The sequence below is a fragment of the Aliidiomarina celeris genome, from assembly GCF_003316875.1.
In the GTDB taxonomy this organism is placed as follows: Bacteria; Pseudomonadota; Gammaproteobacteria; order Enterobacterales; family Alteromonadaceae; genus Aliidiomarina; species Aliidiomarina celeris.
Map to the genome: position 1 here is coordinate 115344 of NZ_QMIL01000001.1, position 57671 is coordinate 173014.

The following is a 57671-nucleotide window of genomic DNA, read 5'->3' on the forward strand; positions in this document are numbered from 1 at the left end:
GAGAGACGACTTACTTCACCAGCTCAATACATGGTTGCAACCTGAGCAAATCACAGATTACTGCCCAAATGGCTTGCAAGTGGAAGGTGCATCCGAAGTAACAAAAATTGTAACGGGGGTAACCGCAAGCCAAGCTTTGATTGACCGTGCTATCGAGGAAAATGCCGACACGGTTATTGTTCATCATGGCTATTTTTGGAAGGGCGAGAGCCAAGCCATTGTCGGCATGAAGAAACGAAGAGTTGCGGCTTTATTAAAAGCCGAGATAAATTTGATCGCCTACCACCTGCCGCTCGACATCCATCCTGAGTTCGGCAATAACGCGCAGCTAGCAAAATTATTAGGAGCGATTGATATATCGCCGATTCCTTTTGTGTCACCCGTAGGAGTTTTAGTGCAGGCCACTTTGAGTGAGCGTCCATCTGGGTTTCAACTCGCTGAAAAAATAGAATCCGTGCTAAAGCGTAAGCTAATAGCAAGTGAAGTGAACGAGCAGCCCATTCACCGTATTGCCATTTGCACCGGTGGTGGCCAAGGGTTTATTGAGCAGGCTGCACAAGCAGGCGTTCAAGCGTTTATTACTGGAGAGGTGTCGGAGCAAACTATTCATGTTGCACGGGAATGTGGCATTCAGTTTTTTGCGGCCGGGCACCACGCAACGGAGCGTTACGGTGTGAAAGCACTCGGAGAGAAAATTGCTGCGGAACTGAACTTACCGGTTCAATTTATAGATATAGACAATCCTGCATGAGCGATCGTGTTTTTAGCAGCGACGCTTTACGGTTTGCCAAAAATATTTACGACACGCCGAAAGGGCGTATTCGCCAAGCTGTATTGCAAGCAGACCTTGCTTTTTTACGTAGCCAAAGCCCCGAGGTACTCGACATAGGTGCAGGGCTTGGGCAAATAAACCAATGGCTCGCCCAAGGCGGCGCTCGCGTTACTCACGTAGACGCGTCTGCGGACATGGTTCATGAAGCGCAGCGCCGGCATGCCGAGGCAGGCTTAGCGGCGAGTTACAGCTACCAAGTTGCGCCGCTGCAAAATCTAACCTCGCTAGAGAAACAATACGACGTAGTGCTTTGCCATGCGGCATTGGAATGGTTAGACAATCCCTTTCAAGCCATTGCAATTGCATTCTCACGCCTTAAGCCGGGTGGCTGGCTTTCCCTCATGTTTTATAATCGACACGCAAAAGTAATGGCGAATATGGTTTTTGGTAATCATGACTATGTGGCGGCCGGTTTGCAGGTGAAAAAGAAAGTTCGTTTTAGCCCGGAGCAGCCGCTCGAAATTCAGCAAGTCCAAAGCTGGGTAGCGCAATTCCCGTGTACCCTCTATCGGCATAGTGGTATACGTTGTTTTAATGACTTTTTGAAAGAGCCTGAACGAATGAATGAAGCGCAGCTAGTAGCGTTGGAACTTAAGTTTAGACATACAGAGCCTTATCGTAGTTTGGGCCGATATCAACATTTCCTGATTCGCAAAGAGGGTGAACATGAGTAAGAAGCTAGCATTTATTGGCTTGGGCGTTATGGGGTATCCCATGGCTGGGCATTTGCAAAAGGCAGGATTTTCAGTTCAAGTATTTAACCGCACGGCGAGTGTAGCGGAAAAATGGCAGGCAGAGTTTTCAGGAGCTGCATGTGCCACGCCCGCAGAGGCCGCACGCAATGCTGACGTTGTATTTGTTTGCGTTGGTAACGACGATGATGTTCGTAGCGTTGTTTACGGCGAACAAGGCGTGTTTGCAGGCATGAAAGCTGGAGCGGTATTAGTGGACCATACCACGGCGTCTGCAGAGTTGGCGCGCGAGTTGAGCGCGGCTGCAGCGCAACGCGGGTTTCAGTTTCTCGACGCCCCGGTGTCTGGCGGCCAAGCCGGTGCAGAAAATGGTGCACTAACTGTTATGGTAGGGGGCGAAGAGTCGGTTTTAGAAAAAGTGTTACCTGCACTGAACTGCTTCTCGAAACATGTAGGGTGGCAGGGGCCGGCGGGGTCTGGTCAATTGGCCAAAATGGTGAATCAAATTTGTATTGCCGGTGTGGTGCAAGGGCTTGCGGAAGGCATGCAGTTCATTGCACAGGCGGGACTTGATCCAGAGCGAGTCATTGGTGCGATTTCACAAGGTGCAGCAGGCAGTTGGCAGATGTCGAATCGCTGGCAAACGATGAGCAGAGGTGAATATGAATTTGGTTTCGCCGTAGACTGGATGCGCAAAGACCTCAAATTAGCTTTAGAAGAAGCGCAACGTAACGGCTCGCGGTTACCGCTTACCGCTTTAGTGGACCAGTTCTATGGCGACGTACAAGCGCAGGGCGGCGCGCGCTGGGACACCTCATCGCTGCTTACGCGCTTTATTCCTGTTAAGTAAGCTCTGTTTAAGTAAGCCAGGTTAAGTAAGCCAGGTTAAGTAAGGCTTACGCTCCCACTTAGATAAACGTGCAGACATAAAAAAACCACGCTTTGAAAGCGTGGTTTTTTAATGCGTTCAGTAAATTCTAGCGAATACCTAAACGGCGCAATGCTTGCGTGGTGTAGTCGCTGCGGCTCGCTTCTAAGTCGAAGTTCATGTAGGTTTCTTCTTCATTCGCAAGACCGAGGGCAACGTAACGGCCGTTGTTCAGGTCGTACAAGGCTTCAGCAGCCATCCACGGCACGTCATGGCCATAGAATTGTGCCATGTAAGCTTCACCCACACGCCACAAGTCACCACGACCGTCGTAATGGTCAATTACGGCTGCAGTCCATGTATCTTCGTCGATAAAGAAGTTACGTTTGGCATAAATGTGGCGCTCACCGTCTTTCAGTGTGGCTTCTACTACCCATACACGGTGTAATTCGTAACGCGTGTGTTCAGGGTTAATATGGCCGGCATGCAAAATGTCGCTGTACTGAAGATCAGTACTCATCATCGCGTAGTTGTTATACGGGATGTACATTTCTTTTTTGCCCACTAATTCCCAGTTGTACTTGTCGGGTGAGCCATTGAACATATCAAGGCCGTCAGAGGTACGCAGACCATCTGAAGCGGTACCTGGCCCGTCATACGCAACGTTTGGCGCACGACGTACACGGCGTTGACCCGCGTTGTAAATCCATGCACGACGACCTTCTTTTACTTGGTCAATTGTGTCGTGAACCAACAGCACAGTACCGGTTAAACGCGCCGGCGCAAGTACTTGTTGGAGGAAGTAAAACAGCACGTTGTCGTCTGCTACGGGGTCGCGGCCTTCTTGTAAATATTCCGGCCACACGAGTTGTTCGTTCAAACGCACCATTTCATAGCGGCCGTTGGCTTGAACAGGGAACTGGCCTACGAAACGCTCAACAGCACCACCGCGGTAGCGTGTTAAATGGTTCCAGATTACTTCAAGGCCATTACTTGGAATAGGGAATGGAATCGTGTTCTCGAAGTTATTCAAGCCACTTCCGCCGGCAACCAAGGTTGTGTTCTCAGCGTTACGGCGAACAACTTCATACAATTCGTCGGGGTAAGCGGCAGTACGATGCGTAGGATAAACATTCATGCGCCACGTGTCATAACGCTCAAACATAGCGATTTGACCGGGTGACAACCGCTCACGGTGCTGATCGAGATTCTCACGCGTGATGGTATATAGCGGTTGCTCGTCTGCGAATGGGTTTTGCGGACGGTTAATATCTTCGCCTGGGCGTGACAAACCGCCGTCCCATGCTGGGATACGGCCGTCTGCGCTACCTGCGCGTTCTGCCCCTAAAGGCGTTAGATCTTGACCGAGGCGTGCGGCTTCTTCGGGAGACACGGCAGCATTTACCCCTGCTGAAAGCAGAGACAGCGCCATAATTCCTGCACCAAACATCATTTTTTTCATTGTCGTTGTCCTTAGTTCCTGTGCGTTCTTATAAGTCGAACACCAATACGGTGTTGGTGGACTGTAGTAAGGTTAAGCTACATCAAAACAAATAAAAATAGAAATCAGAAGAAAATTTCGTCGTTTGAGCGTTTTTCTTCAAATAAATTTAGTTTAAGGCTTTTCAAACACCTGTTAGATTATACAATCACGAGTTATAACCTAGGTCGAGGCGTTACTCAATTATTACTTATGACCTACAACAACGTTTGGAGTTCAATAATGAGAAGGAAAGCTATAGCTTCCGCACTCTTCAGTGCATGTTTGTGTAGCGTGGCACTGACTTCGGCTGTTTTTGCCGAATCAACAACGGGAACAGTCAGCTCGGGCTACGACCCCATGACGACTCCTGCACCAATGGTGGCTAACGCCGAGCGCGCAGCCCTGATTGGTTTAGATGAACTGAACGGCAAGCGTGTTGCCGTAGGAAGTTTTGGAACCTTACTCATTCAAAACAACGACGGCGAATGGCAACAGGCTGAAATTCCAACCTCAGTGCTGTTAACCAGCGTTGATCAGGTGAGCGACTCTATTATTTGGGCCGCAGGGCACGAAGGTATTATGTTGCAAAGCACGGATGGCGGGGTAAGCTGGCAGCGTCGTATGGACGGCCATCAACTATTAGCGATGGAATATCCTTATCTAGAACAGCGCGCACAAATGCTCGAAAATGCTATCGATAATGCTGAAGACGAGTATGAAGCTGAAGAATTAAGCTTTGCTTTGGATGAGCTTGGCTTTTTAATGCAAGGCGCTGAGATTCAATTTGAAGTAGGGCCTACTAAACCCTTCCTCGATATTCGTTTTCTAAACGAGAATATTGGCTTTGCGCTAGCGGCATACGGCACTTTGTTACGTACCGAAAATGGCGGTGATGACTGGGAAATTATCAGCCACCGCATCGAGAACCCGATGGGTTATCACCTAAATCGACTGGTGGTGAACGACAACAACGAGGTTGTACTTGTCGGCGAATACGGGCTACTTGCCCGCAGCACTGACCTTGGTGAGAACTGGGAAACCTTGGAATCACCTTACGACGGCTCGTGGTTTGGTGGTTTGGTTGATAATAATGGTCGTCTTTGGGTGTATGGCTTACGCGGTAACGTTTTTGTTTCTAATGACTTTGGTGACAGTTTTGAACACGTGCAAACGCCAACCCGTTATAACTTAAATAACGGTACGGTACTCGAGAATGGACATGTCGCTATTGTCGGCCATTCGGGTGTTATTGTGGTGGTAAACCCAGCAACCTATGAGAGCGTTTTGTACACCCACGAAAGCAGTACGCCACTCACTGCAATACGGCAACTTGGCCAAAATCATTTCTTGCTGACCGGGCGCTCGGGAGTACTGGAGTTTCATGTTCCAGTGGCAGCTAGTGGAACAGAAGGGTAATTGAGCATGAATAATAATCAACTGAACGAAAGTGGAACAGAGTCTTTGATGGAGCGTGCGTTATTTGGTGCCCGCAAAGTATGGGTTGTTGTTTTCGTGGCTCTCACCGCGTTTCTGCTGTATCACGCAGCGCAAGTTCGGCCCGACGCCAGTTTTACCAAGATGATTCCGACCAACCACGAGTTTGTGCAGAATTATTTCAATTACAATGAAGATTTAGCGTCGTTAGGTAATGCAATTCGGGTGTCGGTGGAAACGACCGAAGGCACTATTTTTGACGCGGATTATCAGGAAATTTTGCGCCAGGTTACCGACGAATTGAACTACATTGCGGGTGTAAACCGTTCGGGTATTCGTTCTATTTGGACGCCGAACGTGCGTTGGTCGGAAGTAACCGAAGAAGGTTTTGTTGGCGGCCCGGTTATTCCTGATTCCTATGATGCTTCTGTGGAGTCTATCGAACAACTGCGCCAGAACGTATTACGTTCGGGCGAAGTCGGGAACTTGGTTGCCAATAACTTTCGCTCGGCGCTTATTTATGTGCCACTCAATGAAATTGATCCAGAAACCGGTGAACAGCTTGACTATCATCAATTTAGCCAACGCTTAGAAGCTAATATTCGCGACAAATACGGCTCTGACACGATCAACATTCAAATTGTTGGTTTTGCAAAAGTGGTTGGAGACTTGATCGACGGTGCATTGCAGGTTGGTTTGTTTTTCTTGACCGCCATGGTTATTACCTTCGGTATGCTTTATTTGTACAGCCGCTGTGTTCGCAGTTCTTTTGTGGTGCTACTGTGCTCGGTAATAGCGGTAATTTGGCAACTTGGCATTATTAAGCTCATTGGTAGTGGTATTAACCCTTACTCAATGTTGGTGCCGTTCTTAGTTTTTGCTATTGGTGTAAGCCACGGTGTGCAAATTATCAACGCGGTTATGGCGTACCGAGTTGACGGCCACGATAAATTGAAAGCGTCGCGTCTTGCATTCCGTAGCCTGTATATTGCGGGTCTAACGGCCCTTGCAAGTGACGCCATTGGCTTTACCACGCTCATGGTTATCGACATTCAGGTTATTAAAGAGCTAGCCATTGCAGCCAGTATTGGGGTGGCGGTAATTGTACTCACCAACTTGGGCCTGCTGCCTATTTTAACGTCTTACTTTGGCGTGAGCCGCCGAGGCGTTGAATATTTGCAGGCAAGCCAAAAAGAAGCGCATCCACTACTAAAATTCTTCGAGAATTTCACTAAGCCATTCTGGGCGCGTACTGCAGTAGCGGTAGCCGTTGTTATGGCTGTGTTTGGCTTGTGGCAGGGACAAAAACTGCAAATTGGTGACCTTGACAGTGGCGCGCCAGAGCTTCGCGCAGACTCGCGCTATAACCTCGACAATGCGTTTATGGTGCAAAACTACAGCGCCAGTACCGATATTTTTGTAGTTATGGCGGAAACGCCACCCGGTGAATGTATTGCTTGGGAAAATATGGTGCTGATGGACCGTTTCCAGTGGCATATGGAAAACGTACCTGGCGTGCAAACCACCCGCTCAATTACCTATGTGTCGAAGCTAGGCATGGCGGGAATTAACGAAGGTAATTTGAAATGGTACAACATCAATCGCGATAACTTTGTGTTGAATGCGTCCATTTCACAAGCACCTTCGGGCCTTATGAATCGTGATTGCAGCATGGCTCCGATCATTATCTATTTGAATGATCACAAGGCCGACACGTTGAATCGAGTGGTTGATGAGGTGCGCTCTTTTGCAGCGGAATTCCCGTCGGACAATATTGACTTCTTGTTGGCGGCCGGCAACTCAGGTTTTGAAGCCGCCACCAATAAAGTAATTGAGCACGCGCAGCTAGAAATGCTGATCTGGGTGTACGGCGTGGTTATTGCACTATGTTTGATTACTTTCCGCAGTGTACGCACGGTTATTTGTATTGTGCTGCCACTGATGTTTACCACGGTGATGAGCCAAGCGCTCATGGCGTCGCTCGACATTGGTATTAAAGTAGCAACCTTGCCGGTAATTGCGTTAGGGGTTGGAATTGGTGTCGACTACGGAATCTACATTTACAGCAAAATGCGTGAGGCGCTCGCACAGCAAATGAGCCTTGCAGAAAGCTACGCCTTTGCGTTGTCGAAAACGGGTAAAGCTGTTGGCTTTACGGGTTTAACACTCGCTATTGGCGTGGCCACTTGGATTTGGTCACCCATTAAGTTCCAAGCCGACATGGGCCTATTATTAACGTTCATGTTTATTTGGAATATGTTAGGTGCGTTAATTCTCATTCCAGCTTTAGCGCGCTTGTTAAAAGTTGGACCAAAACAGGCGACAACCAAGTCTCTGAGTTTGTAAGTAGCAGCGCTACTTCACGAAAACAAAAACGGCCACTTTGAGTGGCCGTTTTTTTGCTTTCGTTGTAGGCTTAAAGCGACTGCGCCCATTGGTAAAGGTCTTTTAACAGCCTTGTTTTGTGTGCGTCGTTCTGAACACGTTCTGCCGCTGTATTTAAGGCGAGTAAGAACTCGTCGATAGAAAGCCTGTGCGTGCCGCCGTGCTGCAGTTGTTCGCGACAATGCTGGAGCCACTGTTGTTGTTCGCTGTGGGTAAGGGTGGCAGGGTAGTTGCGCGCACGAAAACGAAACAACAACGCTTTAAACCGATGATCATCAAACTCGAACGGGTAGTCCGCCAGCTGTTCGGGTGGCAAGTTCCGAATAAGCTGGGCGTGCGACTGTGCTTGTGGGCTGAGCAGTCCACCCGAGTAGAGTGCTGTGTCTACATCTTGAGAGCTGGTGTCGTACTCCCGCACTATTGCCATAGCGTCGACAAACCTTTGGCGTAAATCAGGGTGTTGCTGAAGTACGTGCGCATAACTATGGCTCTGGTCTCGGCTGAGGCCAAACTGTTCAGCCCGTTCGTTACTGAGCACTTTTTCGGGCGCCAAAAATGGGCATTGGTTAAGTTGTATTTTAACCAAGCCGGGCCTTAAGTTGGGCTCCGCTGTGCTGTCGTAAAGCAGGCTGTTGAGGGTTGTAGCGTCGTATTGCTGCCATTCGCTTGGATTGCGATCGAGGCGCCAAGCGATAAGCGTATTGCTTTGTTCAGGATGAAAAGCCAGTGGCAGAACCCAGTTGCAGTACCCCGCGTGGGCACCGTAAAACCCACTTACATGTACGAGCGGTTTAGCGTGAACAAGACTGTCGTTCACCAGCGCCAGCAATTTTGCTTTTTTACGGTGCTCGAATGCCCAATCAAAAAGCTTGGGTTGTTTTTCGTAAATAAGCTTGGCAAGGGCGATGGTTGCATAAACATCGGCAAGAGCATCGTGTGCCTTGCCATGATTTAAATGATTCGCTGCGGTTAAGTGTTCGAGTTTGAGGCTGACCCGACCCTCTTGGTTTTGGGGCCACTCAATGCCTTCGGGGCGCAATGCATAACAAGCGCGAACCAACTCGAGTAAATCCCATCGTGAATTGTTGTTCGCCCAACTGTGCGCATAAGGGTCGATAAAATTTCGATAAAACAGGAACCGGGTCATTTCGTCGTCGTAGCTAATATTGTTATAGCCCACGCTAATGGTATTGGCTTGGCTAAGTTCTGCGGCAATTTTTTCGGCAAATTGAACTTCCGGGTAGCCGTCGCGTTGACATTGCTGCGGGGTAATTCCGGTAATTAAACACGCTTCGGGGTGGGGAAGGTAGTCTGGGCTTAACTGACAAAAAATATTGAGCGGCTTGCCGATAACCTCAAATTTATGATTGGTGCGAATACCTGCAAATTGCATCGGTCGGTCGACCCGAGGGTTCACACCCCCAGCTTCATAATCATGCCAGTAAAAAGTGTAGTCAGTCATTTTTAAAATAATAAATACAATGAAAGTGATGAACGAGAGCATAGCATTCGCTAGGGCTTGTATGCGAGGGCTTCACGGGTACATAATCAGTAATTAAGTAATAACCTTATTGCTGTTTACTTTCACAGTCTAATTTTGGAGCCTGATATGAAAAACCTTGCAAAGCTCGGTTCATTGGCATTAAGCCTACCGTTATTGTTCGCCTGCAGTGGAGAGGCGCCACAAAGCGTTAGCAGCGCTCCTATTGCTATCGCTATTCATGGTGGGGCGGGTACCATTACGCCGCAAAATATGACACCAGAGCGCGAAGCAGAGTTTGAAGCGGCACTTACCGAAGCCACAGAAGCCGGTTATGCCGTATTAGCGGCGGGTGGGTCAGCGCTTGACGCGGTTGAAGCGGCAATTCGACTGATGGAAGAAAACCCATTGTTCAATGCGGGTAAAGGCGCGGTTTACACCTATGAGGGGCGCCACGAACTCGACGCTTCTGTGATGCGTGGCGACACCCTAGAAGCCGGCGCTGTTGCGGGAGTGACCAATATTCGCAGTCCATTTATTGCAGCGCGCGAAGTTATGGAACATTCGCGCCATGTGATGCTCAGTGGTGCGGGTGCCGACGAATTTGCGCGCGAGCGCGGATTAGAAATGGTGAGTAATACCTTTTTTAACTCGTCGCACCGTTATGAGCAACTACAACGCGCGCTCGAGCGCTTAAGGGAACAAGCAAACGCAGGCGAGCAAATAGCTCAGCTGTCGGCGAGCACTTTGACCGCCGATCCAGCAGGCTGGGAGCCTGCATTTAATATGGGAACAGTGGGCGCGGTTGCCCTTGATGCCAATGGTGATCTCGCTGCAGGGACTTCTACCGGGGGAATGACTGCGAAGCGTTGGGGTCGCATTGGCGACGCGCCGATTATTGGCGCGGGAACTTGGGCCGACAACGACAGCTGCGCGGTTAGTGCAACTGGGCATGGCGAGTATTTTATTCGTTTTCATGTGGCTGCCGATATCTGTAGCCGCGTGAAATACCAAGGGTTAACGATTGCAGAAGCCGGGAACACTGTCATTCATGATGTGCTACTTCCCGCTGGTGGCACCGGTGGTGTCATTATAGTAGACCGCCAAGGCAACATTAGTATGCCCTTTAACACTCCGGGGATGTACCGCGGAGCAAAGTCAAACCGTAGTGAACTCGAGATTGGTATTTATCAATAGGCATACATAGGCGCATGCCGCGGGTTTTGTTAAACTAGCGGCATGTTTTATTCCTGCGGTAAGCGTTGTTCATGCCGAAACATCTAATCAAGCTCCTGCCTGAGTGCCGAACTCAAGATCGCTTCAAACTCAAGAAAAGTATTGAGCGCTTAGCGCAGGCACAGACTGAAAATAATGAAAAGGCTCTTGCTCAGTTACAAGAACAAGTTGAGCGCTCGCGTGCGTGGGTAAGCAATCGCCGCGCAGCGCTCGCTGAGCCTATTTCCTTTCCAGAATCGCTGCCTGTTGTTGTTGAAAAAAAGCGTATTCAAACCACTATAGCGAATAATCAAGTGGTGGTTATTGCCGGAGAAACGGGGTCGGGTAAAACCACTCAGCTCCCCAAAATGTTACTCGATATGGGGTACGGTGCGGCTGGTTTAATAGGGCACACGCAACCGCGTCGCCTTGCTGCACGCTCGGTGGCTAATCGTATTCAGGATGAACTCGGGGCTATTGGTAAAAGCGCTGTAAATTATAAGGTTAGATTTCAAGACAACACCAGTGACCAAACGTCAGTTAAATTAATGACCGACGGTATATTACTTGCGGAGCTGCAGTCGGACCCGTATTTGTCGCAGTACGAAGTGATTATTATCGACGAAGCACATGAGCGCAGTTTAAACATCGACTTTCTTCTGGGAGTATTGCATAAGCTCTTAAAAAAGCGTGCCGACCTTAAGCTGATTATTACCTCTGCAACCATAGAAACCGAGCGCTTTAGTCAGCACTTTGGCAATGCGCCGGTGCTCGAAGTGTCGGGCCGTACCTTTCCGGTAGAAATGCGTTATCAACCCCTGCTTGAGGACGGTGAGCAAGATCTTCACCAAGGTGTAATTGAAGCTGCCGAAGCGCTTATGCGCGAGGGGCCGGGTGACATTTTAGTATTTTTGAGTGGAGAACGTGAAATTCGTGACCTTGCTGAAAGTTTAACCGACGCATTTCGCCATGAACGCGCTCCAATCGACATTATCCCCTTGTATGCAAGATTGTCGGCGCAGGAACAAAACCGAGTGTTCCAAACGGGCGGGAATCGCCGAATTGTATTGGCCACCAACGTTGCCGAAACGTCGTTAACCGTGCCAGGCATTCGTTATGTGATTGATCCTGGCTTAGCGCGCATGAGTCGTTACAGTTATCGTACCAAGGTGCAGCGGCTTCCCGTAGAGCCTATTTCGCAAGCGAGTGCAAATCAAAGAGCAGGGCGTTGTGGGCGAACAGGCCCAGGCATTTGTGTGCGTTTGTACAGTGAAGAGGATTATCTTTCGCGGCCACTCTATACCGACCCGGAAATACTGAGAACCAACCTTGCCTCGGTTATTTTACAAATGGCGAGCCTTAAACTGGGGGACATTCGCAAGTTTCCCTTTTTGCAGCGCCCCGATGACCGTTTTATCAACGACGGTATTAAGTTGCTCGAAGAGCTTTGTGCCATAGAAACATCGCACGGCAAGCGTAAGCGAGGCAAAGATGGGCAGCTGCCGTTAACCTCGCTCGGTCGGCAACTTGGCCGCCTGCCGGTAGATCCTCGGCTAGGGCGCATGATCCTTGCCGCAGCAGACTATCATTGTGTGCGTGAAGTTTTAGTGATTACCGCGGCGTTAAGTATTCAAGATCCACGAGAACGCCCGCACGACAAACAGCAAAAAGCAGACGAGCTACACAAACGCTTTGAGCATGAAGGGTCAGATTTTCTCAGTTTCTTGCGTTTATGGGAGTACGTGCAGGGTGCACAGAAAGAAGACTCAGGAAATCAGTTTCGAAAGCGCTGCCAGCGCGAATTTATTCATTATTTACGCGTGCGAGAGTGGCAAGACGTTTACACGCAATTACGCTATGCCGTGCGCGAACTTGGCTTGCCGCTGAGTGATGAACCGTCACCGGCAGATAATATTCATCAGGCGTTATTAACTGGGCTGCTGTCTCATGTGGGTAGCCGTGATGAAAAGTACGAATATACAGGTGCGCGGCAATCTCGATTTTTCATTTTCCCAGGCTCCGGCCTTTTTCAGTCGAAGCCCAAATGGGTTATGGCAGCGGAATTAGTAGAAACGGCAAAGCTTTACGCCCGTTGTGTGGCGAAAATTGAGCCCGAGTGGATTGAAAAAGCGGCGAGCCATTTAATTAAGCGTAGTTATAACGAACCGCGTTACTCGAAAAAGCAAGGGGCAGTTGTGGCGAGTGAGCAAGCGACCTTATTCGGCTTGTTGTTATTTGCTGGGCGGCAAGTTCATTACGGTAAAATTGCACCCGAGCTTGCGCGTGAGATTTTCATTCGCGAAGCCATTGTAGAACAACAAATGAAACGCCCGCCTGAATTTGTGCTCAAGAATCAACAGTTGATTGAGTCGCTGCAAGCACTTGAAGAGAAATCTCGGCGCCGAGACATTTTAATTGATCAAGAGGCCTTGTTTGTTGCCTACGATAACGTAGTGCCAGCACATGTTCGTGACGACCGTAGCTTGCAGCAATGGTGGCAGAAGGCAACAGCCGATGAAAAAGCGCGTCTGCTATTCCAACGTTCAGATTTAATGCTGCAAAGCGCCACTCACGTAACCGAAGCAAGCTACCCAGATGATTGGGTGCAAGGGCCTTTACGACTCCCGCTCGAGTACAAGTTTGAGCCTGGTGAAGTAGACGATGGCGCGAATATAGTGCTGCCGGTCGCCGCGCTGACGCAAGTGGTCGATGAGGGGTTTGATTGGCAAATACCGGCTTTTCGGCATGAATTAGTGACCGCCTGGATTAAAAGCTTACCGAAAAAGTGGCGCCGCAATTTTGTGCCCGCACCGGATTATGCAAATGCTGTGCTGGCCGCGCTTACGCCGTTCAAAGAACCGCTACTTGAAGGCATGAGCCGTGAACTTAAACGCATGAGTGGTATTGAAATACCACGCGACGCGTGGCAAAACGAGCAGGTTGCTGAACATTTAAAAATTAACTTTAAGGTGCTTGATGAAAAGGGCAAGGTGCTTGCACAAGGTCGCGATTTAACCTTGCTACAGCAACAGCTGAAAGGAACCGTGAAAGCCAAAGTGAGCGAAACGGCGGGCGAACAGATTGAGCAAGAGGGATTAACCGACTGGAGTTTTGGCGCTTTGCCTGCGGCTGTGGAAACAGCGCAAGGGCGCTTTGCCATTAAGGCTTTCCCCGCGTTAAACGACGAAGGCAATGCGGTGGCGATTCGGGTTTTTGATCATGAAGCCGATGCCACACGCGCTCAGCAGCGCGGGCTGCGAAAGTTAGTGTATTTGCAAGTTCCGTCGCCGGTGAAGTATTTACAAACGCAGTTGTCGGCAAAAAGTAAATTGGCGATGTACTTTAACCCGTGGGGTAAAGTAGAGGCACTGATTCAAGACTGTATTTTCGCGGCTATTGATCAACTTATGGCCCGGCACACTGAGCATGTGATTACGGAGGCTCAATTTAGGGCCTTGGTGGATTATGTACGCGCTGAGCTTAACGACGTAACGTTAGAGATTGTGCAACAGGTGGAGCGTTGTTTGCTGTTAAGCCATTCAGTAAATAAAGCACTGAAAGGTAAAACACCGTTGTCGATGATTCAGTCGTACGGTGATATTAAGCAGCACCTTGCGAGTTTAATTTTCCCGGGCTTTGTAACCGAGTTTGGTGCAGCACGGCTGCCGGATATTGAGCGCTATTTAAAAGCTTTAGTGTATCGCTTAGAGCGACTGCCAGTAGACCCAAACCGGGACCGTTTGCGCGTGTTACAGGTGGAAAAAATAACAGAAGCTTGGCAACAGCAGCTCAATAAAATTCCGCAATATCAACCTGTACCGGAGCCACTCAGTGACTTTCGTTGGTGGCTAGAGGAATTCCGTGTGTCGTTGTTTGCGCAAGCGCTAGGAACTGCGTTTCCAGTTTCCGAACAGCGTTTGAAAAAGCAACTGCAAGTGCTCGAAATGGAAAAAGGCGCCTCGAAGTGAGCGCCTTTTAATCTGCAGAACTGTGCTGTGGGGTACGCTAGTTAAGCAGCGTACAAGCCTAAATTTGCTTTCGCATAGGCTTCAAACTCGGTACAACCGCCAATGTGTTGCTCGTCGACAAAGATTTGCGGCACGGTAAGTACAGGCTTACCAATGGTTTTTTCCAGGTCGGCTTTGGTAATGCCTTCTTTTTGAATGTCGATATAGCGATATTCAAAATCGTCACGAGATTTTTCAAGCGTTTCGGCAATTTGCTTGGCGCGTACGCAGAACGGGCATGAATCACGCCCAAAAATTACAGTTAACATGCGCTACTCCTTTATTTCAGCGGCACGTATTATCGCACTATTCAAAAGCCTATGCCAATCGAGAACTACGATACCCATGTTCGAATGGATAGATAGCGAGAAGGTTAATGTTCAAGCGAAAGGTCGCTTTTTACTCTGCATACACAGGGAAGAATTTCACCAGGGCGAATGTAGGCGAGAGGTTCATTGATATATTCTACGTTGCCGGCATGTAATACGCTGCGGCACGCACCACAAAAGCCGCTACGGCAATGGTAACGGGCTTCTATTCCAGATTGCTCGAGGTGTTCGAGTAAGGTAAGCGAACTGCCGGCGTCTATTTCGACAACCGGCAGTTGATTGATCTGAAGCTTAAAGCGCTGGCTCATGAGCGTTAGAGATCGAAATCTCCAAAGTCTCCTGCGCTGACTTCGCTGTCGATCTGACCAACAAGGTATGAACTAATTTCAGATTCTTGCGGAGCAACTTGAACGTTGTCTGATACTAAATATTTGTTCATCCACGGCAGTGGGTTGCTATTTTGCTTGTACTGCGGTTCAAAGCCAATGGCCTGCATACGCATGTTGGCAATGTACTCCACGTATTGGCAGAGAATTTCTTTGTTTAAGCCAATCATAGAGCCGTTTTCGAATAAGTAGCTGGCCCATTCTTTTTCTTGCTCTACCGCAGAGGTAAAAATAGCAAGTGCCTCGTCGCGACATTCTGCTGCAATCTCCTTCATTTCAGGGTCGTCGTCGCCGTATTGCCAAAGGTTGATCACATGTTGTGTTGAGGTGAGGTGTAGGTTCTCATCACGCGCGATCAAGCGAATAATTTTCGAGTTTCCTTCCATCATTTCGCGTTCGGCAAAGGCAAAAGTACAGGCAAAGCTCACATAGAAACGAACCGCTTCGAGGGCATTAACCGAGTTCATGGTGAGGTAAAGTTTCTTTTTCAAGTTACGCACGGTAGCGTCGTAGGTTACGCCGTCTACGGTGACTTCGCCTTCACCATGAATTTGCCAGAGTTGTGTGTGCAAAATCAGGTCGTCGTAATACTTCGATATGTCGGTTGCACGCTTACAAATGTGTTCGTTGATAACGATATCGTCGAAAATTTTACCCGGGTCACTAAATAAATTACGCAGAATATGGGTGTAAGAGCGAGAGTGGATCGTTTCCGAAAACGACCACGTTTCGATCCATGTTTCGAGCTCGGGTAAAGACACAATAGGTAAAAACGCAATATTGGGGCTGCGACCCTGCACAGAGTCGAGCAGGGTTTGGTACTTAAGGTTGGAAATAAAAATGTGCTTTTCGCTGTCTGTCATGGCCTGAAAATCGACGCGATCGCGGCTAACATCGACTTCCTCTGGGCGCCAAAAGAAGCTGAGTTGCTTTTCGATTAACTTTTCGAAAATGCTATGACGTTGCTGGTCATAGCGAGCTACGTTCACTGGGTTACCAAAAAACATAGGCTCCCCGAGCGGATTTACATTCGTTTGGTTAAACGTTGAATAGCGCATAATGAATGACCTTAAATTTTGCAAGCACCACCAGCACAATCGTCATCTTCTTCGATAACAGCTGTTACTGCTTGATTTGCGTTTTCTTCGAGTTGTTTACGTTTGCTAGCAGACAAGTCGGTTTGATTGTCGGCAGCACCGTCGCGAGTATTATGGTAATACATGGTTTTAACGCCGAGTTTATAAGCGTAAAGCAAGTCTTGGAGCAGTTGGCGCATTGGCACTTTACCGCCTTCAAATTTACTCGGGTCGTAATTGGTGTTGGCTGAGATGGTTTGGTCGACAAACTTCTGCATAATAGCCACCAACTCTAAATAACCTTTGTTGCTTGGAATGTTCCAGAGTAATTCGTACTGATCTTTCAAGCGTTCAAACTCCGGCACAACTTGCTTCATTACGCCGTCTTTCGACGATTTCACGCTAATATGGCCGCGTGGTGGTTCAATGCCGTTGGTGGCGTTGGAAATTTGCGATGAAGTTTCAGAAGGCATTAACGCCGACAATGTAGAGTTACGCATACCATATTTTTTCACCGACTCGCGTAAAGCTTCCCAGTCGTAGTGAAGTGCTTCTGAACAAATGCTATCGACGTCTTTCTTGTAGGTGTCGATAGGCAAAATACCTTGCGAGTAGGTGGTTTCGTTAAACTTCGGACAGGCGCCTTTTTCTTTCGCTAAGTTATTCGAAGCTTTCATGAGATAATACTGCATTGCTTCAAAGGTGCGATGGACTAAACCGTTTGCGCTGCCGTCGGAGTAACGCACACCATTCTTGGCAAGGTAATAGGCAAAGTTTATTACGCCAATACCGAGGGTTCTGCGGCTCATACTTGCGTTATAAGCAGCCGGAACCGGGTAGTCTTGATAATCCAGTAAGCTGTCGAGTGCGCGCACAGCTAAGTCGGCAAGTTCTTCAAAGTCGTCTAGCGACTCAATGGCACCGAGGTTAAAGGCCGAAAGGGTACACAACGCTATTTCACCGTTCTCGTCGTTAATGTGCTCGAGTGGTTTGGTGGGTAGCGCAATTTCTAGGCACAAATTGCTCTGCCGTACAGGTGCTACTTTCGGGTCGAACGGGCTGTGATTATTAGTGTGGTCTACGTTCTGTAAATAGATTCGCCCAGTACTGGCGCGCTCTTGCATAAACAAGCTAAAGAGTTCAATAGCTTTGATACGTTTCTTCCGAATTGACTCGTCGCCTTCGTATTGCACATAGAGGCGCTCAAATTCCTCTTGATCGGCAAAGAATGCATCATAAAGGCCGGGCACGTCGGAAGGACTAAAGAGCGTAATATAGTCGTCTTTGATGAGGCGCTGATACATGGTTTTGTTGAACTGCACACCGTAGTCGAGATGGCGTACGCGGTTTTCTTCAACACCACGGTTATTTTTAAGTACTAATAAAGATTCAACTTCAAGGTGCCACAACGGGTAGAACAGGGTAGCCGCACCGCCGCGCACACCGCCTTGAGAGCAGCTTTTCACCGCTGTTTGGAAATATTTGAAGAACGGAATACAACCGGTGTGGAATGCTTCGCCGTTACGAATGGGGCTACCGAGCGCACGAATACGACCCGCATTAATGCCAATACCTGCACGTTGCGACACGTATTTTACAATGGCGCTGGCTGTTGCGTTAATGGAGTCGAGGCTGTCGCCGGCTTCAATTAATACGCAAGAGCTGAATTGACGAGTAGGGGTGCGCACACCGGACATGATCGGCGTGGGTAGCGACAACTTAAAGCTGGACGTAGCGTCGTAAAAGCGGCGAATATAATCGAGCCGCTCTGCTTTCGGATAATTTGCGAATAAACACGCAGCAACCAGAACATAAAGAAACTGAGCACTTTCAAAAACTTCACCGGTTACGCGGTTTTGAACAAGGTATTTCCCTTCAAGTTGCTTTACCGCCGCGTAGGAGAAGTTGAGATCGCGACTGTGGTCGAGGAAGCTGTTCATCTGCTCGAATTCGTCTTTGCTGTAGTCTTCGAGCAAGTGTTTGTCGTAGCGATTCAAGTCGACCAAGCGAGTGACGTGATCATACAAATGCGGAGGCTCAAACTCGCCGTAGGCTTTTTTGCGTAAGTGGAATATGGCTAAGCGAGCAGCGAGGTATTGGTAGTCCGGTGTTTCCTCAGAAATAAGATCGGCGGCGGCTTTAATGATCGTTTCGTGAATGTCGTCGGTACGAATGCCGTCGTAGAACTGGATTTGAGATTTAATTTCGACTTGCGATACTGAAACGTTGGTTAACCCTTCTGCGGCCCAGCTGACAACACGGTGAATTTTGTCAAGGTCTAGTGCTTCGCGACGTCCGTTACGTTTTGTTACCTGAATGGACTGGCTCATGGCTCCCTCTCTAGCATTATTGTTATCACTAGATATTGTGGTTAAATTAGCAACAATGCCCGTATGGGCACAATATCTTGTGGTGGGGTATGGCGCTACTTTAGTCACGAAGGGCGTTTTGATCAAGCGACATTTTTGGATATTTTGCCGCAAAAGAGGCTTGAAAAAATAGAATGCTGCACTGCCGCGGCTTTGCGCGGTCTTTGCTCTTAAATACTTTTTTATAATAAAGAGAGCGGTCTTATTTCGCTTCTATTATATATAACAGAAGGCCTATTTCGCTCACTTATGGTGAATCACTTTGTTATGAAAGCAAACCTAGTAACTCAAGCGGTTGCTTTAACCGTAAGTCTGCTCCCCAATGTTCAGGCTGGTCGGCTTCACCAATATATCCCCAGTCGGCCAAAATAGTGGTCATATTTGCGCGATTGCCCGCTTCAATATCGCGTTCTGCGTCGCCCACATACCAGCACTCCTCGGCGTTACATTTAAGCTGCTTTGCAGCCAACAGTAGTGGCGCCGGATGCGGTTTTGCAACGCTGAGTGTGTCGCCACTCACAATACACGGTAGTTGTTTAAGCAAAGGGAAATGTGCTAACAGTGGCATTGTATAGGCGTGCGGTTTGTTGGTTACAATCCCAATCTTAATCTGTCGCTCGTTGAGTGCGGTTAACAGCGCTTCTATGCCGGCAAAGTAGTGGGTGTGTTCGGCTATATTTGCGGCATAGCGTGTTAAAAACTCTTCGCGCAAAGTTTTTTCAGTGTCGGCGTTAAACTCGGGGCCAAAACCGCGTTGCAGCAATCCTCGCGAACCGTGTGAGGCGAGGGGACGAATAACAGCAAAGGGCAACTCCTTGTGCTTACGCTGCCGCAACATGCTATTTAATGCTGCGCCTAAATCGGCGGCAGTGTCGAGCAGGGTGCCGTCAAGGTCAAAAAGCACTGCCTGTGGTGGTTTTACTTCACTCATTTGGCTTTTCGCACGCCAAGATGTAGTTCACATCGACATTACGGTCACTTAAAAAGAAACCAGACGTGAGCGGGTTGTAGTGAATCCCGGTCATGGCTTTTGCTTGCAAGCCGGCTTGGTCGGCGTCGTGAATAAGCTCCGAGGGGCGAATAAATTTGGTCGCGTCGTGCGTTCCCTTTGGTAACCAGCGCAACACGTATTCTGCAAGATAAACGCCAAGCACTTTAGCTTTCAGGGTGCGGTTCAAGGTAGAAAAGATAATTTTCCCACCTGGCTTGGCGAGCAGAGCGCAGGCGCGAATTACACTTGCTGGCGTGGGTACATGCTCAAGCATTTCAAGGCATGTAACAATATCGTACTGGCCAGCGTGTTCAGCGGCAAACGCCTCAGCGGTAATTTGTTGATAATCGATGGTCAGTTCCGACTCCAGCGCGTGTAGCCGGGCAACACCTAACGCTTCAGGGCTCATATCGATACCGGTCACCTCAGCACCTGCGCGCGCCATGGCCTCTGACAACAGGCCACCACCACAGCCAACGTCTAATACCTTTTTACCTGCTAAACCTTGACCATATTGATCAATAAATTGAACGCGTAACGGATTAACCTCATGCAAGGGCTTAAAGTCTCCGGTGGGGTCCCACCAGCGCGATGCCATAGCATTGAATTTTTCAATTTCTGCGGGATCTACATTCGGGGTTGCTGTATTGGCTGTGGTCACTTTTTAGCCTCTTTTTTACTGCCTAATTCATTGCGCGTCAGTCTACCCGAGCTTGCACGTTTAAACCAGTTGCGAATACGATCCGAGCGTGTCATAAAACGAACCCATGTGGTATGCTGTTGCGATTCACCCTTACACTTCAAAGAGCAGTGTGAAAAACGGTGTAGAAGCAAAACAAAAGCTTAATCGAGTAGCGCCAAGCGTAACTCAAGCATAACAATAACGACTCAACGTCGAAGCAGAATTTGAATAATTCAGGGAAAAAAGATATGAGCGATCTTGCCAACCAAGTCGTACCTGTGAATATTGAAGACGAGTTGAAAAACTCGTATCTCGACTACGCCATGAGCGTGATTATCGGCCGGGCCTTACCCGACGTTCGTGACGGTTTAAAGCCAGTGCACCGTCGCGTTTTATTTGCCATGAATGTGCTTGGCAACGACTACAACAAGCCGTACAAGAAGTCCGCGCGCGTGGTCGGTGATGTTATCGGTAAATATCACCCACACGGAGACTCGGCGGTATACGACACTATTGTTCGTATGGCGCAGCCATTTTCACTACGTTACATGTTGGCAGACGGGCAAGGTAACTTTGGTTCGGTTGACGGCGATTCCGCGGCCGCGATGCGTTACACCGAAGTTCGTATGTCGAAAATTGCCCACCAATTATTGGCAGACCTCGACAAAGAAACCGTTGACTTCGTGCCAAACTACGACGGTACAGAGCAAATTCCAGAAGTACTCCCCACCCGCATCCCGAATTTACTAGCCAACGGCTCTTCGGGAATTGCCGTGGGTATGGCAACCAATATTCCGCCACACAACCTCAATGAAGTTGTGAACGGCTGTTTGGCGATGATCGACAATCCAGACATTACGCTTGAAGAGTTAATGGAATACATTCCAGGGCCAGACTTTCCAACGGCGGCAATTTTGTCGGGCCGCCAAGGTATTGTCGACGCTTATCGCACTGGGCGCGGTAAGATTTACATTCGCGCACGTGCCGACGTTATTACTGACGAAAATTCAGGCCGCGACACCATTATTGTGCATGAACTGCCGTATCAGGTGAACAAAGCCAAGCTGATAGAAAAAATTGCGGATCTCGTAAAAGAGAAGCGTATTGAAGGGATCAGCGCTTTACGCGACGAGTCGGACAAAGACGGTATGCGCGTGGTGATTGAAATGAAACGCGGCGAAAGCGGCGAAGTGATGTTGAACCACCTCTATCGCAATACGCAATTGCAAGTGAGCTTTGGCATTAACATGGTTGCCCTCGACAAAGGCCAACCTAAATTATTTAGCTTGCCAGAAATGCTCGAATGCTTCATTACCCACCGTCGTGAAGTGGTTACCCGCCGTACGGTTTATGAATTACGCAAAGCACGGGAGCGAGCTCACACTCTTGAAGGCCTAGCGATTGCGCTTGCCAATATTAACGAGGTTATTGAGCTCATTAAACGTTCGGCGTCCCCGGCAGAAGCGAAAGCGCAGTTAATGGCTCAAGGGTGGTTACTTGGCGACGTAGCGCTAATGTTGGAGCGAGCAGGTGTTGACGCCGCGCGTCCAGACTGGGTTGAAGAAGGCTTTGGCATTGTTGCTGGAGAGTACCGCCTAACAGAAGTTCAAGCCCAAGCTATTCTCGACTTGCGCTTGCATAAGTTAACGGGTCTTGAACACGAAAAAATTCTAGACGAATACAAAAACTTATTACAAGCCATTGAAGAGTTGCTGCATATTTTGAACAGCTCGGAGCGTTTAATGGAAGTTATTCGTGAAGAGCTTGAGCAAGTAAAAACTGATTTCGGTGACGAACGTCGCACAGAAATTACCGCTTCGAGCCACGACATTAACATGGAAGACTTGATTGACCGTGAAGACGTTGTGGTTACCCTTTCTCATGAAGGCTATGTGAAATACCAAAGTTTAACTGAGTACGAAGCACAAAAACGTGGCGGCAAAGGTAAAGCGGCTACGAAAATGAAAGATGAAGACTTTATTGAGCGCCTCTTAGTGGCGAATACGCATGATATGATTTTGTGCTTCTCGAGCGCCGGCCGTGTGTATTGGATGAAAACTTACCAATTGCCTTATGCCAGCCGAGCTGCGCGTGGTAAACCGATTGTGAATTTGTTGCCGCTAGAAGCCGATGAACGTATTACTGCAATTTTGCCTATTTCCAGTTTTGAAGAAGACAAATTTGTCGTGATGGCAACGCGCCGAGGTACGATTAAGAAAACCCCGTTAACCGAATATTCACGGCCACGTACAAGCGGCATTATTGCTTTGAATTTGGTGGAAGACGATGAGTTGATCGGCGTAGATATTACCCATGGCGACAGCGAAATTATGATGTTCTCCGACGCTGGCAAAGTCGTGCGCTTCCATGAAGAACAAGTACGCTCCATGGGGCGTACAGCAACCGGTGTTCGCGGTATGCGAATAGAAGACGACCAACGCATTGTGTCGTTAATTATTCCGCGTGGAGACGACAGTGCTATTTTAACGGTAACCGAAAACGGCTTCGGTAAGCGTACTCCGCTTGCAGACTATCCGGCGAAGAGCCGCGCGACCAAGGGTGTTGTGTCGATAAAAGTGAGCGAGCGTAATGGTTCCGTTGTTGGAGCCTTAGAAGTGGTCAACGGCGAACATCTAATGTTAATTAGCAACCGCGGCACGCTGGTGCGCACACGCGTAGACGAAGTTTCGCAGGTGGGCCGAAATACGCAGGGTGTGACGCTGATTCGCACGGCCAATGACGAAGTAGTCGTTGGTATTGCGCGCATTGCTGAAATGGACGAAGAAGACGCGAGTGTTGCAGCGCTAGAGGGTGAACACGCCACAACGGAAAGTGCTGACATGAGTGCTGACATGAGTACCGACGTAAGTAGCGACGACGCCACCAGCACTAACGATGATAACAACTCCTCAAGCGAGGACTCTGGAGCGTAAATCTGTGGTTTATAACTTTTCTGCGGGGCCGGCTATGTTGCCGGCTCCTGTATTAAAAAAGGCACAGTCTGAACTTATAAATTGGCGCGGGCTCGGTATTTCGGTTATGGAAATCAGTCATCGCGATCCTGTTTACCTACAAATGACCGAGGAATGCGAGCAGGATCTGCGTGATCTCATGTCGATTCCAAGCAATTACGCTGTGCTTTTTATGCATGGTGGAGGGCGCGGTCAATTTTCCGCATTGCCACAAAACCTTGCGAAAGGTGACGACCAACTCGACTACCTCAATACAGGTATTTGGTCAGACTATGCTATTCGCGAAGCTAAAAAGTATGTTCGGCAAGTGAACAGCTTGAATGTAATGGGCGAAGAAGACGGTTTGAAATGTGTGAAGCCACAAGCTGAATGGCAGCTCAATGCAAATGCCGCATACTTTCATTACTGCCCGAACGAAACGGTGGACGGCATCGCACTGCATCAGGTTCCTGAAGTGAGCGTACCGGTGGTGGCTGATATGTCGTCGGTTATTCTTTCTGAGCCGCTCGACGTTTCAAAGTTTGGTGTGATTTACGCCGGCGCGCAAAAGAACATTGGGCCTTCTGGTTTTGCGGTGGTGATTATTCGTAAAGACTTGCTTGAAACCCAACAAGAGCGGGTGTGCACGGTGATGAACTACAAGGTTCAAGCCGAGGAAAAGTCACTATACAACACGCCAAATACCTTTGCTTGGTACCTTGCAGCGGAAGTGTTCAAGTGGGTGAAAGCAGAAGGTGGCTTAGCGGCAATGGCGGAGCTGAACCAACGCAAATCTGCGCTGCTCTACGAATGTGTCGACAACTCCCGTTTCTATCGAAACACCATACATGGGCGTAATCGGTCGAAAATGAATATTCCATTTCAACTTGCAGACGAGTCACTTAACGCACAGTTTCTAAAAGAAGCGGAAGCAGAAGGGTTGATTATGCTCAAAGGACATCGTTTTGTGGGCGGTATGCGAGCGAGTATGTATAACGCTATGCCCTATGCGGGCGCACAAGCCTTGGTCGACTTTATGACCCGTTTTGAAAAGGCTTATGCAAAATAACGAGAATAAGAAGAGGACGTACCATGCAAAATTTTGATGCGGCGCATTTGGCGCTGCCAGGAATTAGAGAGTTGCAGCCTTATCAGGCGGGCAAACCGATTGAAGAGCTTGAGCGTGAGCTCGGTATTAAAGACATTGTAAAGCTCGCCTCAAATGAAAACCCCTTGGGTGTAAGCCCTATGGTGCAGCAAGCGTTGGCCGATAAAGTGGCCAGTTTAGCTCGCTATCCAGACGCAAACGGATTCTATTTAAAGTCGGCACTGGCCGAGCGTTTCGGGGTGTCGACGGCACAAATTACGCTTGGGAATGGGTCTAATGACGTTTTAGAATTACTCGCGCGTACCTACGTGAGCGCTGAACATGAAGTTATTTTTTCACAACATGCATTTGTCGTGTATCCCTTGGTAACCCGTGCCATAGGCGCAACCGGCATCGCGGTACCGGCACTTGATTATGGTCATGATCTGAACGCTATGGCGGCGGCCGTTACCGACAAAACGCGGATGATCTTTGTTGCCAACCCGAATAATCCTACGGGAACCTTTTTAACCGCCGACCTCTTACACGAGTTTCTTGCCAAAATACCGCCGCATGTGTTGGTGGTGTTAGACGAAGCGTATTATGAATACGTGCCTGAGCACGAGCGGGCGCCGTCGCTGCAGTGGATTGAAAAATTCCCTAATTTAGTGGTAAGCCGCACCTTTTCTAAGGCGTACGGTTTGGCGGGCATTCGCGCCGGTTATGCGGTGTCGCACCCGTCGGTAGCCGACTATATGAATCGTATTCGCCAGCCCTTTAATATGAACGAGCTCGCTCTTACGGCGGCCATGGCGGCCTTGCAAGATGATGACTTCTTGGCGCGTTCTATCGAAGTGAATCGGGCAGGCATGCTGCAGCTTATTGCGTTTTGTGAGGCTCAGAATTTGCCGTACATTCCGTCCCATGGGAACTTCCTTACCATTGAAGTAGGCCCCGACGCGGCGGCGCTGTACCAGAAGTTGTTGCACAAAGGCGTAATTGTTCGGCCGGTAGCGGGCTATGAATTGCCCAATCACTTGCGCGTAAGTATTGGTTTGCCTGAGGAAAATCAAGCCTTTATTAATGCTATGCTCGCTATTGCCCATGACCGCTAGTTCAACCTTATTGGGGCCGCGAAACGTAAGCGGCTCCATTCACTTGCCGGGTTCCAAAAGCATTTCAAATCGAGCACTGCTGCTTGCTGCACTTGCCAAAGGAATAACCAAAATTGAAAACCTATTGGTAAGCGACGACACAAAGTGGATGTTAGCTGCGCTGCAAACGCTTGGGTGTTCGATAGAACTAAACGTTGAAACGAAACAAGCACAGGTTGTCGGTCAAGGTGGTTTGTTTCACGCACCGCAACAGCTACAAACGGAGTTGTTTCTTGGGAATGCCGGTACAGCAATGCGCCCACTGACGGCAGTGCTCGCAGCCTCGCAAGGGCAGTTTTTATTAACCGGTGAGCCACGCATGTTTGAACGCCCAATTGGTGATCTGGTCCGTGCTTTAGAGCAACTAGGGGCCGACATCAGATACGCGGGCAACGAAGATTACCCGCCGCTCGTGATTCAAGGCAGAGCACTGAAGGGCGGGGCTGTGTCTATTCACGGCGGCCTTTCAAGCCAATATATCTCAGCTGTTTTAATGCTCTTACCCTTACTACAAGAGAACTCAGAGTTAGAAATTACTGGGCCCTTGGTGTCGTTGCCTTACATAGAGCTTACGCTTGGCATGATGGCACAATTTGGGGTAGAAGTTGAGCGTTTAACGGAGCGCAACTACCGCGTTAGGGGGCAACAGCAGTATCAGGCTCCAGCGAGTTATTTTGTAGAAGGCGACGCCTCGTCTGCGTCTTATTTTCTTGCCGCTGCGGCCATTGCTGGAGAAATAACGGTTTCAGGCGTAGGACGAAAGAGCTTACAAGGCGACCGTTTGTTTGCGGAGGTGTTGGAAAAAATGGGCGCGCAGGTTGAATATGCGGATACATCCATTCACGTGCGTAAAGGCGACTTGATAGGCGGCGACTTCGATTTAAACGCAATTCCAGACGCGGCCATGACGATTGCTACCACCGCGTTATTTGCCAAAGGTAGCACGACAATTCGAAATATCGGCAATTGGCGAATTAAGGAAACCGACCGGCTTGCCGCTATGGCCACTGAACTACGAAAAGTAGGGGCGACTGTAGAAGAGGGCGAAGACTTCATTGTGATTGAACCGCCAGAACAAATTCAACATGCAAAAATAGCAACCTATAATGATCACCGCATGGCCATGTGCTTTTCGCTTTTAGCCCTCGCACCTGCGGGCGTCACTATTTTAGACCCAAGGTGTTGTGAAAAAACCTATCCTTCGTTTTTTCAAGATTTTGCGTCTATTTGTACGCAATAGCCCCGCGAAAGAAATCGACTATTCCGTGCAAAATTTGAGAATGTCGGTATAATTTCGGCGCTGTATTTTAATGCTTCAGCGCTTTTTAACTTGAGGTTTTTTATGTCTATGTCTGCATCAGAGCATGCAATTCAGGCGCCCGTAATTACTATTGACGGCCCTGGCGGTTCAGGAAAAGGCACCATAAGTCGCCTTGTGGCGGAAAAATTGGGGTGGCATTTACTCGACAGCGGCGCAATTTACCGAGTGCTTTCAGTGGCGGCAATGCATCACGACTTTTCTGCAGAAGACGAAGAAAGTCTGGTGGCGCTGGCCGCTGATCTTGATGTGGAATTCAGAATTAACGAAAACACGGGCAATACGCACGTTATTCTTGAAGGTGAAGACGTAACGGAAACCATTCGGCTTGAAAAAGTGGGGATGAATGCCTCGCGCATTGCCGCCTTACCACGTGTTCGAGAGGCTTTGCTACGCCGCCAACGCGGCTTTCGTCAATTACCCGGCTTGGTCGCCGACGGTCGCGACATGGGGACGGTGGTATTTACCGACGCGGAAGCAAAAATATTCCTTACTGCAAGCGCCGAAGAACGCGCCCAACGGCGTTTTCTGCAATTGCAGGAAAAGGGCATTGATGCTAATATGAGCAGTCTCATTGCAGAAATTAACGAACGCGATGAACGGGATTCAAATCGCTCCGTAGCACCGATGAAGGCTGCGGAGGGTTCATTATTGCTAGACTCAACGGGAAAGCCGATTGAGCAGGTATTGCAAGAAGTGCTTGAATTTGCACATGCAAAGCTCTCGGCAAAGGCGCTACGGTAGCCAATTTTGTTGCGTTCTAGAAAGGAAAATTGAACAGGCTAGCACCGCGCTAGTTGCTCAAGGGTCGACCACAGGATGTAGCCGATTAATTATAACAACCCCGCCGAGATGGAATTTAGGTGGATGTCTCAATTGAAACGAAGTTATCAAATATGACCGAAAATTTTGCTCAATTATTTGAGGAAAGCCTCAAAACAATCGAAACCCGCCCAGGTGCAATCGTAACCGGTACAGTTGTTGCGATCGAAAAAGGCTTGGTGCTTGTCGATGCTGGCCTGAAATCTGAAAGCGCTATTCCTGCAGAACAGTTCTTTAACGCTGAAGGCGTTTTAGAAATTGCTGTAGGCGACTCAGTAGAAGTAGCCCTCGATGCTGTAGAAGACGGTTTCGGTGAAACTATCCTTTCTCGCGAAAAAGCCAAACGCTTTGAAGCATGGATTCAGTTAGAAGCTGCATTCGAGAAAGAAGAAACTGTGAAAGGTATTATTAGCGGCAAAGTGAAAGGCGGCTTTACAGTTGACCTTAACGGTGTTCGTGCGTTCTTACCAGGTTCTTTGGTAGACGTTCGCCCAGTTCGCGATACCGCGCACTTAGAAAACCGTGATTTAGAATTCAAAGTGATCAAGCTTGATCAAAAACGCAATAACGTTGTTGTTTCTCGTCGTGCAGTTATCGAGAAAGAAAGCAGCGCAGAGCGTGAAGAGTTGCTTGAAAACTTACAAGAAGGCCAGGAAGTTACTGGTATCGTTAAAAACCTTACCGACTACGGTGCATTCGTAGATTTGGGTGGTGTAGACGGCCTTCTTCACATTACCGATATGGCGTGGAAGCGTGTTAAGCATCCGAGCGAAATCGTGAATGTTGGTGACGAGATCACCTGTAAAGTATTGAAATTTGACCGTGAGCGCACGCGTGTTTCTTTAGGCCTTAAGCAATTGGGCGAAGATCCGTGGAGCGATTTAGCGAACCGTTACCCAGAAGGCTCTACGCTTTCAGGTCGCGTAACCAACTTAACTGACTACGGTTGCTTTGTTGAGTTACAAGAAGGCGTTGAAGGTTTGGTTCACGTGTCTGAAATGGACTGGACGAACAAAAACGTTCATCCTTCAAAAATTGTTAACCTCGACGACACCGTTGAAGTTATGGTTCTTGAAATTGACGAAGAACGTCGTCGTATTTCTTTGGGTATCAAGCAGTGTAAACCTAACCCATGGGAAGAGTTTGCGAAAGGCTTCCAGAAAGGCGATAAAGTTAGCGGTAAGATCAAATCAATCACTGATTTCGGTATCTTCATCGGTCTTGACGGCAACATCGACGGTCTTGTTCACTTGTCAGACATCTCTTGGAACGCAACTGGCGAAGAAGCCGTTCGTGAATTCAAGAAAGGCGACGAAGTTGAAGCCGTTGTATTGCAAGTCGACGCAGAGCGCGAGCGCATTTCTTTAGGTATCAAGCAAATTTCTGAAGATCCAGTAAACAACTATCTGGCGTCTCACAAGAAGGGTGCTATTGTTACTGGTACTATCAAAGAAGTTGACGCTAAAGGTGCTGTTGTAGAATTGGCTGAAGGCGTTGAAGGTTATGTTCGCGTAGCTGATATCGCTCGTGAGCGTATTGAAGACGCATCAACAGTTCTTAAAGTAGGTGACAGCGTTGAAGCTCGCTTCATGGGTGTGGACCGTAAGAACCGCGTTGTTAGCTTGTCTATCAAAGCGAAAGACGAAGCGGAAGAGAAAGCTGCTCTTGATTCTGTAAATGCACAAGAAGAAAGTGGCATTAACAGCGCAATGGCAGAAGCGTTTAAAGCAGCTAAGTCTGACGATTAATTCGTAAGCCTGCGGCTGCTTGCAGAAAAGGAAACATCTGTTATGACCAAGTCAGAGCTGATTGAAGTACTCATGAGTAAACAGCCGCAAGTAACGCCAAAAGCGGTTGAGGCTGGTGTAAGAACCATTCTTGAATCGATGATTCAAGCATTGGCAACGGGTGACCGAATAGAGATTCGTGGTTTTGGTAGCTTTTCGCTGCATTACCGCAAACCTCGCATTGGCCGCAATCCGAAAACCGGCGAAAAAGTAGAGCTGAATGGTAAGTATGTTCCTCACTTTAAACCGGGTAAGGCGCTACGCGAACGTGTTGATCAATCGAGCTGAGTAAAGCGCTCGGAATCAAGAAAAGGCATGCTATACTGGCATGCCTTTTTTTATTGTTTATAGAGTGTGAAAAGGAATAGCCATGGTGCGTTTTCTGGTTTCGCTAATACCACTTATTATACTTTTCTTGTTAGCCGTGCTGTTTAGTTCACAAAATCAGGTTTTTGTTGCAGTGAATCTGTGGGTAGTTGAGCTTAATATAACCGTGGCTACTCTCGTGGCATGGGCGCTGGGCTTAGGCTTTACGGTAGGTATTCTCGCCTTCTCAGTAAGCTACTTTAGTTTGCGTTTACGCTATCGGCGGCTTCGCAAGGAACTCCTCCAACGCGTGAAGAGTGAGCGGTAAGCAATGTTGGAGTTGTTGTTCTTATTGTTACCCATTGCAGCCGCGTATGGCTGGTTTATGGGGCGCAATAGTGTTCGGCAAGAGCAACGAAAAGAACAGGAACAGTTTTCCAAGAACTATGTAGCGGGTATAAACCTGCTTTTGTCCGAGCAAAGCGATAAAGCAATCGATCTGTTTATTGACATTCTTGATGTCGACAGTGAAACCATTGAAACCCATTGGACCCTCGGCAAACTATTCCGCAAACGCGGTGAAGTAGAGCGGGCCATTCGGATACACCAAAACCTCATTGCACGACCTTCGTTAACTGAAAGCCAACGATACCAGGCTATGCTGGAGCTTGGGCGTGACTACATGGCCGCGGGGCTGTATGACCGTGCCGAGAAAATGTTACTAGAGCTCAGTGCACACAAACAGTATCGAGAAGAGAGCGATCAGCTTTTATTGCAGCTCTATGAGGCAACGAATGAGTGGGATAAAGCCATTAAAACGGCGTTGAAGGCCCGCCGGCATGATCCGCAAATGAGCGAAGTGATTGCCCAATTCTATTGTGAGCTCGCCGATTTACAAGAAACACCCGAGCAGGCCATTAAGTTTTATGACAAAGCACTGAAACACGACAAGATATGTGTGCGTGCGAGGCTCGCACAAGCACGTTGGTGGCTCGGCCAAAATGCACATGCCCGCGCGCTCGACTTTTTACTCCCCATCTTAGAAGACTCACCCGACTTTGCTTCAGAGGCTTTGCCGCTCATTGAACAAGGTTACTTAGCGTTATCTGACAAAAATGGCCTTATGAGCTGCTTACACGACGTAGTGATGAACCATCCGTGTGCAACAGCAGTTATAATGTTGGCAAATCATGTTGCAGAGCAGAATAATACTGACGACGCTGAACAGTTTATGCTTACCGCTCTACGCCGGAACCCGACCATGAAAGGTTTCCATAAGCTTATTGAACTGCATGTGAAAAACGCGCAACCGGGCCGGGAGCGTGACAGCCTTTCACTTTTGCGTTCCATTGTGGCGGATCAGTTGAAAGCGCGCGCAAAGTATCGGTGTAATCATTGCGGCTTTTCAGCACAAACATTGTATTGGCATTGCCCCTCATGCAAGTCGTGGGGCGATATGAAACCCACTCGAGGACTGGACGGAGAGTAATGAGCAAAATTGTTGTAGCCCTAGACTATTCCAACGCGCAAGACGCTTTAGCATTCGTAGACAAACTTTCCCCCCAATTGTGTCGGGTTAAAGTGGGGAAGGAACTATTTACTAAAGAAGGACCCGAGCTTGTAAAAGCGCTTGTGGCGCGCAAATTCGATGTATTCCTTGATCTTAAATTTCATGACATTCCCAATACAGTAGCTCAAGCAGTGAAAGCGGCCGCTGATCTCGGCGTTTGGATGGTCAATGTCCATGCCAGCGGTGGCGAACGGATGATGCGAGCAGCCCGAGCGGCATTAATGGAGTATGGCGAAAACGCACCCTTGCTGATCGCTGTAACTGTACTTACCAGCATGGGTGAAGAAGAGTTAGCCGCTACGGGGGTTACGCGTCCGCTTATGGAGCACGTGTTGTACTTAGCCCGCAGCGCGCAAAATTCGGGAATGGACGGTGTGGTTTGCTCAGCGCAAGAAGCAACCTTAATTCGCGGTGAGCTAGGGCCAGATTTTTCCCTTGTAACACCCGGCATTCGCCCAGTTGGCTCGTCCATTGACGATCAAACGCGCGTAATGACGCCGGTAGAAGCCATCAGAGCGGGAGCGTCGTACTTAGTGATGGGTCGACCTGTTCGTTTAGCAGAAGACCCAGCAGCGCTATTATCAGCAATAAACCAGCAAATTTCTGGATGCTAGCGAAGGAAATATTTGGCATACCTTTTATACTGTGAATCGTTGCATGGAATTGCAGCATTCCACAGTATAAAGGAGCATCAACTATGTTAAGAAAATCACTTCTGTTTGCCGCGCTTATTTCACCACTCGCGCTTGCTTGCCCGCCCGAAGTTCATGCGTCTGTACTCAATGCTGATCTTGAGGTTCAGGTTATGAATAATCAGGCAAATGTCGCTGAGCAAGAAACTGTCAATATTAATCAAGCTTCTGCAGAAGAGTTGGCGAAGGTATTAAAGGGCGTAGGGGTGTCGAGAGCACGCGCAATTATTGAGTTACGTGAGCGGCTTGGTGGCTTCACCGATATTGACCAGTTGCTTGAAGTTAGAGGCCTGGGCATTCGCATACTCAACCAAAATCGCGACAAAATTGTGCTTTAAGATGGGTACAAACAGAAAAGGAGGCCGAGCGGCCTCCTTTTTTTGATGGTAATAAAGAGCGTAAACTTAGCTTACTTGGCAGCGTGCCATTTCTGATTGGCTTTGCGTTGCCGGAGAAGACAAGCCTGCGACTTTAGCGCTCACCTGAACTTGCTGGCGAGCTTCAACCGCCATTGCCGTTAAGGCCACTGGCGAGTCGGTGCGTACGATAGCAGAGGCCTTTGCCATATCTGCAAACACTGCATTCTTGTATGGTGAAGCAGCGCTATGTGCTGTGATATCTCGCTTAGCTTCTGCTTTAACCTCGGCTTTTACTTCTGGCTCAACAGGAGTTTCAGTTGCAGCTTCGCTGTTATCGCGCTCAGAAAGTTCAGCAAATTCCACAGGCACAGCGCTTTCTTCTGTTGCTGGTAATTCTGTTGCTTGTGCTTCCGTAGCTTGTACTTTGCTTACTTCTGCTTCTACAGGCGCCGCTTCAGCGGGGGCCGGCGTTTCTTCACTGTTATCGCTCGTAGAGGCTTCGGCTTCTGCAGGAGCTGCTGTTTCCGTTGCTTCAACTTTTTCCGTAGGCGCAGTAGTGTCGTCTGTTACTTCCGTAGCTTGTACTTTACTTGCTTCTGCTTCTACAGGCGCCGCTTCAGCGGGGGCAGGAGTTTCTTCACTGCTATCGCTCGCAGAGGTTTCGGTTTCTACAGGCGCGGCTGTTTCCGTTGCTTCAGCTGTTTCCGTAGGCACAGTAGTGTCTTCTGTTACTTCCGTAGCTCGTACTTCGCTTGCTTCAGCTACTACAGGCGCCGCTTCAGTGGGTGCCGTTTCTTCGCTGCTATCGCTCGCAGAGGCTTCGGCCTTCACTGCAGGGGCGGCTGTTACCTCAGTTTCAGTGCTTGTTTCTGGCGCAGCAGCTTCATCTGAAGTCTCTACTTTTTTCCGTGTGTTACGAGTGCGGCGAGGGCGCTTTGGCTTCTCGTTCGGCGTAGCAGACTCCGTCGGCTCTGCTGTTTTTACCTGCTCAGGCTCTTGAGTAAGCGCTACTGGTTCTACCGCGGCGGCTTGTGCTTCACTTTCTATTGCCGCTAGGGTTTTACCCATACGTACAGATTGCTCTAGGTCGCGACGTTCACGACGTTCTTTTGGTATTTCAGGAGAAACAGCAGTAGCTTTGGAGTCTTCATCACGCAATTCCTTTGGACTCTCGTTACGTTCTTGACGCGAATCACTTGGTTTACGACGACGATTGCGACGATTCCGATTTTCGCTACTTTGCGGTCTTTCTGCACCTTGCTCATTCGAACCTGTATCCGTTCCTTTTCCTTCGACTTTTTGCTCAGCTGTTTCTTGGCGATTTCGCTGCTGCCCTGAACGGCCGTTACGGCGACCGCGCTGACGATTTTGACCGCCTCGGTTGCTACGATTGTTGTCGCGACCATTGTTCTGGCCTTTGTTGCTACGCTCTGTGTCTTTAGCTTTATTGGCTGAAGACTCTTCAGGTGCCGCTTCAACCGTAAACAAGCCTTTAAACCAAGCCGCTATTTTGCTCAGCATGCTGGGCTCGCTCTTCACTACAGGCTTAGGAGCTTGCGGAGCAACGGGAGCCGTTGCTTGTGGCGCTGCTTCTGGCGCTACCATTTGCTTTAGCACAGGCTCTTCAATGCTGCGCTCGATAGCGCCGGAGAACTCAACTTTCTGCTCTGGTGGAGCTTGCAACAACTGGAAGCTTTGCACGCTTTGCATTTCGTCGTGGCGAATGCGTGATACTTCAAAGTGTGGTGTGTCCAAATACGGGTTTGGAATAATTAAGATTTGCGCTTTTTCACGTTGTTCTATGGTTTGTAGCGACTTGCGCTTTTCATTGAGCAAATAAGTGGCAACAGGCACAGGAACCTGAGCCATAACTTGTGCAGTGTTGTCTTTCAGCGCTTCTTCTTCAATTAAACGCAGAATAGATAACGCGAGCGACTCATTACTCCGAATTGTGCCTTGACCGCTACAACGGGGGCAAACATGATTTGCCGACTCACCCAGGGAAGGGCGTAAACGTTGACGCGACATTTCAAGAAGACCAAAGCGTGATATACGAGTAACCTGCACACGGGCACGGTCTTGTTTTAGAGCGTCGCGTAAGCGGTTTTCAACTTCACGCTGATGCTTCATTGGCGTCATGTCAATAAAGTCGATGACTATCAGACCGCCAACGTCGCGTAAGCGTAATTGCCGCGCAATTTCATCGGCTGCTTCAAGGTTGGTTTGCAGCGCAGTTTCTTCAATATCTCCGCCTTTTGTTGCCTTGGCCGAGTTAATATCAATTGAGGTAAGTGCTTCGGTAGGGTCGATAGAAATAGAGCCACCAGAAGGTAACCGAACTTCGCGCTCAAATGCCGACTCAATTTGGCTTTCAATTTGGTAATGGTTAAACAGCGGCACATCGCCTTTGTAAAGCTTTGCGCGTTGCAAAAAATCCGGGCGAACAATTTTTATGTGTTCTTGGGTTTGTTTGTAAACCTGTTCATCGTCAATGAGGATCTCGCCGATGTCGCGACGCAAGTAGTCACGAATAGCGCGGAAAATAACGTTACTTTCTTGGTGAATTAAAATAGGAGCGGGGCGTGACGCCGCAGCTTCTTCAATTGCTTGCCAGTGATGAAGCAGTACGTTTAAGTCCCATGCCAGCTCTTCGCCAGATTTACCAACGCCAGCGGTGCGTACAATTAAACCCATGCCGTCGGGTACTTCTAAACCTGACATGGCTTCTTTCAGTTCGCTACGCTCTTCACCTTCTATACGGCGCGAAATGCCACCCGCTCGTGGGTTATTCGGCATTAAAACTAAGTAGCTGCCGGCCAGCGAGATAAAGGTGGTCAGTGCCGCACCTTTTTGGCCGCGCTCTTCTTTGTCGATTTGAACAATAACTTCTTGGCCTTCTTTTACCACGTCTTTAATGTTCGGGCGGCCGTTGAACTTATAGTCTTTAGGGAAATATGTTTTGGCTATTTCTTTGAGGGGGAGGAACCCGTGGCGGTCTGCACCATAGTCGACAAAGGCGGCTTCTAAACTCGGCTCTACCCGGGTTATTTTGCCTTTGTAAATGTTGGCTTTCTTTTGCTCATGACCGGGGCTTTCAATGTCGAGATCATATAAACGTTGACCGTCGACTAACGCAACACGGAGTTCTTCCTGCTGCGTGGCATTTATTAGCATTCTTTTCATAAATTGTGGCTCTTACTCATATAAGTACGCCACAACACCGCATAATCTAGCGGCTCTGTTCCGTCAACTGAAGCTATCGGCGCATTCGCTTACCAAGCGCAAATGCTCATAAAATCCACTAAACCGATAGCACAATATTCGTTTTGTCTGCTTTCTATTTTCTGAGTTCACGCCCCTTGGGCGAGAACTGGGCTACCCGTGTGCCAACATGATACAAACTGCGTTAGTGCCACGTGTAACTTTAAATTTCTGCTGAACCGAAACAGGCTCTTAGCCATGCCAGTGTTGTCGCGAGGTTGGAAATTCAACAGGCGGACCGTAGTCTACGCCTCGACCAAAATTGGTTCTGACAGGGTATTGTCGCATTAAAAGGGGCTTGCTTACAAGCTTTAAGTCGACTGTTAAAAAGCGTTCAAGCCCTTGAAATATCCGTGATACAATATCGAGCTATGACAGACTCAATACAAACAAAAGTACGCTTTACAACGGTTTCTGCCGACGAAGCAGGGCAACGGCTCGACAATTATCTTTTAGCGCGCTTGAAAGGTGTGCCAAAGAGTATGATTTATCGCATTGTTCGCAAGGGCGAAGTGCGGGTAAATAAAGGCCGAATAAAGCCAGACTATAAATTAAAGGAAAACGATCAGGTTCGTATTCCACCCGTACGCGTGTCTAAAGAAGACGCCTTACCGAACCCAAAGCTCGACCAAATTGCCATGCTAGAGTCGGTGATTTTGTATGAAGACGACATACTGATGGTTATTAATAAGCCTTCAGGTTTAGCTGTGCATGGCGGCTCCGGGCTTAAATTTGGACTCATCGAAGGGTTACGTAGCTTGCGCCCACAGCAAAAATTTTTAGAACTGGTGCACCGCCTCGACCGCGATACTTCGGGCGTTATACTGGTTGCGAAAAAGCGCTCGGCGTTACGTTCTTTGCATGAGCAATTGCGTATGAAAAGTATGGACAAGCGCTATGTGGCCCTAGTTGCAGGTAAGTGGCCAGCGAATAAAAAGAAAGTGAATGCGCCGTTACAGAAAAATACCTTGCAGTCGGGTGAACGGATGGTACGTGTTGACCCGAACGGTAAAGAGTCGCTCACCCGTTTTGAAGTGATTGAGCGCTTCGAAAATGCCACCTTAGTTGAAGCAGAGCCGGTAACAGGTCGCACACATCAAATTCGGGTTCATGCACAATATGCTGGCCATGCAATTGCCTGTGACGATAAATATGGCGAGGCTGCGTTTGACCACTACGCACAATCTTTGGGATTAAGCCGGTTGTTTTTACATGCTAGGTCACTTGCCTTTATTCACCCGCGAGAAGAGTCAACGTTGCGCATAGAAGCGCCGCTCGACAAGAATCTTGAACAAGTTCTAGCGCGTTTTCGCAGTCAGTCTTAGTGCAATAGAACAAGTTAAAGGGGGCTCCGAGTGTTACAAGCTGTGCAACAAAAGGATGTATTAATTTTTGATTGGGACGGAACCCTTATGGATTCCGTTCCCCGCATTGTTTCGTGCATGGAAAAAATGGCGCATGAAGCTGGTTTGGGCGTTCCATGCGAACAAGCAATACGCGATATTATTGGCTTAAGCTTACCCGTAGCGCTCGCTACATTGTTCGATTGCCACGACGAAGTGGAACAACAAGCGTTAATTGCCATTTATCGGCGTTATTATGTACATGAAGACGCTACTCCGAGCCCCTTGTTTGATGGTGTGATTGAGTTGCTAGAGCACGCAAAGCAAGCGGGTTACACGCTGGCAGTTGCCACAGGAAAAGCACGTGAAGGGTTAGAGCGCGCTTGGCAAGAAACCAACACGCGTCACTTTTTTTCGGCGTCTTGTTGTGCTTACGAGGCACCTTCGAAGCCCGATCCAACCATGTTGCAGCGAATTTTAGCTGATCTTAACCTGCCCCCTGAACGCGCCGTGATGATCGGTGACTCTAAATTCGACTTAAAAATGGCAAGAGCCGCCAATATTGAGCGCGTGGGAGTAACCTACGGTGTGCACAATGCCGACGTGCTGAGCGCAGAGGCGCCAGTTTTTTTAGCGCCGTCGGTTGCTACACTCGGTAACTTTCTTTTAAGTTCAACCCCGCGTTCAGCGTTGAGCATGGTGTAAAACGTTATAACCGTGTTTTGTGAGTAAATTGCACAGTTGAATAAGCGGTAACCCGACCAGTGTGGTTGGATCATCGCCTTGCATGGATTCAAACAAGCAAATGCCCAGCCCCTCACTTTTAAAGCTTCCCGCGCAGTTTAATGGCATCTCAAGCTCCACATAGCGTTGAATGTCAGCTGTGCTTAAGCACTTAAATTGCACGTAAAAAGGTTCCATTAAAGTAGTGCTTTTTCCGCTTTTTGAATTAAAAACAGACAAACCCGTATAAAAGGCAACACGTTGCCCTTGAAACTGCTTTAATTGGGCTACTGCTCGTTCTATTGTGTGCGGTTTGCCAAGAATTTGTCCATTGTGTACGGCCACTTGGTCGGAGCCGATAATTAAGTGCGAAGGAAATTGGCTTTGCAGTGCTTGCGCTTTCGCTTCTGCCAACCGACACACCAAGTTCTCTGGCGTTTCGTTGGGGATCGGGGTTTCGTCAATGGCAGGGTTCGCGCATTCAAATGGAATTGACAGCCGCTCAAGTAAAGTACGCCGAAAGGGAGAGCTGGAAGCGAGTACTACAGAAGTGGGGTTGGCCATAAAAAACTCAATTTAAGGGTAGGGAAGGCAAAAGTGTGCCATAACTTACCATTAAAGATAAATTCCTTTGACTCAAAGCCTTGCAACCAGTATCATTCGCGCGCTATGCAAAAGGTAAGAATACCGATTACGGTAGACCCGGTTCGCAGTGCAGGTAAAGGATTAAGTTTTGAAGGTGTTGTTCCTTCTGGCAATCTTAACCGACTGCAAGAGATGTTGCTCAGCCCGTGCAATGACCCAGAAGTTTTTGTGGTTTTTGACCGGGATGAACAGAACATCGTCTACTTTCGTGGTTCTGCGAAAGTAGACGTGTCGTTGACCTGTCAGCGCTGCAATGAACCGATGAGTGTGCTGGTAAACGCCGAGTTTCAGTATGCGCCGGTAAACAAAAAGGTGAAAGCCGAAGACCTGCCGGAATACTACGACGCTGCGGAAATGAACGAGCTCGGAGAAGTGAGTCTGCACGAAATTGTGGAAGACGAACTAATTATCGCGCTGCCGTTGGTCGCAATGCATACTGATGAGAATTGCGCAATTGATCGTAACACGATGACTTTTGGTGAACTGCCGCCTGAAGCGGAAAAGAAGAACCCATTCGCTGTGTTGCAAGAATTAAAGAAATAACGTTCAGGAGACCATTTCAATGGCTGTACAAAAAAGTAAGAAATCACGCTCTGCGCGTGGCATGCGTCGTTCACACGACTCGTTGAACGGTGCTGCATTGTCTGTAGACCAGACGAGCGGTGAAACGCATCGCCGTCACCACGTAACTGCTGACGGTTACTATAAAGGTAAGCAAGTTATCGTAAAATAAGGCTTATGAGCTCGCTCACTATTGCCTTAGATACAATGGGCGGTGACCGTGGTCCCTCTATTGTTGTTGCAGCGCTCGAACGAGCGCTGCAATCATTTCCGACGATCAACTTTTTATTGTTTGGCGACCAAGCCGAACTTCTTCCTCTACTCAAAAAACATCAACTCCTCAAGCACCCTCGAATTCAACTCGAACACACAAACGAAGTGATTGAAATGACTGATAAACCCGGTCAATGCATTCGTTCTAAACCAAAAGCGTCTATGCGTTTAGCGGTTGAAAGTGTGGCGGAAGAGCGCGCACAGGCCTGTGTGAGTGCAGGCAATACGGGTGCGTTGATGGCGCTGTCTTACCTAAAATTAAAAACCATAGCGGGTGTTATTCGGCCAGCGCTTGTTGCGCCGTTACCCAACCAAGACGAGTCGCAAAGTCTTTTACTCGACCTCGGCGCAAATCCAAGTTGTGACGCAGAGACCTTGTTTCAGTTTGGCGTTATGGGATCTGTTTTGGCAGAGGAAATTGGCGGCAAGGTTAATCCTCGCGTTGCGTTATTGAATATGGGCGTTGAAGAGATAAAAGGGCATGACACGGTGCGACAAGCGGCCGCTCTACTAAAAGCCTCCTCCCACGTAAACTACATTGGCTTTGTAGAAGGCAATGATATTTTTTCCGGTAAAGCCGACGTGATTGTATGCGACGGTTTCTCCGGTAATGTGGCGCTTAAAAGTTGTGAAGGCATGGCAAAACTGCTGTACGACAATTTTGAACGCACTTTTAAAGGCCATTGGTTCAGCCGCTTGTTAGCTTGGGTTTTGTACAAACGTTTTAAAAAATCTTGGCAATGGCTCAACCCCGACCAGTACAACGGTGCAACTCTGTTAGGATTGCGCGGAGTGGTTGTGAAGAGCCATGGTAATGCTTCGGCTCAGGGGTTTTACAGTGCCATTCGCCAAGCGGTGCGAGAGGCTCAAGAGCATTTACCTTCGCGTGTTCATAACCGAATCGAATCTGCTTTAATCGAGCACGATTAAAGTCTCCTAGCTGCCAAGGCTAGGATTTGGCCGAGGAGCAGCATGTTTTCACGAATTTCAGGGACTGGGCATTATTTGCCTGCTTATCGTTTAACCAACACCGAATTGGAAAGCCGAGTCGATACCTCTGATCAGTGGATTCGAGAGCGTACCGGTATTCGAGAGCGCCGTATTGCCGCCAGCAATGAAAACGTGGTGAGTATGGCCACGGCGGCCAGCCGTGAAGCATTAGCCGCCGCAGGTGTTCAGGCCGCGCAGCTTGATATGATTGTTGTTGCCACAACGTCTGCCGATAAAGCATTTCCAAGTGCAGCGTGTGAGGTTCAGGCAGAACTCGGTGCAACAAAAGCCGCCGCGTTTGATATTGCCGCAGCTTGTGCAGGGTTCATTTTTGCCATGAGTGTGGCCGATCAATATATAAAAACTGGTATGGCGCGCCACGTGTTGGTGGTGGGTGCCGACGTGTTATCTCGGCTCTGTAACCCTGAAGATCGCAACACCATTGTGCTCTTTGGCGACGGAGCAGGGGCGGCAGTGCTATCTGCCAGTGATCAAGCTGGCGTGCTGTCAACCCACATTTATTGCGCGGGTGAATATGCCAGTTTACTGGGTGCCGACTTGCCAGGCCGCAATGCCGACCCAATTACCGAGCAAGCCTGGTTGTACATGAAGGGCAACGAAGTTTTTCGAGTTGCGGTGCAAAAGCTGTCAGAGTTAGTGCAAGACACCTTAAAGCAGCACAACCTCAAACCTGACCAGTTAGATTGGCTGGTGCCCCATCAAGCGAATTATCGTATTATTCAAGCCACCGCAAAAAAATTAAAAATGCCGATTGAGCAGGTTGTACTTACGCTTGAATATACCGGCAATACGTCGGCGGCGTCGGTGCCCATTGCGCTTGACGTTGCCATTCGCGACGGTCGCATTCAACGCGGGCAACGGCTGTTACTCGAAGCTTTTGGCGGTGGTTTTGCGTGGGGCTCAGCTCTTGTAGTGTATTAAAGGCAAGTTCTCATTCAGACAACAAAAGAAGAAACTGAAGGATTAAGTATGAGTAAGTATGCATTTGTTTTTCCGGGCCAAGGATCACAAGCGGTTGGCATGCTAGCCGACGTTGCAGAGCAGTTTAGTGTGGTACGAGAAACCTTCGCGGAAGCGAGCGAAGTGTTAGGGTACGACTTGTGGAGTGTGGTGAGTAACGACGCAGATAACCGGTTGAACCAAACAGAGGTTACGCAGCCTGCAATTTTAACGGCTAGCGTCGCTTTATTTAGAAGCTTAAAAGGCCCAAGCCCGGCAGTATTCGCTGGCCATAGCCTTGGCGAATATTCTGCGTTGGTGTGTGCCGGCGCTTTGAAATTTACCGACGCGGTGCGCCTTGTTGAACTTCGTGGGCGAGCAATGCAGGCTGCGGTGCCAGCAGGTACGGGCGCAATGGCCGCGGTCATTGGCTTAGAGGACGCGGCAATTGAACTCGCCTGTAAAGAAGCCGCAGGGCAAGAAGTAGTGGCTCCCGTGAACTATAACTCGCCTGGCCAAGTGGTGATTGCCGGTCATAAAGCAGCCGTTGAACGTGCGGCTGAAGCCTGTAAAGCAGCAGGCGCAAAACGGGTGTTGCCGTTACCTGTGAGTGTGCCTTCGCATTGCGCGCTTATGCAACCCGCTGCAAAAGAGCTTGCAGCAGCGCTTGCCAGTATCGATATTCAAGTACCAAATGTACCGGTAATTCATAATGTAAACGTAAATGTAGCAACGCAGGTGAATGATATTCGCCAAGCCTTGGTGGAACAATTGTATTCACCGGTGCGTTGGACTGAAACCGTTCAACGCATGGGGCAAGACGGCATTGAGACCTTGTATGAAGTAGGTCCGGGGAAAGTGTTAACGGGGTTAACCAAGCGCATTAACAAGGCGCTTAACGGCCAAGCACTGGGTGATGCTGCCAGTGTAGCGAGCTTTAACGAAACCTCAAACGTTGAATAATAAATACTGAGAGAGTGTAGAGAGTACATAATGAGTGAGTTAACAGGACAAATTGCAGTAGTAACCGGTGCAAGCCGAGGAATTGGTCGCGCTATCGCGGAAGCTCTTGTTGCTAAAGGGGCTTTTGTGGTTGGAACCGCAACCAGTGAGCAAGGCGCCAGCGCCATTAGCGACTACTTAGGCAGCGCGGGTAAGGGCTTGTGTTTGAATGTAACTGGAGAAGGCGCAATCGACGAATTTATTGCACAAGTACAAAATGATCACGGTGCTATTGATATTCTCGTGAATAACGCCGGCATTACCCGCGACAACTTGCTTATGCGAATGAAAGACGACGAATGGAACGACGTTATCAATACGAACTTAACGGCAGTATTTAAGCTTTGCAAAGCGGTTATGCGCGGTATGATGAAAAAGCGTAACGGCCGGATTGTGAATATTGGCTCGGTGGTTGGAACTACTGGAAACCCAGGGCAAGCAAATTATTGTGCAGCGAAAGCGGGGTTAATTGGGTTTACCAAGTCATTGGCACAAGAAATTGCCTCCCGTGGTGTGACTGTAAATGCCGTGTCGCCGGGTTTTATTGATACAGACATGACAAGATCGTTAACAGAGGACCAAAAGCAGCGAATTTTTGATACTATTCCGGCAGCGCGCTTAGGTAAGCCAGAAGAAATTGCAGCAGCGGTGGCTTTTTTAGTGTCGCCAGGCGCTGCATACGTTACAGGCGAAACCATTCATGTGAACGGTGGCATGAATATGGCGTAAAGATTCGCGAATGTGCACGAAAATTCGGCACTTTTGCACCGGTGTGAGGTCTTACCTCGCAAGAATTCGAAATTTTTACTTTAATCGTGCGGTCGGTTTGACTACACTAGCCGCAAATTTAAACATGATACCTAATTGAGGGATCCTAATGAGTACTATCGAAGAACGCGTTAAAAAAATTATTATTGAGCAACTTGGTGTGAAAGAAGAAGAAGTAAAACCTGAAGCTTCTTTTGAAAACGATCTGGGTGCAGACTCGCTGGATACCGTTGAATTAGTAATGGCTCTTGAAGAAGAGTTTGAAACTGAAATTCCAGACGAAGAAGCTGAAAAAATCCGTACTGTTCAAGCTGCAATTGACTACGTGACAGCGCACTCTGAAGAGTAATAGCGAATAGATTGAAAAGGGCGGAATTGAAAAATTCCGCCCTTTTTTTTGTGGTCTTTGTAACCGCCTACTGCGTACAATGAGGGAATTTAAAAGAGGGCTTAGTAATGAGTAAACGCCGCGTTGTGGTTACCGGATTAGGCATGGTGACCCCGAATGGTTTAAATGTAAGTAGCACTTGGAAAAGTATTCTTGCAGGAGAGTCTGGTGTTGGCTTCATTGACCATTTCGACACAACAGATTATGCAACACATTTTGCAGCTTTAGTGAAAGAGTTCAACGCCAACGACTATATGCCGGCGAAAGAAGCTCGCAAAATGGACACCTTTATTCAATACGGTGTGGTTGCTGCCATGGAAGCCATTGAGCACAGTGGCCTAACCATTACGGATGCCAATCGTGATCGTATTGGAGTGATGGTGAGTTCAGGGATTGGTGGTCTGCGTGGTATTGAAGAAAATCATGAAAAATTACTGAATGGCGGGCCGCGTAAGGTTTCTCCCTTTTTTGTCCCCTCGTCGATTATTAATATGATCAGCGGTCAGATTTCCATGATGTATGGTCTTACCGGCCCAAATATGGCGATTGTGACGGCTTGTACAAGTGGCGTACATAATATCGGTCAAGCCGCCCGCGTAATTGCTTATGGCGACGCCGACATTATGATTGCAGGCGGAGCGGAAAAAGCGTCAACACCGTTGGGCATTGCCGGCTTTAACGCTGCGCGCGCGCTCTCAACACGAAACGATAATCCACAAGCGGCGAGTCGCCCTTGGGATAAAAACCGCGACGGTTTTGTATTAGGCGACGGCGCGGGTGTTGTGGTGCTCGAGTCTTATGAATCAGCAAAAGCACGTGGCGCTACTATTTTGGCCGAGCTTGCGGGTTTTGGTATGAGTGCCGATGCGTTTCACATGACCTCTCCGCCTGAAAATGGTGAAGGCGCGGCAGCTGCGATGAAAAATGCACTAAAAGATGCGAATGCAAGCGAACAGGCAATTCACTACATCAATGCTCACGGAACATCAACGCCGGCTGGCGATATTGCCGAGACACGCGCTATTAAGTCGGTTTTCGGCAAAAAAGCCGATCAGGTAGCCATAAGCTCTACGAAATCCATGACTGGCCACCTTTTGGGTGCAGCGGGAGCTGTGGAGGCTATTTTCACTATTTTAGCAATACGCGATCAAGTTGTACCGCCAACGATTAACCTCGACCAGCCCGACACCGAATGTGATCTTGACTATGTGCCACACCGAGCGCGCCAGCAAATCGTGGATGCAGCGTTGTGTAATTCTTTTGGTTTTGGTGGTACCAACGGTAGCTTGTTGTTTACGCGGTTTACAGGGTAAAAAAAGGCGCCAAGTGCATGCAAGTATGGGTGAACGGTAAAGCAGATGGATTAATTCCAGCGACAGATCGTGGTTTGTTGTATGGCGATGGCTTCTTTACCACGGTATGTATTAGCAACCATAACGCCGAAAATTGGGCTTGGCATTGGCGGCGTATTGAGCGCTGTGCGAGCACATTGAGTTTGCCACTGCAATCACTGACCAGCAAAGGGTTAAAGCAAGAGATTGAACAAGCGGCAGCGCGCTGCTTTTCGAGTGGTCATGCGGGGGTTAGAATTACCTTAACGCGGGGTAGTGGAGGGCAGGGCTATACACCACCTGAGCGGGTAGAAACACGGCTTATAGTGAGTTGCTTTGCAGTTCCCCAATACTACCCGCAATGGCGCGAGCAGGGCGTTCATTTAGGTGTGGCAAGCAACAGGCTGGCGCCGCAAATGACCGCTTTGGTAGGCCTGAAAACTTTAAACAGGCTCGAGCAAGTGGTGTTAAAGCAGGAGTTGACAGCTTCGAATTGGCAAGATTTGGTTGTGTTAGAGCAAAGCGGTTATGTTGCTGAAACCACGGCAGCGAATCTCTTTTGGCGCCGCAAACAGCAATGGTTTACGCCAAAATTATCGCGAACAGGAGTACACGGCAGCATGCGCGCTATGTTACTAGCGCTTAATCCTAGCATACAGTTAGGCGACTATCGGCTTGAACATGTGTACGAGGCCGATGAAGCGTTTATATGTAATGCGCTGTTAGGTTGTGCCCCTGTTCGTAGTATTGATAAGCTAACGTTTCCTGCTTTTGGTGCATTTCGTGGTTTAGTATTAAAGGAGTGAAAGTACGGGTGTTGAAATGGATTCTGGGCGTTCTCGTTGGGCTCGTTACCGTCGGTTTCGCGGCGTTATTTGCGTTATACTTGTGGTTTAATCACTGGTTCAATAGCCCATCTAGCCTTACGTTGGCACAAGCGCCTGTGCTTGTTGAAATTCCACGCGGAAGTCATAGCCGTTCGGTGAGTCGTTTATTATTGGCGCAAGGGATTGTTTCCAAGCACTTATTTATAAACGAAACCACCCTGTATTGGAGTGCGCGATTGTTTGGGGGCGCAGGAAACCTGCAAGCGGGGGTGTACCAAGTAAAGCCTGAAGATTCATTACAGAGCTTGTGGCAGCGAATGAATAACGGTGAACAGCATTTCTTCTCCATTACCTTTGCTGAAGGGCTTAATTTTAGTGAATGGCGAGCACTTGTGGCCGAGCATCCTCGATTACGCCAAGAATGGGCGGACTTAACACCTGAACAAATCATTGAGCAGTTGGCGTCGGACACAAACTACAGTTTGCCCGAAGGCCTCTTGTTTCCCGACACCTATCGTTTTTATGCGGGCACCACCGACCGCCAGATTTATCAACAGGCATTTCGTCGCATGGAAGCCGTACTGCTAGAACTTTGGCAACAACGGGCTGATGACATTCCGCTCGACAGCCCTTATGAAGCATTAGTGCTTGCCTCTATTGTTGAAAAAGAAACAGGGGCAGCGCACGAGCGCGGAAAAGTGGCGTCGGTCTTTGTAAACCGTTTAAATTCGGGCATGCGGTTACAGTCGGACCCAACTATTGTGTACGGTCTCGGAGAGCGATACAGGGGCGTTATTTATCGGTCTGATATTCAAGAAACTACTCCGTATAATACATACCGAATTAACGGTCTACCGCCAACTCCAATAGCAATGCCAGGAAAAGACGCCATTGCGGCTACCTTAAATCCTGAACACACCGACTATTATTACTTTGTGAGCCGTAATGACGGCACTCATATATTTTCCCGCACCTTGGCAGAACATAATCGCGCGGTGCAAACTTACCAGAGAAACTAATGAAACCAGCTTTTATTGTTGTAGAAGGACTCGAAGGCGCCGGTAAAAGCACCGTGTTGAGTGTGATTACGGATTGGCTCGCACAACGCCAGTTGCCGTTTATTAGTGTTCGCGAGCCGGGTGGCACCCCCTTAGCCGAGTCGTTAAGAACGTTAATAAAACAAGAGTGGCAAGAGCATGTGCATGCAGAAACCGAGTTGCTGATTATGTACGCTGCACGCAATCAACTGGTACATGAAGTGATTCAGCCTGCCTTAGCACAACAGCAATGGGTTGTGGGTGATCGGCACGATCTGTCATCTCGCGCGTACCAAGGCGGTGGTCGAGAATTAAACGACGAGATGCTGCAAACGTTGGGAGCGATGACGCTGAAAGGCTTTAAACCCGATTTAACGCTCTACTTGGATATTGAGCCGGAACTTGGGCTCACGCGCGCGCGCTCGCGCGGAGCGCTCGACCGGATTGAACGTGAGGCGTTGTCATTTTTCCAGCGTACCCGCGCTCGCTACCAAGCTTTAGCCGCTGCCGACCCGAATATTGTTACCCTAGATGCGAGCCAAACACCCGAGCAGGTGAAAGCTGAAGTGCTTGCAATATTGGAGCAGCAATGGCCGAGTTAACCTTTCCGTGGTTGCGCCCGCTTTGGAAGCAATGGGCTATGGCAAGAACGAACCAAGGTTTACCGCACGCACTTGGATTGGCGTGGGAGCCACAAGCCGGCAGTGAAGTTTTGCTCGACGCTCTGGTGGCTTGGTTATTGTGTTTAGAGCAGGGCAATAGTGCTTGTGGGCATTGCAAGAGTTGCTTGTTACACCAAGCTGGCAACCATCCCGACTATGTATTGATAGCCCCTGAAGACGGGAAAAAAATTGGTATTGATCGTATTCGCGCACTGCAAGATAAAGTATGGCAGCGAGCGAATCAGTCTGGTGCTACCGTTGTTGTGATTCAGCAGGCAGAAATGATGACCGAAGCAGCAGCGAACGGATTATTAAAAACGCTAGAAGAGCCGCCACAAGACAATTATTTAATTCTATGCCCAGAGCGGTTTAGTCGATTGATACCCACGGTACGCAGCCGTTTAACGATTTACAATATGCCGCGCCCTAGCTTGAACGAAATTGAAAATTGGCTACGCCAATACGCTGGACAAACAGTAACTGACCCCGCTTTGTTAAGTGAAGCGCAACGTAAACCGCTTAGCGTTTTGGAGCAGTTAAAAGGCGGAACGGTTGAGCAAGAGCCTTTATTACCTTTACTTGCAGGTGAAGCCTTTAAGGCGCCCGAGAAAGCACCTGAGCAGCTTGCATGGATTGATCAAGCCTTAGAAAGCTTGGTGTATGCGCAACGCGTAGCCTTGTTGAACCAAGAGCCAAGCAATGACCTTGATGCAAAATGGCATCAATGCTTGCGGCAAAATCCGGCGATGGCTGAGAAACTATCGCTCTGGTATGCACGGCTACTGGCAATTAAAGAGCAGGTTCAAGGGTCTGGCATTAATGGTAAGATAGTGCTTGAACAGTTTGTATTTAGTTTATTACAGGAGTAGTCATGCAGTTTGTTGACTCCCATTGCCACCTCGACAAGATAAAAGCCACTCAAAACGAGGGTATTGAACCTGTGCTAGCGCGAGCAACAGCCGCTGGCGTGGAGCATATTCTTTGCATTGGCGTTACGCTCGAAGATTATCCACAAATGAGAAAAATTGTGGGTGATCGAGAGAATGTGAGTTTTTCTTGTGGCGTGCACCCGCTCTATATGAAAGAGCAGACCTACAACGCTGAACAGTTGCGCACTCTAGTGGCGGATAAAAGTGTAGTGGCCGTTGGTGAAACAGGGCTTGATTATTACTACGACAAAGAACAACACAAGGCGCAACAAGAAAGTTTTGCGTCGCACATTGAAATTGCCTGTGAAGTAAACAAACCCTTAATTATTCACACCCGAGATGCGCACCAAGATACTATTGGTATGTTAAAAGAAGGCGGTGTTGAACGCTGTGGTGGTGTTTTACATTGTTTTACCGAGTCGCTTCAAATGGCACGTGAAGCCATAGAGCTTGGGTTCTATATTTCTATTTCGGGCATCGCAACTTTTCGCAATGCCGAAGAGCTTCGCCAGGTTGTTCGTCAGTTACCTATAGAGCGTATTTTAATTGAAACCGACGCACCCTGGCTGGCGCCCGTGCCACATCGTGGTAAAGAAAATGAGCCGGCTTATGTGGTTGAGGTTGCACGCTGTGTTGCGGCTTTGCAGGGGGTGTCTGTGGAGCGGGTTGCGGAGCAAACCCGTGATAACTTTTATACACTTTTTTCTGGCGCACGGAAGACGTAAAAAAAGAAAAAGCTCGGAACCAAGGGAAGTGTTCCGAGCTCAGGGGAAAAGGCTCTTTAGAAGAGCCGTGCGCTAACTCCTTAAAGCAGCTTTACTGTGAAGGCTGCAGGGAGAATTCAAACATAAGAACTACCTTAACTATTAGTCAGCCTTTAAATTTTTGCAAATTTACCACCAAGCATTTCTAAAAAGTTGCGCTAAGCTGTTGTTATACCTATAACTAAAAAGTTGTATTTTTGCCGACTTCGGTTTCGGCCGCGCGAGGTTTTAAATGGGCTCATTTTTGAATCGATTATCGACAAGGCTCGTTCTTTCACTGGCACTTTCATTAGTGGCGGTGGTGGTTCTCTTGGTGGTGGTGTCGATTCAATATCAGCAACAGCGATTAACCGAGCAGGTTGAAAAAGAACTTGTTTTTATTACCGAGAATTATGGCCACGGAATTGAAGCTGCATTAGCCTCGCGTTTTGACGCACTTAGCGATGTGGCCGACCAAATGGCACTACAAAGTGGTTTCGCTAACAACGATTTTCCACCGATGGCAGGCGTGCGGCGCCTATTTAGAAGCTTATGGTTCATTGATCAAGCGGGTACCATTCGTGGCGCTTGGCATCCAGGTGGAGAGCTGTCGATAGGCCAAAATATCAGCAACAACCATTTAATGGAGTGGGTTGATCATGGTGATTTTGCGCTACAAATTAGCGATCCACATCGCTGTGGAATTGTCGGCCTAGATAATTCCGAGGCTGATGAAAACGAGGTGGTTGTTCACATAACCCTCCCTGTTTTGCAGAATGAACTGCAGGTTGGCGTGTTGGTGGGGAATTTAAGCCTTACTAGCGATACTATTTTTCAGCAAATTAAAGAGGCTTCGTTATCGAGCCGCGGTTTTCTTGCCTTAAGCTCAATGGCGGGTCTGGTTATGAGTCATCCGTCTGTAGCGATGTTGGCGGACGTTCCTGAAGCCCAGCTGCAGTTAATGAGCAATGCTTTCGCAGAAGGGCAAGTGCGGGCTCAGGTTACCGAAAGCCAAGGGGAGCGGTGGTTGCAAACCTTTTACCGCATTCGTAACGCACCTTGGGTTTTAGGTGCGGCTATTCCGCTAAACGAAGCTTTGGCGCCGGTATACGATTTACGCCGTATTCAACTGCTCACGGGCGGAATTTCTAGTTTATTGATTCTATTACTCATTTCAGTGATCGTTCGGGTACAGTTGAAACCCCTGAAGAAACTGCGCAACGAAGTAAACCTTATTCGCAATAATAGTGGTTACCGGCTTAGCGAAGTTAACACGGCAGAACTGGACGAATTAGCACAGGCGTTTAATCGTTTAATTGATAATAATGAACAGCAGCGGCGGCAATCGTTCCAACGTCAAGCTTATTTAAACATGGTGTTAAGTACATCTTCGGCGGGGCATTTTATGGCGAACTCCGCGGGTGAAATTGAATATGTGAACGAAACCTTAATGGCCATAACGGGTTACGACGAGCAAGATATTGTAAAAGGTGCATTAATTGAAAAGAGCGTATCGAGCGACAAGAATGATGTTCGAAGCCGTTGGCTCGAGGCCATTGCAGAACAAAAAGAAATTGAGCTTGAGTTCGAATTTAATACTGCTAGCAACAAGCAAATTTGGTTATTGGTGGAGATTAAGCCCGTTTTTGACCATGGTACATGTTTAGGGCATGTGGGTACCGTAACCGACGTGACCGAGCAGAACAGCGAAATTCATGATTTGCGCTCGAAAGTTCATATTGACGAATTAACTGAAATTCTGAACCGCCGCGGCATAGAAGAGGTTATGCAAAAAAATTGGAACGAGTCCCGCTTGTTCAATAAAACTTACACCTTAATGGCGCTCGATCTCGATAATTTTAAAACCGTTAACGACGAGCACGGGCATGAAGCCGGCGACTACGTACTGGTTGAAGTTGCGAAAGTGCTCACGCACGCAGTTCGTGATTCGGACTGGGTAGGGCGGCTTGGCGGTGATGAATTTGTGATTGTCTTACCCGGCTGCCCTGCAAAACGAGCAGAGTCCATTGCCGACACTATTTTGCAGCAAATCCCCAAAATTACGGAAGCGCGCTCCTTACCTGAAGTTACCGTAAGTATCGGTATTACCGAAGTGCAAGCCCACGATCAGTCCGAAGTAGACGTGCTGCGCCGGGCCGATAAAGCTGCGTATCAAGCCAAACATGCAGGGCGTAACCGCTGGAACCGAGGTTAAGCGTGCTATTCAGCGCTTAACTCTCCACGAATATTACGAGTAAGTTCACTGCGTAACCGTTCACCTGCAAAGCCTTTGCTGAGCAAATAGTGAAGCTTAGTAAGTGCGGCTTCAATGGTCATGTCGGTGCCACTGATTACCCCTAAATCGGCGAGCGCATTGCCCGTTGCATAGCCATGCATATTAACGGTGCCTTTAAAACACTGAGTGCAATTCAATACCGGAATACCTGCTTTTACCGCCCGCGCTATGGCTTTGGGTAATTCACCATGATTGGGCGCATTGCCAACTCCAAAACTCTGAATAATCAACGCTTTGACAGGTTGGTTTACAAGGCTGTCGATAATATTGGCACTCATACCCGGGTATAAAGTGACCACTCCAATGTCTTGTGCTGTTACGCACTGAACGTGCAGTGGCTCATTACCAACGGGGTTTACTTGGCCTTCAAGAATATCAATGTCAATTCCGGCTTTAAGAAGCGCTGGGAAGTTTGGCGAAGCAAAAGCGTCGAAGCCGTCGGCGTCGGCTTTGGTTGCACGATTACCGCGAAACAATTGATTATTGAAAAATAGGCTTACTTCGTGAATAGGGTAATGGGCCGCAACATAGAGCGCATTTAATAGGTTAGTTTGACCGTCTGAACGCAGTGCCGCGAGGGGAATTTGCGAGCCGGTAACAATAACCGGCTTGCTAAGATTCTCGAACATAAACGACAACGCAGAAGCCGTATAGGCCATGGTGTCGGTGCCATGCAGAATAACAAAGCCGTCGAACTGTTCATAATGGTCGCGAATGTCGGCAGCAATGCGTTGCCAGTCTGACGGGCTCATGTCAGACGAGTCCATCAGTGGGTCGTATTCACATAAGGTAAAAGCAGGCATTTCTGGGCGATAGAATTCGGGCATACCTTTCAACGATTGCTCGAGAAAGCCGGGCGCGGGCACATAACCTTGCTCCGACTTCATCATGCCAATGGTACCGCCAGTGTAGGCGATATAAATATGCTTGCGATTGTCCATCTGCCGTTCCCGCCTGAATTGAATGCGGCACAGTGTAACCATATTCACCTAAAAAACGAAGCCTCGCTTTAAGTGTATGCGGGCCAGTGGTATCTTTCCCCCATAAACGACCATTATTTCGAGAGTATGTATGCACGCACGTCATTTATTATTGAATCGCTCGTCGATGCCGCGTTTAATTGCGCCGGGGCCAACGCCGGCTGATCTCGAACTGTTACAAGCGGCAGCATTGCGGGTTCCGGATCATATGAACTTGGTGCCTTATCAGTTTTTTGTTCTGCAAGGTGAAGCGCTCGAGAAGCTCGGGCAGGTGTTCAAACGGGCCGCGCAAAACGAGAATATGGGTGACCAAGCGGTTGCGCGCGCTCCTGAGTTGCCGCTTCGTGCGCCGCTCGTATTTGTTTTAACTACGCGCTACCAAAGTAACGAGAAGGTACCCCGAGCAGAACAATTTGCAAGTGCCGCATGCGCGGGCCATGCCTTGTTACAAATGGCATTTGTGCAAGGCTACGGTGCAGTTTGGCGCACCGGACCTTATGCCGAGTCGAATACGGTAAAAGAGGCCTTGGGTGTTGCGAATGAAGATATTGTGGGGTTTATTTACATTGGCACACCGGCGGTAGCAACGCCAATCAAGCCTGCAAAAACGGAAACCGTGTTTTTTCCGTCACCGCTTTAATGTTGTATTTAACGTATTGCGGTCGGCGGTGTGGGATTTTGGTGTTGAATTCGGGTTGCGGTTAACGCGCGGCAATGCCGCGCGTTCCGAAGTGTTGAATCGAATAACGCTTAAAAGTCGGCGTTATTGGGGCTTCGCGGGTAGGGAATTACGTCGCGAATATTGGTCATGCCGGTTACATAAGCCACCAAGCGTTCGAAACCTAAACCAAAGCCTGCGTGAGGCACGGTGCCGTAACGGCGTAAGTCGCGATACCAGTCGTATTCTTCCTTCGGCAGTTTCATTTCTTCTAAACGTTTGTCGAGTAGATCAAGGCGTTCTTCACGGGCGCTGCCGCCAATGATTTCGCCAATACCCGGTGCTAATACGTCCATGGCTGCAACGGTTTTTCCGTCGTCGTTCTGGCGCATGTAAAAGGCTTTAATGTCGCGTGGATAGTTTTTAAGAATGACCGGCGCACCCACGTGCTCTTCGGCAAGATAGCGCTCGTGCTCTGATTGCAAATCGACACCCCATTCCACCGGGTAGTCGAAGGTCTTGCCACAGTTCTTTAGAATTTCAATGGCGTCGGTGTAGTCCATGTGTACAAAGTCGTTAGCAATCAGCTGCTCTATACGCGTAATGGCATTTTTGTCGATACGCTGAGCAAAGAACTGCATGTCGTCGGCACGCTCTTCCAATACGGCTTTCAGGACATACTTCAGCATGTCTTCTGCGAGCGCCGCCATATCGTCAAGATCAGCGAAAGCGACTTCAGGCTCGATCATCCAAAACTCCGCCAAATGACGGCTGGTGTTTGAGTTTTCGGCTCGGAACGTTGGTCCGAAGGTGTATACCTTCGACAAGGCACAGGCGAAAGCTTCAACGTTAAGCTGACCAGATACGGTTAAAAATGCTTCTTTACCGAAGAAATCTTGTTTGTAGTCCACTTTACCCTTGTCGGTGAGTGGCAGATTGGTCATGTCGAGGGTAGACACACGGAACAATTCACCGGCGCCTTCCGCGTCGCTGGTGGTGATGATCGGAGTACTGATCCAATAGAAGCCGCGTTCATGGAAGAAGCGATGAACCGCTTGTGCCAAACAGTGGCGAACGCGAGTGACCGCGCCAGCAACGTTGGTACGCGGGCGTAAATGGGCAAACTCTCGCAAGTATTCCATGCTGTGGCGTTTCGGTGCCATCGGATAGGTGTCTGGGTCTTCTACCCAGCCCAACACTTCGACATGGCTGGCTTGCACTTCAAAGTCTTGGCCTTGGCCTTCCGACTCCACAATGCTACCGGTAATCGCTACGGAGCAACCGGTGGTGAGCTTCTGCACTTCGCTGCTGTAATTGGGCAGGGTATTTGGAACAACGGCTTGAACGGCGTCGAAACAAGAGCCGTCGTGAACGTTAATAAATGAAATACCTGCTTTAGAATCGCGACGGGTACGAACCCAGCCACGTACGACAATGGTGTCGCCTACAGCATATTTACCAGCCAAAATCTCTTTGACTACTGCAAAGGCCATGAATGCTCTCCAACTTCAATGAAAATAAGCCGATATGTTACCTTGACTGGAGCCAGACTCAAGGAAAAATATTGCTGATTTTCACCATGGCCGCGGTGAGTGCTGCTATATGTTTGGTTTCGCTGATATAAGGCGGCATAACGTAGAGTAAACGGCCAAATGGGCGAATCCAAATACCGTCTTCAACTAGCACGGCTTGAACCCTAGCGACATCCAAAGGCTGAGCGAATTCCACCACGCCAATAGCACCGAAAACCCGCACATCGACCACACCTTCCCCCTGCAGACAGGGGGCTAAACCGGCTCTTAGCTCTTGTTCGATACGTGGTACTTGCTGTTGCCAGTCTCCCCGTTGAATCAGTTCAAGGCTGGCGTGAGCCACGGCACAAGCCAGCGGGTTGCCCATAAAAGTTGGGCCGTGCATAAGCACTTTATGAGGGCCGCGGCCGATACTGTGGGCAATATCAAGGGTGGTGAGGGTGGCGGCAAGGGTCATGTAGCCCCCGGTGAGGGCCTTACCAAGACACAGAATATCCGGCACGATGTTAGCGTGCTCACAGGCAAAGAGCTTGCCCGTGCGACCGAAACCTGTCGCTATCTCGTCTGCGATGAGCAAAATGTCGTAGCGTTCGGTAAGCGCGCGTAATGCTTTCAAGTATTCGGGGTGATAAAAACGCATGCCACCCGCACCTTGCACTATGGGCTCTAGAATAAAGGCGGCGATGCTTTCATGATGTTGTTCAAAGAGTACCTGTACGGGCGCAATCTCCGCCGGATCCCATGTTTGCTCAGGAGTAATTTCCGGGGCAGGAACAAAATAATGTTCTGGCAGCACACCACGAAAATGTTCGTGCATACCATTGATTGGATCACAAACGGCCATGGTGGCGAAGGTATCGCCGTGATATCCGCGTCGAATGGTGGCAAGCCGCTGTTTACGCATGTTACCGCGACTGGTTTGATATTGCAGCGCAATCTTAATGGCCACTTCCACGGCTATCGAGCCAGAGTCTGCCAAAAATACCGCTTCTAATGGCTGTGGTGTGAGCTCCACCAGCTTTCGGCACAATGCAACGGCAGGGGGGTGAGTAATACCGCCAAACATGACATGGCTCATTTGCTGGCTTTGAGCTGCCAAGGCTTGATTAAGATGAGGGTGGTTATAGCCATGAATCGCCGACCACCACGAGGCCATGCCGTCAATCAGTTGCCGACCGTCCTCCAGTTTAAGCATAACCCCTTCTGCACTCACTACAGGGTAGGTAGGTAAGGGATCCAATAGGGAGGTGTACGGATGCCAAATATGCGTACGGTCAAAGGCTAGATCATCTTGCTCTGGTTGAAATTTAATCATCTGTAAACTTTGCTTGTTTTAGTTCGTTGACAAGGGGCGTGAGCGCCAGTGTAATAGCCCTCATTCAAATGATCGAGCGTTAATTTTGGGAACGCTTATTGCGTGAAAAACTGAAGTGCCTGAGAAAACGCCGCTAACAAACCTCTTAGAAAAGGTCCGAACCATGACTTCCGCACAGCCTCGTTATAGCCGCAGTGATATTCAACGTTTGTTTGACACGCCTTTTAATAACCTACTTTTTCAAGCACAAAGTGTTCACCGTCGGCATTTCAACCCGAACGAAGTGCAGGTGTCGACTTTGCTATCGATTAAAACAGGCGCTTGCCCGGAAGACTGCAAATACTGCCCTCAGAGTGCGCGTTATGACACGGGTTTAGAGAAAGAAGCCTTGATGGAAGTTCAGGCTATTCTTGAGCAGGCCGCACGAGCTAAAGAAACGGGCGCATCGCGGTTTTGCATGGGCGCAGCGTGGCGTAATCCGAAAGAGCGCGACATGCCAAAACTGATTGCCATGATTGAAGGTGTGCGGGAACTCGGTTTAGAAACCTGCATGACGTTGGGCATGTTATCGCCGGAGCAAGCTGAAAAGCTTGGCCAGGCAGGCCTTGATTATTACAACCATAACCTCGATACCTCGCCCGAGTTTTACGGCGACATTATTACCACACGTACGTACCAAGACCGATTGAACACGCTGCAAAATGTCCGCGACGCAGGCATGAAGGTATGTTCGGGGGGAATTGTCGGCATGGGCGAAGAACAAAGTGATCGGATTGGTTTATTGCAGCAGCTGGCTAATATGGAACAGCCGCCCGAAAGTGTGCCCATTAACATGTTGGTGAAAGTTGCGGGAACGCCCATGGCTGAGGTCGAGGATCTGGATCCTTTTGAATTTGTGCGCACTATCGCCGTTGCGCGAATTCTTATGCCCGCGTCTCATGTGCGGTTATCGGCAGGGCGCGAAACCATGAGCGATGAGCTGCAGGCCCTGTGCTTCTTTGCTGGCGCTAATTCAATTTTTTACGGAGAAAAGCTTCTGACCACAGCGAACCCAGTGGCGGACGCGGATCAACGTCTGTTCGCACGTTTGGGAATTGTTCCAGAGCAGCGGGTGGTTGAAAACCCGCCAGAGGAAGTCGCTTTGCAAGCCGCAAGTGAAACGAACGAACTGTTTTATAATGCAATGGCTTAGCAGGTTAATGCGACACGTAGCGAGAACCGTAAACTTAGAGGCATAAGGCGTATGCAGGGTTACCAGCAACTTCGCACCCAGCGACAGCAACAGGCGTTATGGCGAGTGCGAAGCAATAGCGAAACTGTGGATCCGAGCCTAAATTTTGCTTCCAATGACTATTTAGCCTTGAGCCGTAACCAAGCAATTGTTAGTGCATTTCAGCAAGGGCTGCAGCGTTGGGGAACGGGGTCCGGTGGGAGCCCATTAACCAGCGGATACCAGGGGCCCCATGAAGCGCTAGAAGCACAACTCTGTGAATGGCTAAACGCAGAAGCCGCATTGCTATTTTCCAGCGGCTTTGCTGCGAACCAAAGTGTAATCAACCTTGCCCGTAAGCAAGGGTATCAACCGGTGCTTGATCGTCTTTGTCACGCCTCTATTTATGCCGGTGCGGGGGAACGACCACTTCGTTTTCGCCACAATGATCTGGCGCATTTGAGCCAACAATGCGCCAAGGCGGAGCAGTTAAACCAAACCGCCGCGCCGCTGGTTGTTACTGAGGGTGTCTTTAGCATGGACGGTGATGGCGCTCCAATTGCCGAAATTCTGGCTCTATTAGAAAATTCCAATGCGTTAGTGTTCGTTGACGACGCTCACGGTATTGGCTGCTATGGCGAGCAGGGCTGTGGCAGTGTTACTAAGGAACAAGCAGCGTCTATTCCGGTTCGTACAATTACCTTTAGCAAAGCATTGGGGCTTCACGGTGCGGCTGTGGTTGGGCAGAAAGCATGGATTGAAAGCTTAGTTCAGCTGGCGCCGGATTACATCTACAGTACCGCCATGTCTGCAGCTCAAGCCTTTGCAATACAGAAAAGTGTCAACTTGGTGCGCTCTGAGTCTGCGCTACAAACGCAGTTACAGGCTAATATTGCGAGTTTTAAACAAGGTGCCGCGCAGTTAAAGTTAAAGATTATGCCATCGAATACCGCCATTCAGCC

Annotated in this window: 50 protein-coding genes (2 of these 50 cut by a window edge); 37 read left to right on the forward strand and 13 right to left on the reverse strand. The window is 48.8% G+C overall.

Annotation, left to right across the window (positions count from 1 at the left end):
• The 3 genes in view from DQW12_RS00540 to DQW12_RS00550 are tightly spaced (each overlapping or abutting the next) and all read left to right on the forward strand, a layout consistent with a single transcriptional unit that may run on beyond the window.
• Window positions 1-751 carry the 3' portion of a Nif3-like dinuclear metal center hexameric protein gene (locus DQW12_RS00540; protein WP_113905769.1) on the forward strand. The gene continues 5 nt to the left of window position 1, outside the view, so only the last 751 of its 756 coding nucleotides appear in the window; the start codon falls outside the window, past its left edge; its stop codon occupies window positions 749-751.
• Entirely contained in the window at window positions 748-1506 is a 759-nt protein-coding gene (locus DQW12_RS00545) for a methyltransferase domain-containing protein (protein ID WP_113905770.1), read from the forward strand. The genes DQW12_RS00540 and DQW12_RS00545 overlap by 4 nt, the downstream gene beginning before the upstream one ends.
• A complete protein-coding gene (locus DQW12_RS00550) occupies window positions 1499-2374 on the forward strand; it encodes an NAD(P)-dependent oxidoreductase (protein WP_113905771.1) in 876 nt (291 codons plus the stop codon). The genes DQW12_RS00545 and DQW12_RS00550 overlap by 8 nt, the downstream gene beginning before the upstream one ends.
• A gap of 127 nt (window positions 2375-2501) precedes the next feature.
• Here the strand turns inward: DQW12_RS00550 and DQW12_RS00555 are convergent, their stop codons facing one another.
• Window positions 2502-3854: a DUF1329 domain-containing protein gene (locus DQW12_RS00555; RefSeq protein ID WP_113905772.1), complete on the reverse strand. Its 1353-nt coding sequence runs from the start codon at window positions 3852-3854 to the stop codon at window positions 2502-2504.
• A gap of 261 nt (window positions 3855-4115) precedes the next feature.
• Here DQW12_RS00555 and DQW12_RS00560 point away from each other — a divergent pair, with 261 nt between their 5' ends.
• Both DQW12_RS00560 and DQW12_RS00565 read left to right on the forward strand, forming a co-directional pair.
• The gene (locus tag DQW12_RS00560) at window positions 4116-5291 is read left to right on the forward strand and encodes a WD40/YVTN/BNR-like repeat-containing protein (protein ID WP_157957803.1); all 1176 of its coding nucleotides are present in this window, start codon (window positions 4116-4118) and stop codon (window positions 5289-5291) included.
• A gap of 6 nt (window positions 5292-5297) precedes the next feature.
• Complete coding sequence (locus DQW12_RS00565) at window positions 5298-7655, forward strand: efflux RND transporter permease subunit (RefSeq protein ID WP_113905774.1); 2358 nt, start codon at window positions 5298-5300, stop codon at window positions 7653-7655.
• A 70-nt stretch (window positions 7656-7725) separates the two neighbouring features.
• Here the strand turns inward: DQW12_RS00565 and sbcB are convergent, their stop codons facing one another.
• Complete coding sequence (sbcB, locus tag DQW12_RS00570; RefSeq protein WP_113906575.1) at window positions 7726-9156, reverse strand: exodeoxyribonuclease I; 1431 nt, start codon at window positions 9154-9156, stop codon at window positions 7726-7728.
• Between the two features lie 147 nt (window positions 9157-9303).
• Between sbcB and DQW12_RS00575 the strand changes: the two genes are divergently transcribed.
• Window positions 9304-10371: an isoaspartyl peptidase/L-asparaginase family protein gene (locus DQW12_RS00575; protein WP_113905775.1), complete on the forward strand. Its 1068-nt coding sequence runs from the start codon at window positions 9304-9306 to the stop codon at window positions 10369-10371.
• Between the two features lie 71 nt (window positions 10372-10442).
• Window positions 10443-14357, forward strand: coding sequence for an ATP-dependent RNA helicase HrpA (gene hrpA, locus DQW12_RS00580; protein WP_113905776.1), 3915 nt, complete (start codon window positions 10443-10445; stop codon window positions 14355-14357).
• Window positions 14358-14398: 41 nt separating this feature from the next.
• Here hrpA and DQW12_RS00585 read toward each other — a convergent pair whose 3' ends face one another.
• From DQW12_RS00585 to ubiG, 6 genes are all read right to left on the reverse strand, one after another.
• Entirely contained in the window at window positions 14399-14665 is a 267-nt protein-coding gene (locus tag DQW12_RS00585; RefSeq protein ID WP_113905777.1) for a GrxA family glutaredoxin, read from the reverse strand.
• Between the two features lie 104 nt (window positions 14666-14769).
• The gene (gene yfaE / locus DQW12_RS00590; protein WP_113905778.1) at window positions 14770-15033 is read right to left on the reverse strand and encodes a class I ribonucleotide reductase maintenance protein YfaE; all 264 of its coding nucleotides are present in this window, start codon (window positions 15031-15033) and stop codon (window positions 14770-14772) included.
• Window positions 15034-15038: 5 nt separating this feature from the next.
• Window positions 15039-16169 (reverse strand): class Ia ribonucleoside-diphosphate reductase subunit beta, encoded by a 1131-nt coding sequence (gene nrdB / locus DQW12_RS00595; RefSeq protein WP_113905779.1) that lies wholly within the window; start codon window positions 16167-16169, stop codon window positions 15039-15041.
• An 11-nt stretch (window positions 16170-16180) separates the two neighbouring features.
• Window positions 16181-18517 (reverse strand): class 1a ribonucleoside-diphosphate reductase subunit alpha, encoded by a 2337-nt coding sequence (gene nrdA, locus DQW12_RS00600; RefSeq protein WP_113905780.1) that lies wholly within the window; start codon window positions 18515-18517, stop codon window positions 16181-16183.
• Window positions 18518-18821: 304 nt separating this feature from the next.
• Window positions 18822-19487, reverse strand: a complete 666-nt coding sequence (locus DQW12_RS00605) for an HAD family hydrolase (protein WP_113905781.1) — start codon at window positions 19485-19487, stop codon at window positions 18822-18824.
• Window positions 19480-20208 (reverse strand): bifunctional 2-polyprenyl-6-hydroxyphenol methylase/3-demethylubiquinol 3-O-methyltransferase UbiG, encoded by a 729-nt coding sequence (gene ubiG / locus DQW12_RS00610; protein WP_269800905.1) that lies wholly within the window; start codon window positions 20206-20208, stop codon window positions 19480-19482. The genes DQW12_RS00605 and ubiG overlap by 8 nt, the downstream gene beginning before the upstream one ends.
• A gap of 269 nt (window positions 20209-20477) precedes the next feature.
• Between ubiG and gyrA the strand changes: the two genes are divergently transcribed.
• The 11 genes from gyrA (at window position 20478) to DQW12_RS00665 (ending at window position 32254) form a co-directional block, all read left to right on the forward strand.
• A complete protein-coding gene (gyrA, locus tag DQW12_RS00615; protein WP_113905782.1) occupies window positions 20478-23162 on the forward strand; it encodes a DNA topoisomerase (ATP-hydrolyzing) subunit A in 2685 nt (894 codons plus the stop codon).
• Window positions 23125-24249, forward strand: a complete 1125-nt coding sequence (serC, locus tag DQW12_RS00620; RefSeq protein WP_113905783.1) for a 3-phosphoserine/phosphohydroxythreonine transaminase — start codon at window positions 23125-23127, stop codon at window positions 24247-24249. Before gyrA ends, serC begins: the two co-directional genes overlap by 38 nt.
• A gap of 23 nt (window positions 24250-24272) precedes the next feature.
• A complete protein-coding gene (gene hisC / locus DQW12_RS00625) occupies window positions 24273-25382 on the forward strand; it encodes a histidinol-phosphate transaminase (protein WP_113905784.1) in 1110 nt (369 codons plus the stop codon).
• Window positions 25372-26661 (forward strand): 3-phosphoshikimate 1-carboxyvinyltransferase, encoded by a 1290-nt coding sequence (aroA, locus tag DQW12_RS00630; protein ID WP_113905785.1) that lies wholly within the window; start codon window positions 25372-25374, stop codon window positions 26659-26661. The genes hisC and aroA overlap by 11 nt, the downstream gene beginning before the upstream one ends.
• Before the next feature lie 108 nt (window positions 26662-26769).
• Window positions 26770-27483: a (d)CMP kinase gene (gene cmk / locus DQW12_RS00635; protein WP_113906577.1), complete on the forward strand. Its 714-nt coding sequence runs from the start codon at window positions 26770-26772 to the stop codon at window positions 27481-27483.
• Between the two features lie 152 nt (window positions 27484-27635).
• The gene (gene rpsA, locus DQW12_RS00640; protein WP_113905786.1) at window positions 27636-29309 is read left to right on the forward strand and encodes a 30S ribosomal protein S1; all 1674 of its coding nucleotides are present in this window, start codon (window positions 27636-27638) and stop codon (window positions 29307-29309) included.
• A gap of 42 nt (window positions 29310-29351) precedes the next feature.
• Window positions 29352-29636, forward strand: coding sequence for an integration host factor subunit beta (ihfB, locus tag DQW12_RS00645; protein WP_113905787.1), 285 nt, complete (start codon window positions 29352-29354; stop codon window positions 29634-29636).
• A gap of 82 nt (window positions 29637-29718) precedes the next feature.
• Window positions 29719-29982 carry a lipopolysaccharide assembly protein LapA domain-containing protein gene (locus DQW12_RS00650; RefSeq protein WP_113905788.1) on the forward strand — a complete coding sequence of 88 codons (264 nt, stop codon included), beginning with the start codon at window positions 29719-29721 and terminating at the stop codon, window positions 29980-29982.
• Window positions 29983-29985: 3 nt separating this feature from the next.
• Entirely contained in the window at window positions 29986-31143 is a 1158-nt protein-coding gene (lapB, locus tag DQW12_RS00655; protein WP_113905789.1) for a lipopolysaccharide assembly protein LapB, read from the forward strand.
• Entirely contained in the window at window positions 31143-31838 is a 696-nt protein-coding gene (gene pyrF, locus DQW12_RS00660) for an orotidine-5'-phosphate decarboxylase (protein ID WP_113905790.1), read from the forward strand. The genes lapB and pyrF overlap by 1 nt, the downstream gene beginning before the upstream one ends.
• A gap of 83 nt (window positions 31839-31921) precedes the next feature.
• Entirely contained in the window at window positions 31922-32254 is a 333-nt protein-coding gene (locus DQW12_RS00665) for a ComEA family DNA-binding protein (RefSeq protein WP_113905791.1), read from the forward strand.
• 66 nt (window positions 32255-32320) lie between these two features.
• Here the strand turns inward: DQW12_RS00665 and rne are convergent, their stop codons facing one another.
• Window positions 32321-35458 carry a ribonuclease E gene (gene rne, locus DQW12_RS00670; RefSeq protein ID WP_113905792.1) on the reverse strand — a complete coding sequence of 1046 codons (3138 nt, stop codon included), beginning with the start codon at window positions 35456-35458 and terminating at the stop codon, window positions 32321-32323.
• A gap of 449 nt (window positions 35459-35907) precedes the next feature.
• On the opposite strand from rne, the gene rluC reads away from it, so the two are divergent.
• Window positions 35908-36861, forward strand: a complete 954-nt coding sequence (gene rluC / locus DQW12_RS00675; RefSeq protein ID WP_113905793.1) for a 23S rRNA pseudouridine(955/2504/2580) synthase RluC — start codon at window positions 35908-35910, stop codon at window positions 36859-36861.
• A gap of 30 nt (window positions 36862-36891) precedes the next feature.
• Window positions 36892-37584, forward strand: coding sequence for an HAD family hydrolase (locus tag DQW12_RS00680; RefSeq protein ID WP_232819852.1), 693 nt, complete (start codon window positions 36892-36894; stop codon window positions 37582-37584).
• Here DQW12_RS00680 and DQW12_RS00685 read toward each other — a convergent pair.
• Window positions 37564-38166 (reverse strand): Maf family protein, encoded by a 603-nt coding sequence (locus tag DQW12_RS00685; protein WP_113905794.1) that lies wholly within the window; start codon window positions 38164-38166, stop codon window positions 37564-37566. The two genes, DQW12_RS00680 and DQW12_RS00685, sit on opposite strands and share 21 nt — an antisense overlap.
• 105 nt (window positions 38167-38271) lie before the next feature.
• Here DQW12_RS00685 and yceD point away from each other — a divergent pair, with 105 nt between their 5' ends.
• The 14 genes from yceD (at window position 38272) to DQW12_RS00755 (ending at window position 50933) form a co-directional block, all read left to right on the forward strand.
• Window positions 38272-38790, forward strand: a complete 519-nt coding sequence (gene yceD / locus DQW12_RS00690; RefSeq protein ID WP_113905795.1) for a 23S rRNA accumulation protein YceD — start codon at window positions 38272-38274, stop codon at window positions 38788-38790.
• A gap of 19 nt (window positions 38791-38809) precedes the next feature.
• Complete coding sequence (rpmF, locus tag DQW12_RS00695; RefSeq protein ID WP_113905796.1) at window positions 38810-38980, forward strand: 50S ribosomal protein L32; 171 nt, start codon at window positions 38810-38812, stop codon at window positions 38978-38980.
• Window positions 38981-38985: 5 nt separating this feature from the next.
• A complete protein-coding gene (gene plsX / locus DQW12_RS00700; RefSeq protein WP_113905797.1) occupies window positions 38986-40011 on the forward strand; it encodes a phosphate acyltransferase PlsX in 1026 nt (341 codons plus the stop codon).
• A gap of 42 nt (window positions 40012-40053) precedes the next feature.
• Window positions 40054-41013 carry a beta-ketoacyl-ACP synthase III gene (locus tag DQW12_RS00705; protein WP_113905798.1) on the forward strand — a complete coding sequence of 320 codons (960 nt, stop codon included), beginning with the start codon at window positions 40054-40056 and terminating at the stop codon, window positions 41011-41013.
• 48 nt (window positions 41014-41061) lie between these two features.
• Window positions 41062-41994 carry an ACP S-malonyltransferase gene (fabD, locus tag DQW12_RS00710; protein ID WP_113905799.1) on the forward strand — a complete coding sequence of 311 codons (933 nt, stop codon included), beginning with the start codon at window positions 41062-41064 and terminating at the stop codon, window positions 41992-41994.
• A 30-nt stretch (window positions 41995-42024) separates the two neighbouring features.
• A complete protein-coding gene (gene fabG / locus DQW12_RS00715) occupies window positions 42025-42762 on the forward strand; it encodes a 3-oxoacyl-ACP reductase FabG (protein ID WP_113905800.1) in 738 nt (245 codons plus the stop codon).
• Between the two features lie 148 nt (window positions 42763-42910).
• The gene (acpP, locus tag DQW12_RS00720) at window positions 42911-43150 is read left to right on the forward strand and encodes an acyl carrier protein (RefSeq protein WP_113905801.1); all 240 of its coding nucleotides are present in this window, start codon (window positions 42911-42913) and stop codon (window positions 43148-43150) included.
• 107 nt (window positions 43151-43257) lie between these two features.
• Window positions 43258-44502 carry a beta-ketoacyl-ACP synthase II gene (gene fabF / locus DQW12_RS00725; protein WP_113905802.1) on the forward strand — a complete coding sequence of 415 codons (1245 nt, stop codon included), beginning with the start codon at window positions 43258-43260 and terminating at the stop codon, window positions 44500-44502.
• 17 nt (window positions 44503-44519) lie between these two features.
• Complete coding sequence (pabC, locus tag DQW12_RS00730) at window positions 44520-45326, forward strand: aminodeoxychorismate lyase (RefSeq protein WP_113905803.1); 807 nt, start codon at window positions 44520-44522, stop codon at window positions 45324-45326.
• Window positions 45327-45334: 8 nt separating this feature from the next.
• Window positions 45335-46366, forward strand: coding sequence for an endolytic transglycosylase MltG (gene mltG / locus DQW12_RS00735; protein WP_157957804.1), 1032 nt, complete (start codon window positions 45335-45337; stop codon window positions 46364-46366).
• Window positions 46366-46986 (forward strand): dTMP kinase, encoded by a 621-nt coding sequence (tmk, locus tag DQW12_RS00740; RefSeq protein ID WP_113905805.1) that lies wholly within the window; start codon window positions 46366-46368, stop codon window positions 46984-46986. Before mltG ends, tmk begins: the two co-directional genes overlap by 1 nt.
• Window positions 46974-47915: a DNA polymerase III subunit delta' gene (locus tag DQW12_RS00745; protein ID WP_113905806.1), complete on the forward strand. Its 942-nt coding sequence runs from the start codon at window positions 46974-46976 to the stop codon at window positions 47913-47915. The genes tmk and DQW12_RS00745 overlap by 13 nt, the downstream gene beginning before the upstream one ends.
• A 2-nt stretch (window positions 47916-47917) precedes the next feature.
• Window positions 47918-48700, forward strand: coding sequence for a TatD family hydrolase (locus DQW12_RS00750; protein WP_113905807.1), 783 nt, complete (start codon window positions 47918-47920; stop codon window positions 48698-48700).
• A 271-nt stretch (window positions 48701-48971) separates the two neighbouring features.
• Window positions 48972-50933, forward strand: coding sequence for a sensor domain-containing diguanylate cyclase (locus DQW12_RS00755; RefSeq protein WP_113905808.1), 1962 nt, complete (start codon window positions 48972-48974; stop codon window positions 50931-50933).
• Window positions 50934-50938: 5 nt separating this feature from the next.
• Here the strand turns inward: DQW12_RS00755 and ansA are convergent, their stop codons facing one another.
• The gene (ansA, locus tag DQW12_RS00760; RefSeq protein ID WP_113905809.1) at window positions 50939-51955 is read right to left on the reverse strand and encodes an asparaginase; all 1017 of its coding nucleotides are present in this window, start codon (window positions 51953-51955) and stop codon (window positions 50939-50941) included.
• A gap of 130 nt (window positions 51956-52085) precedes the next feature.
• On the opposite strand from ansA, the gene DQW12_RS00765 reads away from it, so the two are divergent.
• Window positions 52086-52634 (forward strand): nitroreductase family protein, encoded by a 549-nt coding sequence (locus tag DQW12_RS00765; protein WP_113905810.1) that lies wholly within the window; start codon window positions 52086-52088, stop codon window positions 52632-52634.
• A gap of 110 nt (window positions 52635-52744) precedes the next feature.
• Here DQW12_RS00765 and asnS read toward each other — a convergent pair whose 3' ends face one another.
• Both asnS and bioA read right to left on the reverse strand, forming a co-directional pair.
• Complete coding sequence (asnS, locus tag DQW12_RS00770) at window positions 52745-54145, reverse strand: asparagine--tRNA ligase (RefSeq protein WP_113905811.1); 1401 nt, start codon at window positions 54143-54145, stop codon at window positions 52745-52747.
• A 58-nt stretch (window positions 54146-54203) separates the two neighbouring features.
• Window positions 54204-55499, reverse strand: coding sequence for an adenosylmethionine--8-amino-7-oxononanoate transaminase (gene bioA / locus DQW12_RS00775; protein WP_113905812.1), 1296 nt, complete (start codon window positions 55497-55499; stop codon window positions 54204-54206).
• 163 nt (window positions 55500-55662) lie between these two features.
• Here bioA and bioB point away from each other — a divergent pair, with 163 nt between their 5' ends.
• A complete protein-coding gene (bioB, locus tag DQW12_RS00780) occupies window positions 55663-56691 on the forward strand; it encodes a biotin synthase BioB (RefSeq protein ID WP_113905813.1) in 1029 nt (342 codons plus the stop codon).
• 51 nt (window positions 56692-56742) lie between these two features.
• Window positions 56743-57671: the 5' portion of an aminotransferase class I/II-fold pyridoxal phosphate-dependent enzyme gene (locus DQW12_RS00785; RefSeq protein ID WP_113905814.1), read on the forward strand. 229 nt of this gene lie beyond the right edge of the window; 929 of the gene's 1158 nt are visible here — the first part of the coding sequence; the start codon lies at window positions 56743-56745; its stop codon lies off the right edge, out of view.

Bases quoted from the DNA above. Each gene is read 5' to 3' on its own strand.
- hisC (WP_113905784.1), top strand. From the start codon at position 24,273: ATGCAAAATTTTGATGCGGCGCATTTGGCGCTGCCAGGAATTAGAGAG.
- fabF (WP_113905802.1), top strand. From the start codon at position 43,258: ATGAGTAAACGCCGCGTTGTGGTTACCGGATTAGGCATGGTGACCCCG.
- hrpA (WP_113905776.1), top strand. From the start codon at position 10,443: ATGCCGAAACATCTAATCAAGCTCCTGCCTGAGTGCCGAACTCAAGAT.
- nrdB (WP_113905779.1), bottom strand. From the start codon at position 16,169: ATGCGCTATTCAACGTTTAACCAAACGAATGTAAATCCGCTCGGGGAG.
- gyrA (WP_113905782.1), top strand. From the start codon at position 20,478: ATGAGCGATCTTGCCAACCAAGTCGTACCTGTGAATATTGAAGACGAG.
- cmk (WP_113906577.1), top strand. From the start codon at position 26,770: ATGTCTGCATCAGAGCATGCAATTCAGGCGCCCGTAATTACTATTGAC.
- DQW12_RS00550 (WP_113905771.1), top strand. From the start codon at position 1,499: ATGAGTAAGAAGCTAGCATTTATTGGCTTGGGCGTTATGGGGTATCCC.
- DQW12_RS00560 (WP_157957803.1), top strand. From the start codon at position 4,116: ATGAGAAGGAAAGCTATAGCTTCCGCACTCTTCAGTGCATGTTTGTGT.
- DQW12_RS00685 (WP_113905794.1), bottom strand. From the start codon at position 38,166: ATGGCCAACCCCACTTCTGTAGTACTCGCTTCCAGCTCTCCCTTTCGG.
- plsX (WP_113905797.1), top strand. From the start codon at position 38,986: ATGAGCTCGCTCACTATTGCCTTAGATACAATGGGCGGTGACCGTGGT.
- pyrF (WP_113905790.1), top strand. From the start codon at position 31,143: ATGAGCAAAATTGTTGTAGCCCTAGACTATTCCAACGCGCAAGACGCT.
- DQW12_RS00555 (WP_113905772.1), bottom strand. From the start codon at position 3,854: ATGAAAAAAATGATGTTTGGTGCAGGAATTATGGCGCTGTCTCTGCTT.
- aroA (WP_113905785.1), top strand. From the start codon at position 25,372: ATGACCGCTAGTTCAACCTTATTGGGGCCGCGAAACGTAAGCGGCTCC.
- DQW12_RS00705 (WP_113905798.1), top strand. From the start codon at position 40,054: ATGTTTTCACGAATTTCAGGGACTGGGCATTATTTGCCTGCTTATCGT.
- DQW12_RS00765 (WP_113905810.1), top strand. From the start codon at position 52,086: ATGCACGCACGTCATTTATTATTGAATCGCTCGTCGATGCCGCGTTTA.
- DQW12_RS00745 (WP_113905806.1), top strand. From the start codon at position 46,974: ATGGCCGAGTTAACCTTTCCGTGGTTGCGCCCGCTTTGGAAGCAATGG.
- bioA (WP_113905812.1), bottom strand. From the start codon at position 55,499: ATGATTAAATTTCAACCAGAGCAAGATGATCTAGCCTTTGACCGTACG.
- fabG (WP_113905800.1), top strand. From the start codon at position 42,025: ATGAGTGAGTTAACAGGACAAATTGCAGTAGTAACCGGTGCAAGCCGA.
- DQW12_RS00755 (WP_113905808.1), top strand. From the start codon at position 48,972: ATGGGCTCATTTTTGAATCGATTATCGACAAGGCTCGTTCTTTCACTG.
- nrdA (WP_113905780.1), bottom strand. From the start codon at position 18,517: ATGAGCCAGTCCATTCAGGTAACAAAACGTAACGGACGTCGCGAAGCA.
- acpP (WP_113905801.1), top strand. From the start codon at position 42,911: ATGAGTACTATCGAAGAACGCGTTAAAAAAATTATTATTGAGCAACTT.
- rpmF (WP_113905796.1), top strand. From the start codon at position 38,810: ATGGCTGTACAAAAAAGTAAGAAATCACGCTCTGCGCGTGGCATGCGT.
- tmk (WP_113905805.1), top strand. From the start codon at position 46,366: ATGAAACCAGCTTTTATTGTTGTAGAAGGACTCGAAGGCGCCGGTAAA.
- bioB (WP_113905813.1), top strand. From the start codon at position 55,663: ATGACTTCCGCACAGCCTCGTTATAGCCGCAGTGATATTCAACGTTTG.
- fabD (WP_113905799.1), top strand. From the start codon at position 41,062: ATGAGTAAGTATGCATTTGTTTTTCCGGGCCAAGGATCACAAGCGGTT.
- DQW12_RS00545 (WP_113905770.1), top strand. From the start codon at position 748: ATGAGCGATCGTGTTTTTAGCAGCGACGCTTTACGGTTTGCCAAAAAT.
- ansA (WP_113905809.1), bottom strand. From the start codon at position 51,955: ATGGACAATCGCAAGCATATTTATATCGCCTACACTGGCGGTACCATT.
- DQW12_RS00575 (WP_113905775.1), top strand. From the start codon at position 9,304: ATGAAAAACCTTGCAAAGCTCGGTTCATTGGCATTAAGCCTACCGTTA.
- yfaE (WP_113905778.1), bottom strand. From the start codon at position 15,033: ATGAGCCAGCGCTTTAAGCTTCAGATCAATCAACTGCCGGTTGTCGAA.
- DQW12_RS00605 (WP_113905781.1), bottom strand. From the start codon at position 19,487: ATGAGTGAAGTAAAACCACCACAGGCAGTGCTTTTTGACCTTGACGGC.
- serC (WP_113905783.1), top strand. From the start codon at position 23,125: ATGATAACAACTCCTCAAGCGAGGACTCTGGAGCGTAAATCTGTGGTT.
- DQW12_RS00650 (WP_113905788.1), top strand. From the start codon at position 29,719: ATGGTGCGTTTTCTGGTTTCGCTAATACCACTTATTATACTTTTCTTG.
- lapB (WP_113905789.1), top strand. From the start codon at position 29,986: ATGTTGGAGTTGTTGTTCTTATTGTTACCCATTGCAGCCGCGTATGGC.
- rne (WP_113905792.1), bottom strand. From the start codon at position 35,458: ATGAAAAGAATGCTAATAAATGCCACGCAGCAGGAAGAACTCCGTGTT.
- pabC (WP_113905803.1), top strand. From the start codon at position 44,520: ATGCAAGTATGGGTGAACGGTAAAGCAGATGGATTAATTCCAGCGACA.
- DQW12_RS00665 (WP_113905791.1), top strand. From the start codon at position 31,922: ATGTTAAGAAAATCACTTCTGTTTGCCGCGCTTATTTCACCACTCGCG.
- rpsA (WP_113905786.1), top strand. From the start codon at position 27,636: ATGACCGAAAATTTTGCTCAATTATTTGAGGAAAGCCTCAAAACAATC.
- ihfB (WP_113905787.1), top strand. From the start codon at position 29,352: ATGACCAAGTCAGAGCTGATTGAAGTACTCATGAGTAAACAGCCGCAA.
- asnS (WP_113905811.1), bottom strand. From the start codon at position 54,145: ATGGCCTTTGCAGTAGTCAAAGAGATTTTGGCTGGTAAATATGCTGTA.
- DQW12_RS00565 (WP_113905774.1), top strand. From the start codon at position 5,298: ATGAATAATAATCAACTGAACGAAAGTGGAACAGAGTCTTTGATGGAG.
- DQW12_RS00585 (WP_113905777.1), bottom strand. From the start codon at position 14,665: ATGTTAACTGTAATTTTTGGGCGTGATTCATGCCCGTTCTGCGTACGC.
- yceD (WP_113905795.1), top strand. From the start codon at position 38,272: ATGCAAAAGGTAAGAATACCGATTACGGTAGACCCGGTTCGCAGTGCA.
- rluC (WP_113905793.1), top strand. From the start codon at position 35,908: ATGACAGACTCAATACAAACAAAAGTACGCTTTACAACGGTTTCTGCC.
- sbcB (WP_113906575.1), bottom strand. From the start codon at position 9,156: ATGACTGACTACACTTTTTACTGGCATGATTATGAAGCTGGGGGTGTG.
- DQW12_RS00750 (WP_113905807.1), top strand. From the start codon at position 47,918: ATGCAGTTTGTTGACTCCCATTGCCACCTCGACAAGATAAAAGCCACT.